45 protein-coding genes (2 of these 45 running past the window's edge) are annotated in these 57,671 nt (G+C 54.3%); 21 read left to right on the top strand and 24 right to left on the bottom strand.

Annotation, left to right across the window (positions count from 1 at the left end; genetic code table 11):
• The 3 genes from secD to KF784_06960 form a co-directional block, all read right to left on the bottom strand.
• Nucleotides 1–1,813, bottom strand: the 5' portion of a protein-coding gene (gene secD, locus KF784_06970) for a protein translocase subunit SecD (GenBank protein ID MBX3118791.1). The gene continues 698 nt to the left of window position 1, outside the view; the window shows 1,813 of its 2,511 coding nt (coding positions 1–1,813); it begins with the start codon at nt 1,811–1,813; its stop codon lies off the left edge, out of view.
• A gap of 221 nt (nt 1,814–2,034) precedes the next feature.
• The gene (locus tag KF784_06965) at nt 2,035–2,889 is read right to left on the bottom strand and encodes a hypothetical protein (protein ID MBX3118790.1); all 855 of its coding nucleotides are present in this window, start codon (nt 2,887–2,889) and stop codon (nt 2,035–2,037) included.
• A 4-nt stretch (nt 2,890–2,893) separates the two neighbouring features.
• Complete coding sequence (locus tag KF784_06960) at nt 2,894–3,877, bottom strand: sugar phosphate isomerase/epimerase (protein ID MBX3118789.1); 984 nt, start codon at nt 3,875–3,877, stop codon at nt 2,894–2,896.
• A gap of 134 nt (nt 3,878–4,011) precedes the next feature.
• Between KF784_06960 and KF784_06955 the strand changes: the two genes are divergently transcribed.
• Nucleotides 4,012–6,495 carry a DUF2339 domain-containing protein gene (locus KF784_06955; protein ID MBX3118788.1) on the top strand — a complete coding sequence of 828 codons (2,484 nt, stop codon included), beginning with the start codon at nt 4,012–4,014 and terminating at the stop codon, nt 6,493–6,495.
• Between the two features lies 1 nt (nt 6,496).
• On the opposite strand, the gene KF784_06950 is transcribed toward KF784_06955, so the two are convergent.
• Complete coding sequence (locus KF784_06950; GenBank protein MBX3118787.1) at nt 6,497–7,393, bottom strand: hypothetical protein; 897 nt, start codon at nt 7,391–7,393, stop codon at nt 6,497–6,499.
• Between the two features lie 283 nt (nt 7,394–7,676).
• On the opposite strand from KF784_06950, the gene KF784_06945 reads away from it, so the two are divergent.
• The 3 genes from KF784_06945 (at nt 7,677) to KF784_06935 (ending at nt 10,524) form a co-directional block, all read left to right on the top strand.
• Entirely contained in the window at nt 7,677–8,579 is a 903-nt protein-coding gene (locus KF784_06945; GenBank protein MBX3118786.1) for a hypothetical protein, read from the top strand.
• Nucleotides 8,576–9,274, top strand: a complete 699-nt coding sequence (locus KF784_06940) for a glycosyltransferase family 2 protein (GenBank protein ID MBX3118785.1) — start codon at nt 8,576–8,578, stop codon at nt 9,272–9,274. The genes KF784_06945 and KF784_06940 overlap by 4 nt, the downstream gene beginning before the upstream one ends.
• Nucleotides 9,275–9,483: 209 nt before the next feature.
• Nucleotides 9,484–10,524: a deoxyguanosinetriphosphate triphosphohydrolase gene (locus KF784_06935; protein MBX3118784.1), complete on the top strand. Its 1,041-nt coding sequence runs from the start codon at nt 9,484–9,486 to the stop codon at nt 10,522–10,524.
• 115 nt (nt 10,525–10,639) lie between these two features.
• On the opposite strand, the gene KF784_06930 is transcribed toward KF784_06935, so the two are convergent.
• The 9 genes from KF784_06930 to KF784_06890 form a co-directional block, all read right to left on the bottom strand.
• On the bottom strand, nt 10,640–11,359 hold the full coding sequence (locus KF784_06930; GenBank protein MBX3118783.1) for a PEP-CTERM sorting domain-containing protein: 720 nt from the start codon (nt 11,357–11,359) through the stop codon (nt 10,640–10,642).
• A 214-nt stretch (nt 11,360–11,573) separates the two neighbouring features.
• On the bottom strand, nt 11,574–12,296 hold the full coding sequence (locus KF784_06925; protein MBX3118782.1) for a PEP-CTERM sorting domain-containing protein: 723 nt from the start codon (nt 12,294–12,296) through the stop codon (nt 11,574–11,576).
• Nucleotides 12,297–12,747: 451 nt separating this feature from the next.
• Nucleotides 12,748–13,545: a phosphate ABC transporter ATP-binding protein gene (gene pstB / locus KF784_06920; protein ID MBX3118781.1), complete on the bottom strand. Its 798-nt coding sequence runs from the start codon at nt 13,543–13,545 to the stop codon at nt 12,748–12,750.
• The gene (gene pstA / locus KF784_06915; protein MBX3118780.1) at nt 13,527–14,441 is read right to left on the bottom strand and encodes a phosphate ABC transporter permease PstA; all 915 of its coding nucleotides are present in this window, start codon (nt 14,439–14,441) and stop codon (nt 13,527–13,529) included. The genes pstB and pstA overlap by 19 nt, the downstream gene beginning before the upstream one ends.
• Nucleotides 14,429–15,922 (bottom strand): phosphate ABC transporter permease subunit PstC, encoded by a 1,494-nt coding sequence (gene pstC / locus KF784_06910; protein MBX3118779.1) that lies wholly within the window; start codon nt 15,920–15,922, stop codon nt 14,429–14,431. The genes pstA and pstC overlap by 13 nt, the downstream gene beginning before the upstream one ends.
• Nucleotides 15,923–15,997: 75 nt before the next feature.
• Nucleotides 15,998–16,846: a PstS family phosphate ABC transporter substrate-binding protein gene (locus tag KF784_06905; protein ID MBX3118778.1), complete on the bottom strand. Its 849-nt coding sequence runs from the start codon at nt 16,844–16,846 to the stop codon at nt 15,998–16,000.
• 33 nt (nt 16,847–16,879) lie between these two features.
• On the bottom strand, nt 16,880–18,355 hold the full coding sequence (locus KF784_06900; GenBank protein ID MBX3118777.1) for a hypothetical protein: 1,476 nt from the start codon (nt 18,353–18,355) through the stop codon (nt 16,880–16,882).
• Between the two features lie 252 nt (nt 18,356–18,607).
• Nucleotides 18,608–18,955, bottom strand: a complete 348-nt coding sequence (locus KF784_06895) for a hypothetical protein (GenBank protein ID MBX3118776.1) — start codon at nt 18,953–18,955, stop codon at nt 18,608–18,610.
• Nucleotides 18,956–18,996: 41 nt separating this feature from the next.
• A complete protein-coding gene (locus tag KF784_06890; GenBank protein ID MBX3118775.1) occupies nt 18,997–20,148 on the bottom strand; it encodes a GNAT family N-acetyltransferase in 1,152 nt (383 codons plus the stop codon).
• A gap of 249 nt (nt 20,149–20,397) precedes the next feature.
• Here KF784_06890 and KF784_06885 point away from each other — a divergent pair, with 249 nt between their 5' ends.
• Together KF784_06885 and KF784_06880 are read left to right on the top strand one after the other, a co-directional pair.
• Entirely contained in the window at nt 20,398–22,467 is a 2,070-nt protein-coding gene (locus KF784_06885) for an elongation factor G (GenBank protein ID MBX3118774.1), read from the top strand.
• 179 nt (nt 22,468–22,646) lie between these two features.
• Entirely contained in the window at nt 22,647–23,801 is a 1,155-nt protein-coding gene (locus tag KF784_06880; GenBank protein MBX3118773.1) for a hypothetical protein, read from the top strand.
• Between the two features lie 3 nt (nt 23,802–23,804).
• Here the strand turns inward: KF784_06880 and KF784_06875 are convergent, their stop codons facing one another.
• Together KF784_06875 and KF784_06870 are read right to left on the bottom strand one after the other, a co-directional pair.
• Nucleotides 23,805–24,662 carry an HDOD domain-containing protein gene (locus tag KF784_06875; GenBank protein ID MBX3118772.1) on the bottom strand — a complete coding sequence of 286 codons (858 nt, stop codon included), beginning with the start codon at nt 24,660–24,662 and terminating at the stop codon, nt 23,805–23,807.
• Between the two features lie 258 nt (nt 24,663–24,920).
• Entirely contained in the window at nt 24,921–26,279 is a 1,359-nt protein-coding gene (locus KF784_06870) for a hypothetical protein (GenBank protein MBX3118771.1), read from the bottom strand.
• 189 nt (nt 26,280–26,468) lie between these two features.
• On the opposite strand from KF784_06870, the gene KF784_06865 reads away from it, so the two are divergent.
• Together KF784_06865 and KF784_06860 are read left to right on the top strand one after the other, a co-directional pair.
• A complete protein-coding gene (locus tag KF784_06865; protein ID MBX3118770.1) occupies nt 26,469–27,404 on the top strand; it encodes a J domain-containing protein in 936 nt (311 codons plus the stop codon).
• Entirely contained in the window at nt 27,401–27,805 is a 405-nt protein-coding gene (locus tag KF784_06860) for a helix-turn-helix transcriptional regulator (GenBank protein MBX3118769.1), read from the top strand. The genes KF784_06865 and KF784_06860 overlap by 4 nt, the downstream gene beginning before the upstream one ends.
• Here KF784_06860 and KF784_06855 read toward each other — a convergent pair.
• Nucleotides 27,802–29,085, bottom strand: a complete 1,284-nt coding sequence (locus KF784_06855; protein ID MBX3118768.1) for a DUF418 domain-containing protein — start codon at nt 29,083–29,085, stop codon at nt 27,802–27,804. The two genes, KF784_06860 and KF784_06855, sit on opposite strands and share 4 nt — an antisense overlap.
• A 100-nt stretch (nt 29,086–29,185) precedes the next feature.
• On the opposite strand from KF784_06855, the gene KF784_06850 reads away from it, so the two are divergent.
• Nucleotides 29,186–30,052: an alpha/beta hydrolase gene (locus KF784_06850; protein MBX3118767.1), complete on the top strand. Its 867-nt coding sequence runs from the start codon at nt 29,186–29,188 to the stop codon at nt 30,050–30,052.
• A gap of 37 nt (nt 30,053–30,089) precedes the next feature.
• Here KF784_06850 and KF784_06845 read toward each other — a convergent pair whose 3' ends face one another.
• From KF784_06845 to rpoB, 3 genes are all read right to left on the bottom strand, one after another.
• Entirely contained in the window at nt 30,090–32,585 is a 2,496-nt protein-coding gene (locus KF784_06845) for a hypothetical protein (GenBank protein MBX3118766.1), read from the bottom strand.
• Between the two features lie 142 nt (nt 32,586–32,727).
• Nucleotides 32,728–37,539: a DNA-directed RNA polymerase subunit beta' gene (gene rpoC, locus KF784_06840; GenBank protein MBX3118765.1), complete on the bottom strand. Its 4,812-nt coding sequence runs from the start codon at nt 37,537–37,539 to the stop codon at nt 32,728–32,730.
• A gap of 137 nt (nt 37,540–37,676) precedes the next feature.
• Nucleotides 37,677–41,696 (bottom strand): DNA-directed RNA polymerase subunit beta, encoded by a 4,020-nt coding sequence (gene rpoB / locus KF784_06835; protein ID MBX3118764.1) that lies wholly within the window; start codon nt 41,694–41,696, stop codon nt 37,677–37,679.
• A gap of 341 nt (nt 41,697–42,037) precedes the next feature.
• On the opposite strand from rpoB, the gene rpsB reads away from it, so the two are divergent.
• From rpsB to KF784_06820, 3 genes are all read left to right on the top strand, one after another.
• A complete protein-coding gene (rpsB, locus tag KF784_06830) occupies nt 42,038–42,874 on the top strand; it encodes a 30S ribosomal protein S2 (protein MBX3118763.1) in 837 nt (278 codons plus the stop codon).
• Between the two features lie 126 nt (nt 42,875–43,000).
• Nucleotides 43,001–43,843 carry a translation elongation factor Ts gene (gene tsf, locus KF784_06825; protein ID MBX3118762.1) on the top strand — a complete coding sequence of 281 codons (843 nt, stop codon included), beginning with the start codon at nt 43,001–43,003 and terminating at the stop codon, nt 43,841–43,843.
• A gap of 173 nt (nt 43,844–44,016) precedes the next feature.
• Nucleotides 44,017–44,475 (top strand): DUF4870 domain-containing protein, encoded by a 459-nt coding sequence (locus tag KF784_06820; GenBank protein MBX3118761.1) that lies wholly within the window; start codon nt 44,017–44,019, stop codon nt 44,473–44,475.
• A 1-nt stretch (nt 44,476) separates the two neighbouring features.
• Here KF784_06820 and KF784_06815 read toward each other — a convergent pair whose 3' ends face one another.
• Complete coding sequence (locus tag KF784_06815; GenBank protein MBX3118760.1) at nt 44,477–44,899, bottom strand: hypothetical protein; 423 nt, start codon at nt 44,897–44,899, stop codon at nt 44,477–44,479.
• 21 nt (nt 44,900–44,920) lie between these two features.
• Nucleotides 44,921–45,379, bottom strand: a complete 459-nt coding sequence (locus KF784_06810; GenBank protein ID MBX3118759.1) for a hypothetical protein — start codon at nt 45,377–45,379, stop codon at nt 44,921–44,923.
• A 210-nt stretch (nt 45,380–45,589) separates the two neighbouring features.
• Here KF784_06810 and pyrH point away from each other — a divergent pair, with 210 nt between their 5' ends.
• The 6 genes from pyrH (at nt 45,590) to KF784_06780 (ending at nt 51,706) form a co-directional block, all read left to right on the top strand.
• Nucleotides 45,590–46,312, top strand: a complete 723-nt coding sequence (gene pyrH / locus KF784_06805; GenBank protein ID MBX3118758.1) for a UMP kinase — start codon at nt 45,590–45,592, stop codon at nt 46,310–46,312.
• Nucleotides 46,313–46,873 carry a ribosome recycling factor gene (gene frr, locus KF784_06800; GenBank protein ID MBX3118757.1) on the top strand — a complete coding sequence of 187 codons (561 nt, stop codon included), beginning with the start codon at nt 46,313–46,315 and terminating at the stop codon, nt 46,871–46,873.
• A gap of 55 nt (nt 46,874–46,928) precedes the next feature.
• Entirely contained in the window at nt 46,929–47,333 is a 405-nt protein-coding gene (locus KF784_06795; GenBank protein MBX3118756.1) for a four helix bundle protein, read from the top strand.
• Between the two features lie 71 nt (nt 47,334–47,404).
• Nucleotides 47,405–48,100, top strand: a complete 696-nt coding sequence (gene uppS / locus KF784_06790) for a di-trans,poly-cis-decaprenylcistransferase (GenBank protein MBX3118755.1) — start codon at nt 47,405–47,407, stop codon at nt 48,098–48,100.
• Nucleotides 48,101–48,242: 142 nt separating this feature from the next.
• A complete protein-coding gene (locus tag KF784_06785; protein MBX3118754.1) occupies nt 48,243–49,427 on the top strand; it encodes a sigma-70 family RNA polymerase sigma factor in 1,185 nt (394 codons plus the stop codon).
• Nucleotides 49,424–51,706, top strand: coding sequence for an NACHT domain-containing protein (locus KF784_06780; protein MBX3118753.1), 2,283 nt, complete (start codon nt 49,424–49,426; stop codon nt 51,704–51,706). The genes KF784_06785 and KF784_06780 overlap by 4 nt, the downstream gene beginning before the upstream one ends.
• Before the next feature lie 169 nt (nt 51,707–51,875).
• On the opposite strand, the gene KF784_06775 is transcribed toward KF784_06780, so the two are convergent.
• From KF784_06775 to KF784_06765, 3 genes are all read right to left on the bottom strand, one after another.
• Nucleotides 51,876–52,364: a hypothetical protein gene (locus KF784_06775; protein ID MBX3118752.1), complete on the bottom strand. Its 489-nt coding sequence runs from the start codon at nt 52,362–52,364 to the stop codon at nt 51,876–51,878.
• 101 nt (nt 52,365–52,465) lie between these two features.
• Nucleotides 52,466–53,437: a glycine--tRNA ligase subunit alpha gene (locus tag KF784_06770; protein ID MBX3118751.1), complete on the bottom strand. Its 972-nt coding sequence runs from the start codon at nt 53,435–53,437 to the stop codon at nt 52,466–52,468.
• 129 nt (nt 53,438–53,566) lie between these two features.
• A complete protein-coding gene (locus KF784_06765; GenBank protein MBX3118750.1) occupies nt 53,567–54,931 on the bottom strand; it encodes a tryptophanase in 1,365 nt (454 codons plus the stop codon).
• A 121-nt stretch (nt 54,932–55,052) separates the two neighbouring features.
• Here KF784_06765 and leuD point away from each other — a divergent pair, with 121 nt between their 5' ends.
• From leuD to trpE, 3 genes are all read left to right on the top strand, one after another.
• On the top strand, nt 55,053–55,652 hold the full coding sequence (gene leuD, locus KF784_06760) for a 3-isopropylmalate dehydratase small subunit (GenBank protein ID MBX3118749.1): 600 nt from the start codon (nt 55,053–55,055) through the stop codon (nt 55,650–55,652).
• Nucleotides 55,653–55,667: 15 nt separating this feature from the next.
• Nucleotides 55,668–56,153, top strand: a complete 486-nt coding sequence (locus tag KF784_06755) for a DUF192 domain-containing protein (protein ID MBX3118748.1) — start codon at nt 55,668–55,670, stop codon at nt 56,151–56,153.
• Nucleotides 56,154–56,277: 124 nt separating this feature from the next.
• Nucleotides 56,278–57,671: the 5' portion of an anthranilate synthase component I gene (gene trpE / locus KF784_06750; protein ID MBX3118747.1), read on the top strand. 85 nt of this gene lie beyond the right edge of the window; only the first 1,394 of its 1,479 coding nucleotides appear in the window; its start codon is at nt 56,278–56,280; its stop codon lies beyond the right edge, outside the window.

Here is a 57,671-nt window from a genome sequence, read left to right as displayed (position 1 = left end):
CACCCAGAATGGCGCTTCGTTTCGTCTCTTCGGCAACGCTGGGGCCAACTTCGGTGAAGCTGGCGACATCGTCATTCTTAAAGCCTGCGATCTCAGTGACCTTGTCCCGCTTTTGTTGGGGGGTTTCAAGATCCTTCAACGGTCCAGAAACGGGCACGTTGAGGTACATGATGCGCGTCTCTTGCTTTGTGACCTCGTCGGTGTAGTACGCAAACTTGATGTTCCCGCCCTTTACACCTGCGTCATCAAGCCTCTTCGCAACATCTTCACTCTTGATGTCGGGGTAGTCGGTGAGCTTATAGCCACCCTCCAGACCGCCTGTAAACTCGACGTTCGGCTTGAGGCCGCCCATACCCATAAAGATGAGGCCGGGAATGATTGTCAGAACGGAGATTACGAAGAATAGATTCCGCTTTGAGATGATCGGCAGCGCTCGCTTGGAGGCGTCTCGCTCTAAACCTTCGCCGAACCACTGGCGATTCAAGCCATACCACTTCGGATTGGCGCCGAGGCCGGAACCGACAAGGAACTGTAGCAGGGAGCGCGTAATCACGACTGCGGTGAAGAGCGAAATGACGACACCAACGATCAACGTCGTTGCGAAGCCCTTGACCGGACCAGAGCCGAGCATGACAAGAACCAACGATGTGAGGATCGTACAGGCGTTTGAGTCGACAATGGCAGAGAGGGCGCGTTTAAAGCCGATGTCAATGGCGGATTGCAGCGTCCTGCCTTCTCGAAGCTCTTCTTTAACACGTTCGAAGACAAGGATGTTCGCGTCCACTGCCATACCAATCGACAGGATGAAACCGGCGATGGCTGCAAGCGAGAACGTTGCCGACATCAACTGCAGCGTCGTCATCGTAAAGAGGACATACAGCAGCAAGGCGACTAGAGCGACGATTCCAGGGAAAACATAGTAGACGACGACAAAGACAGCGATGATCGCGAAGGCGATAACACCGGCTTTCAAAATCTGATCGAGAGCGGCTTTACCGATGGTCGGGTCAACCTTCTCGCTACGGATCTCACTGAGATCGACGGGCAAAGAACCGGACTTGACCAAGTCGGTCAGCGTCCGAACGTATTCGGTGCTGAAGTCGCCAGTAATGATCGAGTTATCGCGTAGGATGGCTCCGCGCTGCAATGGGGCAATGCTCAGTACCTTTCCGTCAAGCACGATGGCGACGTTCTCTTCACGCTCGGTGAACCGGCGGCTCCATTGCTCCATCTTGCGGGAGCCTGCATCGGAGTACCGCATCAAAGGCACAAACTTATTGCCACCTTGTATCTCGGGTCTGGCATCGATAATATCTTCCCCGGAGACGATGGGATCTCCCCACCCCTTGATCATCTCGGTGTACTCGGGGTCGCCAGGCTTCAACTCTTTCTCGGGATTCGACCGCTTCGTGAAGGACACGTATGGAGCCCCTTTGTCGTCGTACCGACTTCCTTCGGTGTACGGTCGGCTCAACGCTTGACGCGTACTTACGTTCTTGGCGTGATACATCTCGATACGCGCGGTCGTGCTCATAACCGCACGTGCCATGTCGATATCGGTTAAACCAGGGAGTTCAACGATGAACTGATCGGTCCCTTTTGTCTGGATGTTCGGCTCAGCAACGCCTAGGCTGCCCGTCGAACGAGCGAATAGGATCTTAACGAGGTTCTCTCGTATCCTGCCAATCTCCGTCCTTTGCTCTTGCGTCAGCCTGCTGGTATCCATCTGGTACGTGAAGCGGACACCGCCACTCACGTCCAACCCATAACTCACTGGGCGGATGGTATGAAGCCACCAGGAAAGACCTGCCAAGGCTAGAACGATGATAAGGAATAAGTAGCTACGCGAACGCAAAAGGAATCTCCAGAGTCAAAGTGGTCTGACGGCGAATTATACCGGAAGGACAGGGTAGCAGCACTTTGGCATTAGGGCATTTCGGCTTAACTGCAGATAACCCAAGCCTGGCACACTGTGGCTACCTTTGCGCGATAGGCGTAAATCAACTGAGTGAATGACAATCCAACCGGGACGCGCTATTTGTCTGATGGCAGCATTCTCTCGACGCGAATCTCTTTGACGTGAGCGGTTAGCGCACTTGCACTGATGCGATCGGTAAGGCTCTTCACGCTTTCTGTCGTAAATTCGCCAGCCAGCATGGCATTGTCGCGTAGAATGGCGCCACGTTTGAGCGGTGCAAAGCTGATGACCGAATCGCCAATAATGAAGGCAACATTTTCCTCTCGATTTGAGTACCGTCGCGACCAGGCTTCTACCGCAGTCGATCCCGTTGCGTTGAATGTCACAAGAGGTATGTATTTGCCCTCGCCCATCAGTTCTGGTCTCGCGTAGAGGATCTCTGCTGACGACAGAATCAGATCCCAGCCTTCGATCATCTTTGCGTACTCAGCGTCACCCGGTGAAAGCTCTTTCTCCGGGTGTCGACGCTCTGTAAACGTGATGTAAGTTTCTGAACCCTTTGTGCCCGTTCCAGCCTGACTGTAGGTCCTGGAAGCGACCAGAGCGGTGGTTACATTTCGGGCGTGATAGATGCCGAACTTTTCATTCTTAAGGAACTCCTTTCGTGCGGCCGCGACGTCGAGATAGCCTGGCAACTCAACAACAACTTCGTGCGCGTTGCCGCCTACGACCGCGCCGCCCTCGGTGAGCGATTGAGCAACAATCTCAAGCTTACGCACCGTGTTATCTCGGATCTCGTTAGGTTTAAGAGTGCTGCCAACGGGCACTGTGGAAAAATCGTGGGCAAACACAAAGCGCAAACCATCCTTCTTCGCAGCTGTTGTGGGTGACCCTGGCCTTGAGACGCATCCCCCGACAAGGATGATCCCGAACATTGACACGAGAATCAATCGCCTGGGCAGATATCGCATCTCCTCACTCCTTAGCCCAAAACATCGGTCCCGCCGACTCCTGGATCACGGCTTGCTTCAAACACTCTACGGCCTTGCGCAGGCCCTCCATCGAACTCATCAGCCCGTCTTCGTGCTCAATGGAAAGCACATGATCGTAACCCACCATCCTCAGGTTAGAAACGAAGTCTTTCCACCAATCCACTCCATGCCCATAGCCGCAGCTTCGGAACACCCAGGATCGGTTCAAGATGTCGCCGTAGGACTTTGTATCGAGATTGCCATTGCGGCCTGAATTGTAAGGGTCGATTCGTGTGTCCTTAGCGTGGACGTGATAGAGAGCCCCCTCAGCGCCAAGCTCGCGGACGGCCGCGATGGGGTCGATCCCCTGCCACCACAAATGCGAAGGGTCGAAGTTCGCTCCGATGGCGTCGCCGTTCTTCCCGCAACCGTTGCGGAGTTTGAGCAGGGTGTCGTTACTGTAGACAACAAAGCCAGGATGCATCTCGATGCAGAACTTGACGTTGTGCTCTTTTAAGAACGCAGCCTGCTTCTTCCAATACGGCAGCACGCGCTTTGACCACTGCCAATCCAAGACCTCTCGAAACTCGTCTGGCCAGGCGCAGGTCACCCAATTAGGGTTCTTGGCGTTGGCGTGGTCGCCAGGGCAACCGCTAAAGCCGTTCACGCACTCGATTCCCATTTTGCTTGCGAGCTTGACGGCTTTGACAAAGACCTCGTGATGCTCGTCGGCGATCTTCTTGTTCGGGTGAAGTGGGTTTCCGTGGACGCTGATGGCGCTGATCATCAGGCCTCGCTTCTCCACTTCCTTGACGACCCGCTCGCGCTCGGCTTTGCTGTCGAGCATCTTGTCGACGTCGAGGTGGGCCGACCCTGGATAAGCCCCCGCTCCAAACTCCACCGCCTGAATCCCTTCAGCCTTCACGATGTCCAGCGTTTCCGTAAGCGATTTGTCTCCAAACAGTGCGGTAAAAATCCCGATCTTCATCTTTAATCCAATCCCTCTAAGGACCTAAGCTTACACGCAGATCGGGCCCTCTGAGTACCGATTGTTTGGTCCTTATCGAGAGAAATCTGGTGTGTGAAAACAACCCATGCGAAGATCAGATCGGAGCGAAACGCATGAACGACGATCTGAATCGCGACATCTTGAACCGCCTCACTCGACTGGAGGGCCGGGTCTCGGCATTGGAAGCGGGCTCAACACGGCAGCAAGCCGCCGCACCGGTCCAGGCCCCTCCACCGATGAGAGGGCAGTCTGCACCAACTCCCACTCCTCCTCCGATCATCCATCCGGTAGCGTGGGATACGGACTTGGCGACGCCAGCGCGTCCACCGATAGGCGCGATGACTGCTAAGCAACCGCAAAGGGCAGTTCAACAGTCGGCTACCACATCCGCCGAAGATGCCGAACTAGCTTTGGGCAGCAAGGTCCTTCCCTGGGCGGGCGCTGGGCTTGTTGTACTGGGCATCTCGTACTTGACGGGACTGGCGATTCAGCGCGGATTTTTCACGCCCGCCATGCAGTTCTGGGGCGCGATTCTGCTTTGTATTTCGTTCCTCGGCATTGGCTATTGGCGAGATCGCAAAGAGGAATCCATTGGTCAACTCCTGCTAGGGGTCGGCTCGGCGGGGATGTATCTGACGTTTGCAGGAGGACATCTCACTTTTGATCTCTATCCGGGTGAGTTGATGGTGGGGCTCTTTGTCCTGCACTCAGCTGCGAACCTTGTTTTTGGTTCTGTGCGTGGGTCCAAGGCCTTTGTTGTGATCGGCATGGTGGGTGGGTTGATCGCCAGCCTCACACCGCTGCTGAAATCTGGCATCGAAACGTTTGACGGGTGGCCCATGACGCTGGCGCTGCACGCGTCAGTCACGGCTGCGACATGTGGCATCTGCTTACGCAAGCGTTGGGACGACGTGCTTACTGGCTGTCTTTATGCCGCCATTCCACTCTTGATTCCCATCGCGCTGAACATCCCGACGGCGGGGCTTAATCAAGCCCTGATCTTTTCAGCCTATGGCCTCTCTGCTGCCGGACTCGGCAACTTTCGAGGGGCAAAGGCCATTTCTGTCGTGGGATTGCTCGCGATGACCTTCGCCACTGTGTGGCGCTCCTCACCGCCCCTCAATCCGAACTCTGAGATCTGGGCGAGCCTTGCTCTTCACGCCGTCGCGACCGCCACCACTATTGTCTTGTGTGTTTACAAGAAATGGGATGACGTTTTTGCGGGCATCGGCGCTGTGCTTGTGCTTGCGCTCCTTCCCCTTGTCTTGGATACACGGCTCGGAGTACACCAGGGAGCATTCGTTACCGCTGGGTACGGCGCAGCATTGCTCGGGATTGGCCTTTGGCGTAGTGTGACTTGGGTCAGCCTTGCCGGACTCGGTATGTGTCTGCTCTCGGTCGTCGTGCCGATGGGCAACGGCTTTGGGGACACGATGAATTGGCCGTTCGTGCTTGCGATGCATACTGGCGCGACAATTGTTGTCGTCACGATCACACTCTGGAAAAGGTGGTCGGAAGCGGCGATATGGATGGGGGTTGTGTTGGGGATTCTGCTTTTTCCCATCCTGATTGGATCAAGCTACGGACTGCTTGAGCGCGGAATGATCGCTCAGATTTATGCCCTTGCACTCAGTCTACCGTTTGCTTGGCGCCTCAACTTACAGAAGGACGAGGGTTATTCCGCGATCTACATGCTTCCGGCATGCTTGCTCGCTGGGTTTGGATTCTTAGTCTCCATTGGACTTCCTGGATCGGACCTGACCGGGCCCGTTAGACTGTCATTAAGATGGGAAGCAGGCGCGATGCTTTGGGTTTATTCGGCTGTGCTGGCAACAGGCACCCGACTCCTTGCCCACGCCGAATCTCGGCCTTGGCTGTACGGCTCTGCGGGCATATTGGCGCTTGCTGTCGCACCGTTGGCATGGCATGGCAGCCATCTGTTGGTGATCTACACAGGAATTGCGGCCGCACTGGCAGCGATCGCTTTGGTGCAGCGTTCACGCATCCTTGCAGCGCTGGCATGGGGAGAGTTGGGGCTGGCTGTCGGGGTGTACGTGACACGTCGTTTGGACATGATCAGTCGCCCGGACACTTCCGATGGGTTTATCTACAGTGAACAGATCCATCTTGTAAGCCTGATAGCGTTGACCGTTCTCGTCGCTTTTACTAGCGGACTGTTTGACCGTCGGCGCGCTGAGGGTAAACCGGACACTGCGAATTCGGATTTGCTGTCGGTTGTTGCATCGTGCATCGGATGGTTTCTTACCGGGAATCTTTCGCTGCTCGCGCTGCAATCGATACCGGAGAACGCTCGTTTGACGATCTCGTGGGCGGCGGTTGGACTGGTGCTGCTGCCGCTTGGGTTTATCGCCAATCGGCGGGCGGTACGGTTCGCCAGCTTTAGTCTGCTCGGCCTCACTCTGGCAAAGATCGTTTTGCTTGACCTTGCCAGCCTTGATTTGCCAATCCGAATTGTGATCTTGATCACTCTCGGTGTCGCGATCCTTGGGCTGAGCTATCTGTTCTACCTGCGCCCAAAGCATGAGGGCAGAACGGGTTCGGGCGGAAATGGGGTGACCCCAACCGTTATCACTTAAGTCAAAATGCGCTGTCGTCAATGACGATGCAAGAATTGCCGCCGACCCGTACTTCCGTGTTGGCGGCAGTCCACTGATTCCTCACCATCCCTGCCCCAAGGTAGCCAAAACGTGGGGACACGACACTAGAGGTGACCGTACCGATTTTCTCACCTTGGGGAGATTCGATCGTGACGCCTTCTTCGATCAGCCCTTCGCTAGTAAATCGCACCCACGTTTTGTTGGTGTGTCCTCGGCTATGCATTCGCATCAAGATCTCTTGGCCTGTGTAGCAGCCCTTGGTGTAGCTGATGTGTGAAGCTTCGTACCTTGCGCCCATTTCGGGAGGCAGGGTCTTCTCTGTCATGTCTTTCTCAAAACGAGGAAGACCGTCTTCAAGGCGAGCCATCTCAATCGCCTCGGGTCCGATCTCAAGCCCTGTTGGCACCCACTGCGATCCTGATGGGACCCAAACATTGCGGGGTCCGGCAGTCATGGTTACGATGGCTCCGGAGGGCAAGACTTCATGGGTGATCCCAAGAACGAATAAGTCAAACCCTGCCGACAAGTCCTTCCCTTCGACATCCTCCATGATGACCATTGTTTCGATTCGCTTCATGACCGCCGCCACACTGACACGATCCGTTTCGATCAGAATTCGATCCTTGTCTTCATAAAGCGTGACGTCGGCGAGAAGTTGGCCCGTGGGTGAACACATACAAGCTTGAAGCGGCGCATCTACGGCGAGCTTGCGAACGTCGCTTGTAACCTGACCTTGCAGCCAATCGTGGATGTCCTCCCCACGCAGCTCGACGAGGGCTTTGGACGTGTCGCGGTACCAGCCTTGGCCGGCGCGCAGGCTTTCGTAGTCCTTGGCGATTGCGGGCTCTAAGAGATGGAGATAGGGGAGGTTGGTCATATTCGCGTAATCCGTAATCCGTAATCGGCAATCGGCAATCAACAATCGGCAATCAGCGATCAGCGATCAGCGATCAGCGATCAGCAATCTGCAATCTGCAATCAGCGATCAGCGATCTGCAATCTGCAATCAGCGATCTGCAATCTGCAATCTGCAATCAAGGATATCCGTTCACTGATGACTGACATTTTCCCCCGATTCCCTACTACGCCGTGCGGACCGCGTTACAATTCACCATGCCCCAATGGCCCGGTGATTTTCATACAGTTTGTCGAGGTTGCCGATGATTCCTATCTTCGCGCTGGGGCTTGGGCTCCTGTTCGGGTTGGGGAATGCGGAGGTGAAGAGCTTTGAGCGCACAGCTGCACAAGACATTCTCTCCCGGCTGGGCGGACCCGATAAGAAGGTTTCGGTTCACACCGAGCTCAACGGCATCATCGGCGGGCCGATGGGGGATATCAAGCGGGCAACCATCACTGCATCCGACTTTACACTCGACTCCCTTCCCCTCTTCACCGAACCCGAACGCTCCCAAAAGGGTGTCCTTCGAGAGCTCAATCTGAAGCTAAACAACTTTAGTTTGGGTGGCTTGCGGATTGAGGAGCTTGAGGCCAAAATCCCTGACTGCCGCTACGACTACGCACTCGCCATCTCGAAACGCCAAATCCGCCTCAGCAAAAGCGGTGAGGGGGTTGGCGTGGTGCGCATCTTGGAAGAAGACCTTGAGGCGTTTATCCTCCACAAGTTCCGTGAAATCAAGCAGGTGAGCGTTCGGATCAGAGATGATTACGCCTTTGTGGAGGGTTTTGGCGAGTTTATCTTTATCAAGACCGGCTTTTTTGTGCTTGCCAAGATCACCTCACCTGACGGGAATCGGTTGATGCTCACCAACGCAAGAATTGTGTTTGACGACGGTCCCGCCAGCGAAGCAGCCAAGCAGGCTTTGCTGCACAGTCTAAACCCTGTGGTCGATTTGAACAAAGATTTGAACCTTTTCGGCGCAATAACGGTTGAGAAGATAAGTTTGGAACGTGGTGTGCTGGAAGCAAGCGGCAGGACAAGGATTCCGGCGAGGCCGGAGGATTCACTTTTGAATAGGTCTGATAAGACGAATATGTCCTATAAGACACACCCAAAGGGCATAGGACCGAGTCCGGTCATGCCGAGTATATTGGTAACTTCATGAGCGACGCCGAACAGCCCCTGGTCTCCATCCTCGTTCCCGCATTGAACGAGGAAGACACCATCGGCGATGTCATCGACCGGTTGCTCGCTCTTCCCATCTCTAAGCAGATCATCATAATCGACGACGGCAGCAACGACCGTACGCCGGAGATTCTGCGATCTTATGGCGACAAGATCACCGTGCTCACCAATCCTGCGCGGGGTGGCAAAGGCAACGCCATCCGCAAAGCGATTCCTCACGCATTGGGCAAGACCGTCATCATCCAAGACGCCGACCTCGAGTACTTCCCCGAGGAGATTCCCGACCTTATCCAGCCGATTCTCGACGGAAAGGCCGCGGTGGTTTACGGCAACCGCTTTGCCCACGGTATGCCCAGCGGGATGGCGCTGCCGAACAAGCTGGTGAACTGGATGCTTGCGTGGTCGGTCCGGCTTCTCTTTTGGCGAAATATCCACGATGAGGCAACCTGTTACAAGGCGTTTCGAACCGATCTCCTGACGAAAATGAACCTAACCTGTCAGCGGTTTGAGTTTTGCCCGGAGGTGACGGCGAAGTCGATCCGGTTGGGCGAGAGGATTCTGGAGATCCCTGTCCGGTATGAGCCCCGGTCGAAGGCAGCTGGGAAGAAGATTCGGTGGACGGATGCGCCGGAGGCGTTTTGGACGTTGCTGAAGCATCGGTTTTCGAGGTTTTAGTAGTCGCACAGGTAGCCCTCTGGTAGCTTAGTGGCTTTGAGGGTGAAGACACTCCACGCAAGACTCCGCAGCGAGCCGCAACGCGATAGTTTTTTGTCTCCACCCCCCGCCCCCTCCTCATCAAGCCTTCGGCGTTGACGAGGAGGGGAGTCCTGTGTGAGGAACTGACGGAGCAGTTCCCTCCCTTACTTCTCGTGCCACAATCATCCGTGTCTCACCGCGTTCGCGAATCCATCGAGCAAGACGAACTTATGCGCCTCTCGCCGTTCGCGGCGAAGGCCGCTGAAAGCCAGGGGCGACCTACTCTCGAAGACCCCGACCCCGTCCGCACATGCTTCCAGCGCGACCGTGACCGCATCCTCCACTCCAAGCCTTTTCGCCGACTCAAACACAAGACGCAGGTCTTTATTGAACCGATGGGCGACCACTTCCGAACGCGAATGACACATACGTTGGAGGTGGCCCAGATCGCTCGGACGATCGGGAGAGCTCTCAGGCTGAACGAGGACTTGATCGAGGCGATTGCACTGGGACACGACGTCGGGCATACACCGTTTGGGCATGCTGGTGAGAGCGCTCTTGATGAGGCCTTGCAAGGGCTTCATCAAAGCGGAGTAGCAGGGATGGAGGGGGCTCCAACCCAGTTTCGGCACTATGAGCAGTCGCTCAAGGTGGTGGACATTCTCACGCCACTGAACCTGACCCACGAGACGCGGGAGGGGATCGGCGGACACAGCAAAGGGCGCAAAGATTTGAGCGACTCTGATGGAGAATCGGTGAGCACCTTGGAGGCGGCCGTTGTGCGGATTAGCGACCGTATCGCCTACATGAACCACGACCTCGACGATGCCCTTCGCTCGCAGATTATCAAAGAGATACCTGCTGATTTTTTGGCTATTGGAGATTCGCACAGTAGGCGAATCGGCGCGATGGTGGAGGATGTGATCCTGAACAGTTTGGACCAGCCCGCGATTCGGCTCTCCCCACCGCTGATGTCCAAAATGAACACTCTCAAGGAGTGGTTATTTGAGTCGGTTTACCTGCAATATCCGGTTATCTTTCCGGACATTTATAAGGCGCAGAGCGTTGTGAAGGAGCTGTTCTTGCACTTCTGCGAGGCTGGGAATCTGCCAGAAGGGTTCGTTGGAGTGCAGGGAGCGGTCGATTATGTGGCAGGTATGACAGACCGCTTTGCGATGGATACTTTTGCCGAGCTGCGGCTTCCGAGCGGGTTTAGGGTGAGTCGGTAAGGGCGCGAGTTAAGGGCTGAGAGGGTTTCACCCCGCCCACTTTTTGTCACGTTCAAAGGTTCCTCCCCGCAAGGGGAGGAACTCTGCACATCATTTGCCGCTTTGGGCGCTAAGTTTACGCCTTCTTTCTCCGACGCAGAAGCGCCAGCGCACCGACACCAAGAACCGCTAGGGTAGCCGGCTCGGGCACGGCAGTCGCCCGAATCTGGATCGCAAAGTTGCCGTTTGTCCAGCCGTCAAAATTTGTGAACTCAAGGTTATCGAGCACATCGTCGGGGATGAAGTCGATGTACATTCCGTTGCTCCAGAAGCTGTCAACAACCGACGATCCAATGTCCGCGTAGCCGCTTGAGAGGGTTCCTGGTCCCGTGCTACTCCAGCGGACTTCGAACCCGTATCCCGTTGTCGGATTTGTGGGCTCCTCATTGAGGTCGATCGATAGCCCGTTGACCGTATAGGAAAAACCGCTTCCTGCCCCAGAGGCATTGAATGTCCCTGGCAGGTCGGTATGCGCAGAACCCGCTAACTCGCCAAAGGCCGGTTCGAAGGTGACGGCGAATAGGTCGACGAAGTTGTAGAAATTGATGTCCACCATCATATTCGAGTACAAACCGGCGTCGGACGCAAATGCAGTGGCTGTGTATCCGGTGATGCGCCAATGTTGTCCTGGGCCGAGCTGAGGAGGGGCGAAGTTGTCACCACTCAGGCGGTTGCCCGGACCGGTGTAAATACCAAATCCTGGGGCAGCGGTGACGGTGTCATATATGGTCACGGCCTGGGCAGCGGCGCCAGTCATAAGAATTGAAACGACGAACAGTGTTTTGTGATTTCGCATGATCTTTTCCTCCAAGACGCTTGGATGATTAGATCATAAGTCGAATCTGGATTGATAAGCCTCACACTTGTCAAACCTGTTAAAATTGCTGGCTGAGGCTCTGATCGAAGTACAGATTGAGATTAGCATTGCAATCAAAGACCTGACCGCCAAAAAAACGGCCCGTGACGATGAAGTCACGAACCGTTTCTTTTAGAGGATTTGATCGTACCTACTAAGCCTTCTTTCGTCGGCGAAGAAGAGCGAGAGCGCCGATGCCGAGGACAGCCATCGATGCGGGCTCGGGAACTGCTTCAAGTCTCCATCCAAGAGCACGGTTTGCGCCGTTGAAGGTGATCGGTCCCATCGTTCCGGCGGGGTTGTTTGAAAGGAAGTCACCCGGAGCGTTGCTGAAGAACACGTTATCCTGTGTCGTTCCGACGCTCGGTGGGTTACCAAACAATCCTTGCCCCATATTGTCGAGCTGAGCCTGTGTTGCACCAGTTGTGCCGGCATTGTTGTCCAAAGCCAAACCTGCCCACAGTTCATTGTTTGCAGGAATCACGAGGCCAGCGCCGAGTGTTCCTGTTACTGTCGTAACTCCAGGGCCAAAGGTGAGCGGGTTGAAGCTAAAACCGACCAACAGAGTGCCTGGGCCACCACCGGCACCATTCGTCTGATGGAAACGAACGCGCATTCGCGCAGAAACCGACACAGCGTTGAAGTTCGCAACGCTAAACTGGATTCGGTTCACAGGTTTGTTAGCAAACGAAGGATTGACGATTAGCTTCTGTGAGAAGAATCTCGTGATCGTGTTCGCGCCAATCACTCCCGATGAACCCTGAGCAATGCCACCACCTACGAAGTTCGCCGTAACATTGTCAAAGCAGATTGTTGCTTGGCTTGCCGCCCCAACAGCAAAGACACCCAGCGTTAAAATAAATTTAGTTCGATTCATATATGCTCCTTCACTAGAGAGAAAGGTCAAGAGCATCATAGATTGTGATTAGTACCACTGCAAGCGGTTTTACAATCAAACTGTTATATTTGCTGGGTTTCTTGACGAAATTCAAGTGCATTTACTGGGGACTTTGGCATAAAACCCGGAATCAGACCTATACATTTTGGTCCATTTTGAACCTAAGTTTGGATTATTCGTTGGTGTAGAGGACAATCCCACAGCAAAAGGAGTGCAAGTGCAAAATCGACCGCAAAACAAGGGGACTAATTTATTACCTTATATTCCAAATCGTGTATTTCATTTTAAGATAACTCGTGAAGCTTGGTCGTGGCCACTGAGCCGAAATTGCACTTTTCAATAATTTCTACAATAACACTTCATATGTACAAATCCATGAATGATGTGCTTTCTGAGACTATCGATCCCGCATCAAAAGTCCTCTACTCACCTACCCAAATCTGCCGCTTACGTAATCTTGCGTCTCTTTTTGGCTCGGTGCGTGAAAGAGGCTTTTGCTTGATCCATGTTCGACGACCTCGCCGAACATGAAAAAGGCGGCATAGTCGCCGATCCGCTCGGCTTGCTGAAGGTTGTGCGTCACAACAACAACCGTGTGCTCCTCTTTTAGCTTTAAGATAAGCTCCTCAATCTTAGCCGTGCTCATGGGGTCGAGCGCCGAGCAAGGCTCGTCCATCAAGATGATTTCTGGTCGGACAGCAAGCATGCGGGCAATGCACACGCGCTGCTGCTGCCCTCCAGATAGGGACAGCCCTGACTTCTTCTTGTAATCATCTTTGACCTCATCCCACAAAGCCGCCTCAACCAAGGCTGACTCCACAACTTCGTCAAGCTGCTTCCCTTTCACGCCGTAGTGCATTCGTGGTCCAAGAGCAACGTTCTCGAAGATTGTCATGGGGAATGGGTTTGGCTTCTGGAAAACCATCCCGACGTTTCGGCGCAGGGCGAGGAGGTCAACTCTCTTTGCATAAGGATTTTCACCCTCAATCTCAATGCTTCCCTTAAAGGAGAAGCCGGAGATACGATCGTTCATTCGGTTTAGAGTTCTCAGAAAAGTGCTTTTGCCACAGCCGCTCGGACCGATGAGGCTTGTGACGCGCTTGCGATGGACATCCATCGTGACGTCTTTAAGCGCCTGCTTCTGACCGTAGAACACTTCGACCCCGCGGGTTCGAATGGCGACGTCTTCCGATGTATTCTTGTGGCCGTTCAGCCTTGCAGTTTCCATCGCATCCTTGACCTTAGAATTATCGCGCCCAGGTTGATGACCAACACGAGCATCATTAAAGTGAGACAGGTACCCCATATGGTTTTCTCCGGAATGACTCCACCCTGCCGGTAGCCTTCCGCCAAGTGATACGGTAGGTTTGCGACGGGTTGGAAGAGCGTGTCTTTGCTGAATCCAAGTTGTGCGGTCGAATAGTAAATGCCCGCAGTAAACAATATTGGCGGTGCTTCGCCAGCGGCTCGACCGGTCATCAACACCATGCCAGAGAGGATTCCCGGCATGGCGTTGGGCAGGACAACCTTTCGGATTGTCTGCCAGCGAGTGAGGCCGAGCGCTAAAGATGCCTCAATGAGAGAGTCGGGCACGTTCTTGATCGCATTCTCGGTGGTGAGAACGATGACCGGGAGCGCAAAGAACGCGAGTGTCAGCCAACCAGAAAGCAAGCTGATCTTGAAGTCAAACAAAAGGACAAAAACTGCAAGGCCAAAGAGACCGTAGATGATCGACGGGGTCGCCGCCAAGCTGCTGACGCAAGCATTGAAGAATGCGGCAACCCTGCACCTGCCCACGTACTCGGCAAGAAAAATCCCGCCAAAGATGCCAAGAGGAAGGACGAGGAGCAATGTCCCTCCCATCAGGAGCAAGGAGCCTCGAACCATTGGCCCGATTCCACCGGCGGTCATTCCATCAACAGGCGGGCTGGTTAAGAACTGCCAGCTCATCGCGGGCGCTCCTTTGAACAGGATCGTCATAATCAGACCTAAGATCAAAAGCGCCGTGGCAACACCAACGATGGATAGAGCGCTCGTATAGAGTCGGCTCTTCCTCATGCGGGCTGCATCGCGCAAAGCCAGCAACTCGCGCGAAGGGATGTAGGCAAAGCTTAGTGTCGCCATGATTGCTTCCTCCCGTATCGGAATCCCATCAGATTGATGGCGAGCGTCAGGACGAACAGAGTAAGGCCGAGAAGGAAAAGGTGCCCGTAGTGTGGCCCTTCAAAGGTGACGTTCCCCATTTCAATGCCGATCGTGTCGGGGATACCGCGAGTTGGCTGCATCAGATTGCCAACGGCCTCTTTTGGACTGCCAAAACCAGGCATTCTCGGCGTTCCACCGCTTAGAATCCAAACGATCATCGTCTCGCCTACTGCTCTGGCAAAGCCTAAGAGAACCGCCGACACAATCCCCGACCTCGCAGCAGGCACGATCACCCGTTTGAGCTTTTCACGGTATGTCAATCCTAGAGCCTCGGCCCCTTCTCGGAGGCCGTTGGGCACGATTCGGAGCGCATCCTCAGCAATCGTCATGATGGTTGGGATGAGCAAGACCGCCATGATAATTGCGGTCGGCAGAACAGCGCGGCTCGACTCCAATCCAAGTGCTGGCGCAACATACTTTTGAAGGGCAGGAGCCACCAGCATCAGTCCGAAATATCCAAGCACGACCGTCGGGATACTGGCGAGCATTTCAATAACCGGCTTAAGCCATTCGCGCAGCCTGGACGGGGCGAGTTCGCTTACGTATATCGCAGCAGCGATCGAAATAGGAGTCGCAAGCAGCAAAGCGAGCAACGTAATCGTCAGAGTTCCCACAAGCAAAGGAACGAACCCATATCGAGGGTGTGCGAGTGTCGGCCCCCAGTCTGCTCGGAAGAAGTTTACGAGCGTTGCAACAATGCCGCCTGCTTGCGGCTTGGCAGTGACTGAAAAGACATATCCATCAAGCCGGGCGTCATCGGACTCTGCGATATAGGTTGGGATTTCGATGCGACCTCTCGGCTGCTTCTTGAGATCTATATGAACAGGAGGAGCCTCTGCGCCTTGCGGACCTTTGACAAGTTGAAGACTAAGTGCATGAGGTGTGAGGGAGGGATCACATCCCTCGTCGGGCTCCCAAGCCAAGACCATCTTCGACTCCTTGTACTCGGGTGTCGCGAAGCCAAACAGTAAGAACTTTTGAGCTTGGCTTGCTTTGAGCGGGGCGCGCCAATCGTCGCGATAGAGCTCCTCACGGGAAATTTGAGACAGATCGCCGGTCAATGCCGTGCCGCTGCCAAACATGCTCATGCCCGAAAGCTGCTCGAGAGTTGGCATCGTGATGGATTCTTCTTTCTCGTCCAAGCCCTCTGCGCCTTCAATGTGAGCCGTGATGACGCTGGCATTCGGGTCCATCGCGATATCTTTCTCATATTCGCCAACGGTCGGCTGAAGCGCGAAGCGAAATCCGAACGTGTACTTCCGGTCGAAAGCGTACTTTGATTCGTGGACAAGGTAGTAACTTAGCGCGGCGATGACCACAAGGAGAATGCCACCCGAGGCGTAGACGAGGCCCTCAAGGACCTTTTCTCCCCAGTTCGATCTTCTTTTAAGTCTTCGCATTTCTATAACAAAGAGAAGCGGACTTGCCCCGACTCACAATGAAGTGGTCGGGGCATAGGATTCACGGGCTGGCTCTTATTTCAGGCTGTAATAGCCAACCTCTTCACAGAGAGCCTGACCCTTGGCCGATAGCGCAAAGTCGATGAACTTCTTGACATCGCCGGTCGGTTTGCCGTTTGTGTAGTAGTAGAGATAGCGCCAGATGGGATACTTCTTGGAGCGGACGTTCTCCTCGGTTGGCATGTAGGCAGTGTCTCCTTTCTTTGCTGCCACCGGAATGATTCGCAAGTCCTTTTTGCCCTTAAAATAGGCAACACCGCCATAGGCGATGCCTCCGGCATTGCGCGCAACCTCTCTCACCTCTTCTGAAGTGGAGGGCATGAATCGAACGCTCTTGCCCCAGTTCTGATTCCTCAGAACGTTTTGCTGGAAGAATCCGTATGTGCCCGAGTTCGAGTCACGGCTGAAGACCATGATCAGCTGATTCGGTCCGCCCAGCTCCTTCCAGTTTGTGATTTGTCCAACGTAGATCCGTCGAAGATCATCCATTGTCACGGACTCAATCTTGTTGTCTGCGTTGACGCAGATAGCAAGGCCATCGAGGGCAACGGGAATCTCGTTGGAGATTGAGCCGCGACCCCGCGCTTTATCGACCTCGCTTTTCTTGATCTGCCTCGACGAAGCGCAGATGTCGGTTGTGCCGTTGATAAAGGCGTTGATTCCGATGGAGGAACCTCCTCCACTCACGGCAACGCTCCCACCGCCGGCTTTGGCATACTCCTCGGCCCATCGCTGATTCAAGATCAACAGTGTGTCCGAACCGCGAATAGATATCTGCTTTTGTCCAGCGATGGCAAGCGAGCCACCTCCAACGATAGATGCGATGAGGACAGCAGAAGTGATTTTGATGCTGTTGAATTTCATAAGGTTTCTCTCTCCTTCGTTGCTTGTGCGGAACTAGAACCGGAACTGCAACCGGAACGTGAGGATGTGATAGCGTTGCTGTGCCATCGCCGGGCTACCGACTGCCAGCCGCGTCGCATCTTCGATGACCTCGTAGGCCGCCATGAAACGCGCTGTCGGGTTTAGATAGTGAAGCCACGACACGCCATAGCCCTTGACCACGTTGCCACCTGTATCGAGATTCGGATCGAACTGCTCGTAACGGAAGTTGATCTGGTTCCGATAATTGACGTTGTAGCCGAGCTGGAGCTGGTAGCCGCTCATCTCCGTTCGCGTTCGAGGGGACGAGGGTGTTCCGGTGACGGGGACACGATCTTTACCCATCATCAACTCGCCTCGGATGAAGAGATTCGGGTTAAAAAGCCCCACATAGGTGCCGTCGAGATAGATGAACTCGCGATCCAGCCTTGGGTGAGTCACAGCAGACATGCCTGTGCCCGTGACAAACTTGGGCCTCTCGCCTCGGAACATCGTGATTCCGACGTCGTGATGTGTGCCGTAGTGGCGAAGTCCTGCCGTGACGCCAAGTCGGTTCTCTGGCCCCGGAGCGAGAGAGGACTGCTCGGGGTCTGTAAATGAAAGGGCATCCCAAACACCGGCGTGGACATACGAGTTGTTCGTCAGGCCGTACTTAAAGTTCACGCCTCGTCCTCGCTCGCCATTGAACATTCTTTGGTTGTAGAGGGCTCTCTCAGGGAACTCTCTTTCGCTTGAAGACCTCTCAAGCTCGTAACCGAGAGGAAGCGCCTGCTGACCTGCCGTCACCTGAATGCCAACCTTGTCGAGCGACGGCTCAATGTCGTAGATCAGGAACGCGTCTTTGAGCTGTGCTGTCGTGTTGGTTGTTCCAGTAGCAACGTCAAAGCTGTATTTGAGCGATGTCTTCGAATCGATCGTCTGGGTGATTCCAATGCGCACACGTCGCATGGAGAAGGCATCGGTTGCTCCGCCGCGCTGGTTGGTGTCGCGATATTGAGTCTGAATGTAGCTGCCCCACTTCGTGCGCTTCAGATCGTTAATATCGTTCGTCATGATCGGGAGAGCTTCGTTCTGCCCCTCGATCCAGCCTTTGATCGACTCGACGTCTTCGCTGAGTTTTTGAAGCAGCTCTGTGATCTGAGCCATCTCGTTGACGAGTTTTTTCATCGCCTCAAGCGCGTCTTGACTGGTGGTCAAGTTGCCGCCACTTGCAATGGCTCCGATGCTCTTCGTGACTTCGCTTGCGCGATCCTTAAGCTCTTGAATCTTTGCCGTCTTTTCTTGAAGCTGCTTCGCTACTTCCTTCTTCTTATCGAGTGCAGCCGGCTTCCCCTGTTCCGGCTGGCCGATGTAGATAATCGGTTTGCTTTCTGTCGCTTGATCTTCTTTCGTATCCGGAATTGTTGCGGGGCCCGCTTGTGAGACTGCCGCCACCGGAAGGATGATCATCGACGCTGCAATCAGTTCTTTCCATGATTTTTTGAATTGCATTGACTTAGAATCCCCCACCCATTTTTGGGCACGGGTAGATTCTGTTGAGTCATTATTAAGGCAAGGTAAAGAAGGGACCGCAAGCCCGAAAAACCCTTAACTCTATTTAGGAATTGTTAAGACGTAGGTACGGAGAGTAGCCCACTTCTTAACAATTGAGCAATTTTGCTTAGTAAGGTTAAGAGGATCAGCGATCAGCGATCAGCGATCAGCGATCAGCGATCAGAAATCTGAGATCGGCTCTCTCAGCGATTACTGACCATCGTCTTTTGGCATCTGATCCAGGCTCGTTCCGCCAGCGCCAACTCTCTTTGCCTGGTCCTTCGCTGCCGACCCGACGCTGCCTGCTCCCGACCCTGCCACGCTATCCGTACCGGCAACCGGAGTCATTCCGCCAGCGGCTGGAGAACTCATAGGCGATATTCCACCAGAGCTCTGGGAACCTTGTGCAGACTGCTGCCCACTCGCCGAGGCGCCTGCGGCGGCTTGAGTGGTCGTCGATCCCTTGGACGACGTTGGATCGGCGGCGTCTCCTTTATTGCAGCCTCCGATAAACGCGGCAGCCACGACTGCAAACAAACTTAAGGTCAGTTTCTTCATACGACAAGTCCTTGCTTCCTTCTTTAACGACGCTGAATCGGTTAGAAAAAGTCGGAACAGTGAACAGACGCGGGTGGAAAAAGCCAGGCCGCTCGCTGGTAAGCGTCCTCAGAATCAACATGGATTGCGCCGCACCGTGCCAAAGATTCAAAGTTGGGGTCACCCAAGAAGGCCTGCGTCAGATGCCCGATCGTCGCCTTAATCTCACCGTTTGAAACACGTGTTACTTCGGCGTGCTCGGGACCGGCAACCACGCTCCAACACCCATTGTTCTCACTAATGTCCGCGTCTTCGATCTCCAAAGTGAGGCGAGTAGGCGAATCGCATCGCAGTCTTTCGAGGGCTGACCGCAGGTTGATGATTCGATACATCGCTGGACGCTCAATCTCGATCTTTACCGTCTGGTCCATCGAGCGAGAGAAGTACGGACTCGGCCAAGGCTCGCACCAGGAAACCTCGGACTTGTTGATCCCGAGCGAGGCGATCATGCTTTGGCATGCTTCGTAGCCCTCCCCGGTAGACCATGCGATCTCGTAGATGCTCATAGGCACCCAGAAGCTCATGTCCAGGCGGACGGCGACATACCCTTGGATGGGCTCTCCGTAAGCGTAGATGTGGAACGGCTTATCGCCTCCCATTTGACGCCACCAGTTCCTGTCGCTCCGAATGTTCTGCCCGTTGTAAGCCCGCGCAAAGGCTTCGTAGCAAGGCTTGATCGACTCGAAGTCGCCCATTTTGATGAGCCGCATCGGACGGTCGCTTCTCGGCTTTGGCAACAGCCCAAACGGGCACGTAATCTTGACCCGGCTCCCACAAAGCTCGTACCCTGCCTTCCGATAAAACGGCGGACGATACGCATAGAGCGCGGCAATCTCAAACTCCTCATTGTAATACTGGCGCAGCACACCCTTCATGAAGGCCGTGCCAACGCCCATGCCTCGATGCTCTGGGAGCACGCCAACGGCCGCCACCCCCGCGCAGGGGAGAGTCTCGCCAAACCAGGTGCATTCCATCGAACGGGCAACACATGCCGCGGCAACTTCGCCGTTCACGAGCGCAACGCTGGCGGACAAATCGTCCTCCACTAGATTGTCCGTATTCGGTACGGACTCACCGTCCCGATAGACAATCGACCGAACGTGGTTAAACCCTCCTCTAAACTCCTCTCGAAACGGCAGAACTTCAAGCGACATATTGATGTGAAGAGTACCTGGGGGCTAATTTGAGGATTTTGGATTTTGGATTTCTGATTGCAGACTGTTGACAGCTGAATTCTGATTCGTGATCTCCGATCTCCCAGTTCATATCTCCCGGCTGCAATCCAAAATCCAAAATCGTTGTATTCTGTGTAAACCGATTTTTCATGAATTCGCCGATAAAGCAGGGCATCAGCGCCCGGACGTCGAATCAAGAATCAACCCTATTCCAAAGGAGGTACATAGGTGAAAACTTACACACCTGACAAGATCAGAAACGTTGCCATTGTAGGCCACGGAGGCGCGGGAAAAACGATGCTCGTCGAGCATATCCTGTACACCTCCGGAGCCGTCGAACGCGTCGGAACTGTCGAAGCCGGAACAACACAGAGCGACTTCGACCCGCTGGAAATCCGTAGAAAAATCAGCGTCAGCGCATCGGTCATGCCGCTTGAATGGCACGGACACAAAATCAACCTCATCGATGTGCCGGGTTACCCAGACTTTATCGGCGACCTGCATTGTATCGCTCGTGTCGTCGAGTCCATGATCATCGTCTGCGAAGCGAAGGCCGACTTGGACGTTGGATTTGATCTTGCCTGGGAAGTCGCTGAGGAGCATGGCCTCGCGAAGTGCATTTTTGTAAACAAGCTTGAGCGCGACAATGCCGACTTTGTCGGCCTCATGAACACGCTTCGTGCCCGATACGGACGCAAGGTCGTTCAGGTTCAGTTGCCCATCGGACACCAGGCCGCATTCAGTGGCATCCTCGACCTTCTCAATATGAAGGTCTACAAAGGGAAAGACCGTGGCGAAGAGATGGAAGAGATTCCTTCGGGCCACAAAGAGGATGCCGAACTCCTCCACGAGCAGCTCGTTGATGCAGCGGCAGAGGGTGACGATGAACTGGCGATGAAGTACCTCGAAGGCGAAGCCCTAACTCCCGAAGAGGTGGAGCACGGTTTGCTGATGGGCGTCGAAAACGGACGCGTCGTCCCGATTTTGATGGGGTCTGCCCACAGCGGTATCGGTGTTGCCACTCTGCTGGACAGGATCGTGGGCGAATTGCCCTCGCCGGTGGATATGCCGCTGAAGATCGGAGAGCAATCTTACGCCTCCGATCCGGCTGGTCCCCTCGCAGGATTTGTGTTTAAGTCAACAGCCGACCCTTACGTTGGAAAAATCAACTATGTGCGGGTTTTCAGTGGCACCCTCAAAGCTGATGACCACGTGCTGAACATCAACCGTGAGCGCGACGAGCGTCTGCACAACCTCTATTACCCCCACGGCAAAGGGCAAGAGGCGGCACAAACCGTTCCGGCAGGCGACATTTGCGCGATTGCCAAGCTTCAGGACACGCACACGGGCGACACACTGACCACCGTCAAAAGCAAGATCATGTGCGACCCGATTAACTTCCCCGAGCCGATCTATAGGGTGGCTATACGTCCGGCAACCAAATCCGACGAGGACAAAATGGGGCCCGCGCTAGAAAAGCTGCTTGAAGAGGATCCGACGCTCAAGTACATCCGTGAAGGAACGCTGCATCAAGAGATCCTCGCGGGGATGGGCGACATCCATCTCGACACGGCTATCGAAAAACTGAAGTCGCGGTTTGGCGTGACCGTTAGCATTGAGGAAGCCAAGGTGCCGTACAAAGAGACTGTTCGCTCCACAGCCAAGGCTCAAGGCCGCCACAAAAGACAGACCGGAGGCAAAGGCCAGTTCGGGGACTGTTGGCTTGAGCTGACCCCACTTGGGCGTGGTGAGGGCTTTGTCTTTGAGAACAAAGTCGTTGGAGGCTCTATCCCCAAGAACTTCATCCCTGCGATTGAAAAGGGCATTCGCGAAACGATGGAGAAAGGGTTCGTCGCCGGATATGAAGTTGTCGACGTGAAGGCCACCGTTTACGATGGCAGCTATCACGACGTTGACTCCAGCGAAATGGCGTTCAAGATTGCCGGATCGCTGGCGTTTCACGCCGCTGCCGATAAGGCAACTCCGACGATTCTTGAACCGATCATGAACCTTGAGGTTGACGTGCCTGACGACTGTGTTGGCGACGTTGTCGGGGACCTCAATACTCGCCGAGGGCGTATGCAGGGCATGGACCAGATAGCGCCCGGCAAGACGCGTGTGCTTGCCCAAGTTCCTATGGCGACGATGATGCGCTATGCGCTTGACCTTCGATCCATTACGAAGGGTCGGGGCAGGTTCAAGCAGACTCCTTCGCACTACGACGATCTGCCGCACAACGAGCAGCAAGCGCTGGTGCAGGAGTATCAGAAGAACAGAGCCGCCGAGTCGGAGCATTAATCGGGAAGTAAGGGTTGTAAGAGGTAAGGATTGTAAAGCTGACGTCACATTGGAAACTTCGTGAATGGCGTTGCAGTCCTTCCCTTACAATCTTTACATTCACCACACAAGCTGCAAATCAGATTCGCGTTTGCGCTAGACCGGAACTCCCGGCCTCCAAAATCTTGTAGGCTAAAGCAATGCGAGGACTTTTCTCGATGGGCATGCTCGCCGCCCTTGCCGTGATTCCTTTTATTGGGTCGGCATTCGTATCGGCTGACAAGACATCGCCCGTTCAGGTTGAATATGCGGCGGCGCCGAAGTCGCTGGGCGATCCAATCCCCGGCCTAACGACAGAGGAAGAGGACCTTGCCATCCGCGGATTGTATCTGTTCCGGTGGGATTTGTGGCGCAACGACGCTTCTGCCAAGGGCTTTAACGGACGCAACTGCGTAACCTGCCACATCGAACCGTACTACGGCGGGGGCAGCAGAAAGATTGATGATGCTGTCGCATTCAAGCAGAGCGAAACAGATCCGACGGGCTGGGAATTGGTGCACAAATTTGTACGCAGTTCAAGCGGCAGATTTGAAAGAACTCCACCACCAGAGGACGCCGAGCTAAGGCGAGCGCCAATGCTCTTTGGCGGTGGCCTGCTCGAAACGGTGACTTCTCAAACGCTTACGGCTATGGCGGACCCCGAAGATAAGAACGGCGATGGCATCTCCGGTCGAGTCCACGCTATCGGTACCGATATTGGACGATTTGGCTGGAAGTCTTCGGCAGCTAACCTCGATACTTTTGTGGTTACAGCCTTCAAGAACGAGATCGGAATGGTTGTTCAACCCTTCAATCAGCGCGACTTTACCGGCTTGGGATCAGGGCAGATTAAGGCCGTTGTGCATTATCTGCGAACTCTCGGACCGCCACCAAGACCACAGTTAGACGCTGAATCTGAAAAAGGCAAGAAGCTATTCTCCCAGATTGGTTGCGATAGCTGCCACAAGCCTGAGCTTAGGACCGGGACGTCACCGATAAAAGCGATCAGCCAGAAGACGATCCAGGTTTATTCCGACCTACTGCTTCACGATGTCGTCACAAAGATCAAGGCGAGCCAAAAGCAAAGCCCGGAGCTGCACGTTGTACCGAAACAGATCGGCGTTGGTGAATACCGAACTCCTCCTCTGTGGGGACTTGGACTTTGGGAAGGGCCGTTTTGGCATGACGGCAGCGCAGCCACCATTGAGCAGGCGATCAGTTTCCATCAGGGCGAAGCCACAGAGAGTCGGAAGAGATATGAACAGTTATCAAAACCCGATCAAGATCGCTTGATAGGATTTCTTAAGAAGCTGTAGGGGTTATGCCGCGCGAATCTGGAAGACGTCCTGAGCGCGCTCAATCTCTTGGATCATCACGTTCTTGATGACTTCAAGCTGGCCTTCGGGCAGACCCAAAAGCTCAAGCGCCGTCTCGTCGTACCTGGCCTCAAGCTTCGGCATGTTGTTCGCGAATCCGCATTGATGCGCCATGGTGTTCGCGATGGAGACGATGGCTGTCGTTTCCTTATACTGGGGGTCATCGCCAACGCTGTGGTGATAATGAATGGCGTGTGACATCACGGGGGGCAGAGACCATTTTTCGGCGAGCAGTCCGCCAACTTGGGCGTGGTCAAAGCCAAACATAAAGTTCTCGACCTCATGGATGGGCATCAGGTCGGTGTGGCTGTTCTTGATCGCAGAATCGAACTCGGCTGGGCTGAAACGCTCAAGAACGAGCATTCCCACGTCGTGCAGGATTCCCGCGCTATAAAGCTCTTCGGCCTTGGAAGGATTCTTGATCTTGGCGAGAATGCGGGAGCCGGTCGCAACGGCGAGGCTGTGTCTCCAGAATTCGAGCTTACAGAAATTCTGGGAGCTAGCTCGGGAGGAGATAAGCTGTTGGTAGGCCACGGCAGTGACGAGCGAGCGAATCGTGCTCAAGCCGAGAACACTGATGGCGCGTCCGATCGAAGACACATGGCTGAAGCCGTAGTAAGGCGAGTTTGCAACGCGAAGGATTTTTGCCGTGATTCCAGCGTCGCGCTCAATGATCGCTTCCATCGCTTTTGGCGATGAGTTGGGGTCATCTGCCAGCTTGATAACCGAACTGACAACCTGAGGCAAAACCGGAAGGTTTTCGCTACGGGAAACTTTAATGGCCAAGCTTTGGAGATCCACGAATCTTATTGTCGGCACGTTAGCTTGCCGGACTTAACTTGTCGCCCACAAATTATTAGGAATTTAGGCAAATACTGCAGGAACCGCTCTGACAATAATCTTGGTGTATAGCGCCACAACGACACTTCGGGATGATCTCCCCAGCTTATTCGGAAGAGATAAGCTGATAACGCTCCTCATCTTTGCGAGCGAATCTTTTCCAACAGAACGGCTCCTCTATGTCCAGTCTAATGCAAAAGGGCGGTTTGGATTCAAGCTCTAACTCCCTTCGGGTGCAAAGGTGCCAACCTCAACAAACTCGGGCTTGGCCTCTTCGGTCGCCTTCGCAGAAGCGACCTTTGATTGAGAACGGTGGTAATCATCGACACGTGAGACGATGTACTCCACGATGGCATCCTGACATGGCTCCCACCCAAGCAAGCGGCTATGCCGGATCGGTGTGTCGTTGTTTGGGGAGAATCCCGTGTAGATCGGGACGTTTGAAAAGGTTTTCTCAACACTAACTGTCCGCTTCATGAGGACACTGAACGGGATTCCAAGTCCAAGTTGCGACTGCGCCAAGAACGCGACAAAAAAGCGGAATATTCCAAGGACAGTCAGGGCAGCCACACCCATTCCCAAGAGAATCAAGGCCGCGCTTCCTATTCCATCCTCTCTGATTGTCGTTGCCTCATCTCTCAGTACGATGGCAGACACACAGGCAACAACTGGAACGACGAGAGCCATTTTCCGCCAAGTTTTGAGCTTGGCCTTTGGGCGAATCATACTGGCGAGCCAGATTGACAGCCAGTGAACCACCCCTATGCAGAAGACGAGACCGATAACCCATGACACATGTAGCCACGATTCGGCTGCCTGATTCAACCTCGCCAACTGATCGATACTCTTGGCTCTGTCCATCTCGCTAATGATGTACATAAAGAGCGTCACCGGGATACCGATCCAAAGCAGCCCGTAAATAGAGCCCGCCCAAGACAAGAACTTTAAGGCTTGTGCCCATAAAGCTGTGTAAAGGCCTGCTTCATCAAACGCCGAGCTGGCTAAGAACAAACGCTTCCGGTCTATCTTTATGAAGTCGAAGTCGGCTTCATGGCGTTTGAGATCGAACAAACAATAGACGGGCACCGCCACGGATAGGAGACCGCCGATAATGCCAGACAGCAGAACGTTATCGAGAAAGACCCAAGAGATTCCAAACAGGAGGAGACCCGTTATGAGAAATGTCGTGAAGGAGATCAACTTCGAAAACCAATCCGACTCAGGTACAGCAGTCACAATGAAGGGGGTGGACAACGACACGATTCCGTTTACTGGCTCGCCTGTGCCTCTTTCTTTCTCTGCAATCAGGCTCACGGTCGTACCGTGGCTGTGGGTGACTAAGAAGACAGCGTCGTACTTGTCCTTAACACTCGCGAGGTAATCGTTCAGCTCTCTTGCGCCCGCTTTCCGGCGGCCGTGAGTATTGTTGAACGCGGGCAAGATCTTCTTTGGCCACTTAAAATCTTGATGAGTGACGTTGTGATCTTTTAGGGAGCTAATGATTTTCGCATCCAGCTCTTCTGTATTTAGATCTTGAGCAAATGTACCGTGGACATACAAGACAAGAATGTTAGACATATAGCCCCCAACCGCTACTCTTACAACAAAGATTAGCACCATAAACTATCAAATTCAACGACAATTTTTTGCTTGTCTGTGTGGCAACTCCAGCGCGAACGCGGGCCAATGAAGACAATCGTCCCATCCTGAAACCTTTGTTTGCACTTGAGCGTTGTATACTCATGTCGTTGAACACAAGGGACTAACATGGCAAAGGATTACTACGATATCCTTGGGGTCGGACGCAAGGCCGACGAGAAAGAGATCAAGACCGCCTATCGGGGCTTGGCACGCAAGTACCATCCCGACGTCAACCCGAATGACAAGTCTGCTGAGGCCAAGTTTAAGGAGATCAGCGAGGCCTACGAAGTCTTGAGCGACCCTGAGAAACGCAAGATGTACGACCAGTTCGGCGCGAACTGGGAGAACGCGAGGAATTTTCAGGGGGGCTTTCCAAACACAGGCGAAGCCGACTTTCACTTTAGCGGTCAAGGCGGTGACTTCGGCACGATCTTCGAGCAGTTCTTCTCGGGTTTTGGTGGAGGACGAGGCACGAAGATCAATATCGAAGACCTTCAGACCGCGCAGCCACGAGACGTTGAAAAGGTAGTTGAGATCACCCTTGAAGAGATCGACAAAGGCACAAAGCGGGTTCTGACCTACCAAACTGCCGACTCGGTACAGACTCGTGACGGCGCGATCAGCACGATCCCCAGCAACAAGAAAGTCGAAGTCAGTATCCCTGCCGGTATCACCGAAGGGAAAAAGCTGCGCGTTCCTGGCAAGGGCGCTGCTGGGATTCGCGGACGAGCGGGAGACCTCTATGTCACGATCAAGTGGGCGCACCATCCCACCTTCAAACCGATGGGGGAGCATCTTGAAGTTGAGATTCCCGTCTCCTTCACAACCGCCGCTCTTGGCGGTGAGGTGAAGGTGCCAACCTTGCGGTCTACGCTGTCGATGAAGATCCCGGCGGGGGCGCAGTCGGGGCAGACATTCAGGCTCGCCAACCAGGGCATCTCGCGAATGGGTAGCGCCAGGAGCGACCTTCTGGTGAGGATCAAGATCACCGTACCAAAGAGCCTCACCGAAGAGCAGAAGAAGTTGCTCAAACAGTTTCAGAATACGGAGGCTAAATCATGAGACAGGAAAACCAGCCGGTCTATATGATCGGGGTTGCCGCCCAGCTTTGCGGCGTTCACCCACAGACTCTGCGTCAATACGAACGCCTTGGCTTGGTAATACCGAGCCGCGTTGGCGCGAAGAACCGGCTGTACAGCGAACTCGACATCAACCGTGTCCGGCAAATTCAGCGACTTACCCAACAGATGGGTGTGAACCTTGCCGGGGTCGAAGTTATCCTACGGCTTCTCGACGACATGGACATCATGCGAGCAGATTTTGAAATGCAGTTTAGGGAGTATGTGGGCGAAGCTGAACGCCGAATCCAAGACCTGCTAAGCGATTCAAACATGCCGATTCGCAAAGGCGACTCTCTGTTGCCCGTTCCGAACTTCACCGTCCCCAAACGCCCTGACGTTTAGGCAGGATTTTCCGCCTTCCGAATGGGCATGCGGCGGCCTTCGGTGAGACATCGCCATATCCACTCCATTGGGCCGATGCGGAAAAAGCGCAAGTAGATCGCCGAGAACGCGATGTTCACAACCCACACAGCAAGAACCACGCTAAGCATGCCGACGCTATCAAGTTTGCCAAACAAGCCAAACCCCCACGAATAGAAAAGGGTTGTACAAATCAAGGACTGCAAGAGATAGTTGGTCAACGCAAGCCGTCCAACGTTGCCAATGAGCTTTTGTATCGGCGCAAGGAACTTCGTTCGCGACCAGGCCACAACCACGCTCAAATATCCCACGGCTAACAGCGGGCCGGTTAAGAACTCAGGAAACATTAAGAGCGTCCTTGTGTCTTTAAGGTTCCAACCTATCCAGACCAACATGCTTAGAGGCAGGCCCAGACCGAGGCCAAAGCCTGCCATTTTCTTCAGCGTTGCACCGTTTTGTTCGGGTTCGCTGAACAGCCCCTGCTTAGAGAGCTCGAAACCAATCAAGAACAAGAGGGTAAGAACCGGAGCGAGAATAATGATCTGAGCAAGGGAGTAGGAGTAGACGATCCCGCGAAATTCCAATTGATCGAGATAGGAACCAAGGGTAAAGATTTTGGCTTCATCCCCAGCAAAGAGGGCGCCGGATTCTTTGCTCATGAGCACGTTCATCAACGCTGTCATGGCAACGATAAACAGACCGGCAAGCACACTCAAACCCGCCGAAACCCATATCGCAATCTGCCTCGCCCGGTCAGAAATCGCGGCGAGCAAACACACTCCAAAGGAGATGCCAGCATAAGCGGCAAGGATATCACCGTACCAAATGAGGTAGCCGTGGACGAGCCCAATCAGCAGCAGATAGAGCGTTCTCTTTAGATATCCGCCGGGCCAGTTGCCCTCGATCTTGCTCCGCTTTGCATACTGCATATAAAGCCCAGCGCCAAAGAGGATAGCCAGCATTGCGCGGAATTTTCCGTTGACAAAGGCGAGGCTTAGCATCTCAAACAATCTGTCGATTCCGACAGTTGGCTCAGGAGCGCTGGCCGTCATCTCGGTCATGGCGGCTGTGGCAAAAGCCCCGATGTTTGCGAGGAGAATCCCCAAGATGGCTACCCCACGGGCAAGGTCGAGCGAGGCGAATCTTTCGCGCACCGCTGGCTCTATCGGCGTGTCTTTGGGCAAAAGCGGCTCTGTTGGAGCTTCGTTGCCATAATCAAAAACAACCGGAGGACGCAGTTCTGGAGTTTGCATAATGCCCACGCACTGATGAATCTTTAAGGCAATCTACCAAAAACCGACTCGTTCGTCCAAGCGAAAGCGTTAATATGGTGAAAGAACCCCTTTCTTTAGGAGCCCTTTTATGCTAACAGCCATTCTTTTGCTTGCCATGGCTCGGCCTGGCGTCGAGAACGACATCGTCTATACCCGTGCCGGTGGCGAACAGGTCAAGATGGACATTTACTCGCCCGCTGGCGCAACGGCAAGCAGCAAGCTGCCCGCTGTTGTGGTCATCCATGGTGGAGCTTGGATATCCGGCAAGCGCGAGGATATGACGGTGATGGCGAAGAACCTCGCCGACAACGGCTTTGTTGCCGCAAACATCAGCTACCGTCTCGCACCCAAGCACAAATATCCCGCGATGCTGGACGACGTTCAGACCGCCGTACGATTTTTGCGAGAGAACGCTACAAAGTACGGTATCGATCCGAAGCGGATCGGTGCGGCCGGAGCCAGCGCGGGGGGACATCTATCCCTTCTTCTCGGTTCGATGGACACTCGCGACCCCAAGCCAGCCGAATACCCCAACCAGTCCAGCCGAGTTCAGGTCGTTTGGAACCTGTTCGGACCGGTGGATATGACGCTTCCCTTCCCTCAGAACGTTGACGTGGTCTTCCAGATGGTTCTCGGAAAGAAGAGAGAAGATGCGTCAAAAGAGCTGAAAGAGGCGAGCCCCCTCACCTATATCAACAAAAATACCTGCCCCGTTTTCACCATCCAAGGCCTGGCCGATCCGCTCGTGAATCCGCAGCATGCTCGTGTACTGGACGAAGCGCTTAAAAAGGCCGGAGTCGAACACAAGACTGTCTTTATTGAGGGCATGGGCCATGAATTCAGGATTGAAAAACCTGAAGTGATGAGTGCGGCTACCGACGCGATAGAGTTCTTGAAGAAGAACTTGGGGCTCAAAACCAAGCCAGCGGCAAGAGGCGGCAAGCAGGCTGCTTAGGCTGCTTATAACCACCGATTCATTAACGAGCCTGTTTTCACACAGGCTCGTTCAAACATTGCTCATAGACCGTGGCCGCCCAAAAGAGCAGGACCGTTTCATCTTTGTATACGTCGTTGTGTGAACCTTGAGGAAGGGCAGGCCCGGCAAAAACAAGACGGCTGCCGTCGATATTGAGCACTTTCTTACCCTTTGGGTCCCGCCCTATACGTCGGATACGGTCGGCAAAGTTGGGGGATTCGATCAACGATGCTGATGGGAGGGGCTCACCTATTAGAGGCGCCGGATGAGGATCACCAAGCCACAACCCAACATAGCCTGCTGACTTCCGGCCTAGATTCGCCAGCGGGTACCAGAAGCTATTCGCCACGTCGTAGCGGCTATAGATACTTGCCACACAGCCCTTGACGGTGTCGAGCAATACATTCTCCTTTTCGTACCATGTGCTCATAAAGGCGCCATTGATAGTGCACACCGTCTGCAGCTTCAACATTCTTTCTTTGGGGGTGGACTCTGGCGTCTCTTCGTTCTCCTCGGTATCGATCGGAGATTCAACTAAATCCTTGTCATTCGCGATCCACCGCGCCGCATTGGCAACAACGAGTCCGCCGTGAGAGTGGGCCAAGAGGTGAATCCTTGCCCCAGCAAGGTTGTTCGCTCTCTTGTTCTCCTTAGAGTCTCGCTGTTCTTCGTCGACAATGCCCTTCAAAAATCGAAAGACGTACTCACCCGTCACCGTAGCCTTCCTGCTCATCCGCCAAAAGGCGAATTGATTCTCGATGGCGACCCAAAGGGGACGTACCCGTTCGTCGCTTTTCATCATCTTTGCAACGACGATTGCCGGAAATCGGGCAAAGCCTAGAAGGATCTTTCGAGGGGTCTGTACGCCGAATCTCCAACGGCTGCGGAAACCTTGGCGATAAACGCTTGGCGCCTCTCCCGCCTTGCCAATACGCTCTTGGAACTGGACACGAGAGAAGATGAGAGTGAAGATTGACAGGGCTGAAGCTCCGGCCCAGAGCGACCACGCCGCTATGTTGTCGGATGGTAACCCAAGATTGAAATATACGAGGCCGCCCGAAATAGCGATCATTGCCAGCAGCGCGGGCATCGTCGCAAAGAAGGGGGTTACGAGACAGTAGAGCAGGATCGGGATGGCGTGAACAGTCTGCAACAGAAGATAAATGAGCGTTCCGACAGCTTTTAGTCCACCCTTCCGTCGCGCTTTGCGCCACCGCGGGTCGAGGCTTTCTTGTGCATCTTCCTCGCCTTGCATATACTCTCGATCTCTCGAAGTGAGGAAGATAACCCCAAATATCAGCCACAAAATAGCCGTCCAAACTCCAATCCAGAAGGCTGCCTGACTGAGGGTCGTCCAAGAAAGAGATTGTGGGAAGACCTCCTTGACGACTCGAGTGGCAAGGTTCATCACCCCTTCTTTCAAGGCTTTCGACTGGGTAATGAAGCCGATAACCGTGGCTAAGCCTGCACCGGCAATAACCACATTGATAATCATCATCAGCCACTTTGTGACGGAGACAAAGCGTGAAGCATCGTCATCTTGCTCGGTTGTTGCCTTTTGATTGTCCGATTCGTGATAGCAGGTCCACGCAATCGTCAGGACCTCCTCTTGCGTGACGTTCGCTGGACGTCCCGGGCCTGCATCGTAATCGCTCGGTCGGTATTTGTTCAGCATCGCACCAAGGTCGTAAGCGTCGCTGCCGAGGCGGGGCGCAAACGGATCAACCTCCGGGGCGCTGAGCTTTGAGAAGAGATCGAATAGATCTTCAAAATCGCTCTTCATCTCGGCTCGTATCTTCGGGCTGATGGGTGCTATCGGCTCAAGTCTCTCTTCGACAAGCCGCATAAACGAACCCTTTTCTTTTCTGCCTGAGTAATCCACCCAGTCGTCTTCGCCAGTATCGGAGTGATAGTGAACAGCAAGGAAAAGCGGGTTGTAGCCATCCGGTACGTGCTTTAACCGACCTCGGGCAAACAGTTCCGAGAACCTGCTCAGAATCCGGTCGTATGCGGATAGGGCGCTGTAGAAGTTTCGATGCCAGCCGTGGCTGAAAATATAGACATCCGTGATCGGGCTAGTCTTGTTACGGACCACTTCGCTGACATTTTTGCGCGCTTGCCCGAACGACTCTAGTCCGTTCGGCGGTTGCTTTTTGCGCCGTCGAAGAAAGAGTTTGACTGGGCTAGAGGATTCCGGCAAAGGTCGAAGTTTCGTCTCGTCTTTGGGGTCGACGTAGGCTCCCGATACCAAGTCATCCGTGATTGGGATGAGGCAGTACGGGCGGGAGAACCGTGCATCGACGATCTTCCACGCGGGCGCCTCCACAACTGGAGCGGATTCAGTGACGTTGATCGAAGAGAAATCGACGTCCGCGTCTGACTCCACAAGCTCGGTCTTTGACACGACCGACTTGAAAATCGACTCAGAAACAGCTTGAGCCTCTACCGCCTCTTCAGCAGGTTTGCTCAACTGCTCGTAAGGCCCAATCACAAAAAGCTTGTCGTTCGACATACCATCCTCGCCAGCCCACTTAACTATAGATCAATAACGGGTGCTTGCACTCCAATCTATCAAGTTGAACGCCGAGAGTAAAGCGGTAGACAGCAAAAAGCCGCCAGACAAAATGTCTGGCGGCTATGAATGTTTGAGGAGCTTAGACTGTTTTGTCTTCTGGCTCGCCGCTGTCTCCCTCACCGTCGCCGCCACCGCCGCCTTTGCCGATCAATTCGTCAAAGCCGATGTTGCTGGTAAGGTCGATCTCGCCCAAGTTGAACTCTTCCGCCTCTGCCATTTCGGCAAGTGACGTGAATGCCAACGGCAGGTCATTCATCGTGCCCATTCCCTCTTCCGCCTCAACGAGAGCGGTGAGCGACTGCTGTGCCCAGCTCGGGCCACGCTGAACGTCGATGCTGACGTTTCGGTACTGCTCGACACCCGTACCTGCTGGGATAAGGCGTCCAATAATGACGTTCTCCTTGAGGCCGATAAGGTGATCCTTCTTTCCACGAACGGCTGCATCGGTGAGGACGCGGGTCGTCTTTTGGAACGAGGCTGCCGAGAGGAACGAATCCGTCGCGAGCGATGCTTCGGTGATTCCAAGGAGAATCCAGTTTGCGCTGGCTTCCTTAGGATCCCGCTCGACCTTTTCGCCAGTGATCGGGTCGGCATACTTGATCTTTGTGCCAGCCTGGATCAGCTTGCGAACGCGCTCGTTTTCACGAGCAAACGCGAATCGGTCGATGATCTGCCCAGGAAGGAAGGGCGTGTCGCCGGGTTCCTTGATCTGACGCTTTCTCAGCATCTGCCGAATAATCACTTCAACGTGCTTGTCGTTAATGTCAACACCCTGGGCTTTATAGACGCTCTGCAGGTTTTCGACAAAGTAGTCGTAAACCGCATTCGCGCCGGCAAGCTCAAGAACCTCGTGCGGGTCGCGCGGGCCTTCGGTCAGTGGGTCGCCCTTGATGACCTTTGTGTTTACCTTCACGGGAAGGTTTCCAAAAGGCGGCACCAAGATCGGGTAGAAGACCTTTACGCTTTCGATGTCGTACTTTCGCAGCGACGTCAGCGTTGCTGTTGTCAGCTTTTGTCCGATCAAGCGATCCAATCCGGCGTCGTGCTCGGGGTCGGACTGCCACGGCTGCTCGTCGGCAACATAGGCATCCTTGATCGGGCTGGTCAGCGGGACAGTTGCCTCGATGATGACCCAACGGCCAAAGTTCGTCTGCTTGACCTCAAGCACCGTACCCGTGACCGGGCAGATGATGGCTTTACCACGCGGCTGGCGTCGAGCCTCGAAGATCTCTTCGACGCGGACGATACCGCTGGATTCACCCGTCCAAGCATAGAAGAACGTCTTTCTTGACCGCTCCCAAAGCTTCTTCGACTCGGCGTCGGCCTTATCAAGCAGTTTTTGGGCAGCCTTGGTCTGACGCTCCGTCTTCTTCTTTGCGGTCTTTGCGTCTTCGGCCTGAATGGTAAGCGTCTCCTTCTGGAAGAGCGCCTTCACCGCGGCTTCCTGCGATTCAAGCAGCTTCGTCTCATCGAGAGACTTGCTTTCGGTTTCGCGGGCCGCTTCAAGGTCCTGCATAAACTGACGGATGAACTTACCGGTCTTATACTGGTTCGTACGTGCAATCGTCGCCGAACCGGCAACACCACCGGTGTGGAACGTACGCATCGTAAGCTGCGTTCCAGGCTCACCAATCGACTGCGCAGCGATGATTCCAACTGCGACACCGTTCTCAACGAGCTTGTTCGACGAAAGGTCGATACCGTAGCACTTGGAACAGATACCCTGCACCATTTCGCAAGTGAGCGCGCTTCTTAGCAGCACACAAAGCTGGCTGTGCTCGTTGACTTCGAAGCCACACGTCGTATACCGATCTTCGACTTTCTGTCTGTCGGCATCGTTATCGCAAGCCTCAAACTCGTTGTGATAAGCGTTCTCAATCTTTGTAATGTGCTTCGATTGTTCGCGGTGAATGACTTCATTCGCTTCGACCACGACCTCGCTTGTTTCTGGGTCGACGATGGTCGCGATCGATACGCGCCCGAAACATCGGTCGCCGATCGGCTCGATCGTCTCTCCCTCTTCCACAATCCGGTGAACGTAGATACCTTCCGTCGTTCCGCAGTCATCCGCCCGGATGATAACATCCTGGGAGACGTCAACCAGACGACGAGTCAAGTAACCGGCGTCCGCAGTTCGCAGAGCGGTGTCGGCAAGACCCTTACGGGCACCGTGCGTCGTGACGAAGTATTCCATCATCGTCAGACCCTTGTGGAAGGAGCTTCTGACGGGAAGTTCATAGATAACCTCGTTGAACTGGTTGAACATGAGGCCGCGCATTCCAGCAAGCTGCGAAAGCTGCTTAACCGAACCGCGAGCGCCGGAGACCGTGATGATCGACAGCGGGTTCATCTGCAACATGCCGCCGACGATAGCCTTACCAATCTTGTCGTAGGTGTCCGTCCAGAGTCGGATCAGATTCTGCTGCATCTCGTTAAACGCGAGCATGCCACGTCGATACTGGGCGAGGGTCTTATCCGACTGCTCGTCCGCACCAGCGAGAATGCTGTCGCGCTCTTCGGGCGGGTCCATGTCGGTGATCGCCACCGACAGGCCGTACCGAGTAGCCCATCTAAAGCCGAGGTCCTTAAGATCGTCAAGCAGCTTAATGGTTGAGCCAACGCCTGTTCGAGCGTGCGTCCCAAGAATCAGCTCTGAGATCGCCTTCTTCGTCAGCGCGATCTGCAGGTGCTCATCGCTAAAGCGAAGCGGATACGGAAGGATCTGCTGCAGAACGATGCGGCCCGGGGTCGTCGTCGCCACAAGAGTTTCAAACTCTTGGTCGAGCGGCTTCAACTCCTTGGTCTCTTCCTCTGTCTCCTCGTTTGTGATCGTCTCGTAGAGATACTCAACACCGGTGTCGGGATCGCGATAGTCGATCTCGTCGTCAGGACGGAAGATCGGTCTCACGATGCGGACCTTGATGGTTGAGTTGATCTGGAGCGGCTCACCGATAGGCGATTCCAGATTAAAGAGAACTTCGTCTGGACTTCCGAAGATGTGCGGGGCCGGGTTCTTTTCCGGATTCTCCGCATGCTTGCGCTCCATCTCCTCCATGCGCATTCTCGATTCGTCGTTCGAGAACGTGAGCGCATAAGCGCCAAGAACGATGTCCTGAATCGGCGACATGATCGGGCGACCGTCTGCCGGGGAGAACAGGTTCTGGCTTGAGAGCATCAGAACGCGTGCTTCGGCCTGCGCCTGCATCGAAAGCGGGACGTGAACCGCCATCTGGTCGCCGTCGAAGTCCGCGTTATAGGCGTGACAAACGAGCGGGTGGACCTGGATGGCCTTACCATCGACAAGGATCGGCTCGAAGGCTTGAATACCGAGTCGGTGCAGCGTAGGCGCGCGGTTCAGAAGAACCGGATGCTCCTTGATGACCTCTTCCAAGCCGTCCCAAACCGCCGGATGCATTCGATCGATCATGCGCTTCGCGGTCTTGATGTTCTGCGTGATCTTTTTCTCGACCAACGACTTCATCACGAAGGGCTTAAAGAGCTCAAGAGCCATCTCCTTGGGAAGACCGCACTGGTGCAGCTTCAGGTGGGGACCGACGACGATAACCGAACGGCCGGAATAGTCCACACGCTTACCGAGAAGGTTCTTTCGGAAGCGTCCTTCCTTACCCTTCAGCATGTCGCTCAGCGACTTCAAGGCACGTCCATTGGAGCCCACGACCGGGCGGCTTCGCCGTCCGTTGTCGATAAGGGCGTCCACCGCTTCTTGCAGCAACCGCTTTTCGTGATTGATGATCGACTCTGGAGCGTGAATCTCCATGATCTTCTTCAATCGGTTGTTGCGGTTGATGATGCGGCGATAAAGATCGTTCAGGTCGGAGGTCGCAAACCGTCCACCATCGAGCTGGACCATCGGGCGAAGCTCCGGCGAGATGACGGGAACGACTTCCTGGATCATCCATTCCGGGCGGCTCTTCGACTGAACCAACGCCTCGACGATCTCAAGTCGCTTGATGGCTCGAGCACGACGGGTCGAGGTCGTCATGACGATCTCCTGGCGAAGCTCACGGCTCATGCGCTCAAGATCGACGCGGCCCAGAAGCTCCTTCATGGCGTCGGCGCCGATGTTTGCGCGAACGAGCGAGCGCAGGTCGGTGTTCAGGCGGAAGCCGACGGCGTCCAGCATCTTGGTGATGGCGCGCCACTTGTCCTCGTCAATGAGCTGGTTCTTTTCCAGCTTGCCGAGGATTTCGACGGCGAGATCGAGGTCCTTCAGGCGGTCGTCCGCGTCGCGATATTCGGCTTTGATGCGATCGTTGATCGCCTTGGCGCGCTCGCGGGCCGACGACTCGTCGTACTCGTCGCTGTTTCCGTCGAGCTCTTCGGCGAACCGCTGGAAGCTGTCCTCTTCGAGCTCCTTCATCTGCTGCATGATCGTGGCTTTCTCAAGCTCGACGGCAGCGCGGATATCGGGGAGCTTCTCGGCGATCTGCTCAGACTCGATATCGATGATGATAAAGCTGGCGAAATAGATGACCTTCTCAAGCAGCCTGGGCGAGATGTCCAGGATCAGCGCGAGCGGCGAAGGAACGCCCTTGAGGTACCAGATGTGGCAAACCGGGGCGGCGAGCTCGATGATGCCCATGCGCTCGCGGCGCACCTTGCTGCGGGTAACTTCGACGCCGCAGCGCTCGCAGATGATTCCCGCGTACTTGATCTTCTTATAGCGTCCACAGGCGCATTCCCAGTCCTTCGTCGGTCCAAAAATCTTCTCGCAGAAGAGTCCGTCACGCTCAGGCTTGAACGTGCGGTAGTTGATGGTTTCCGGCTTCTTGACCTCGTGGTATTGCCCGTGTCGGAAAGCCCAAGACCGAACATCGGCGGGGCTTGCGATTCCAATACGGATTTTATCGAATTGACTGACGTCTGCCATATTTTCGTGTAATGTCCTTGCCCGCGTCCGGGCAATCTGTCTTCAAAGCAATCAGCTATCAGCTATCAGCAATCTACTTGCGGAGATCGGAAATCTGATATCAGGTCTGATTTCAGATTTCCGATGTCCGATTTCTCTTAATTAAAGAACCCAACGCTCCGAGCGAGGCGCATATCATCGCCTCCCGTCAGCTCATCAAGTTCGCGGAGCGGAAGCTCCTTGTTGTTGGCGTCTTCTACGCTGACCTTCAAACCAAGCGACCGCAACTCGTTCACAAGAATCTTGAACGACTCGGGAATGCCCGGCTCGGCGATCGGCTCGCCCTTAACAATGCTCTCATAAGCCTTCACGCGGCCCATCACGTCGTCAGACTTGATGGTGAGAAGCTCCTGCAAGGTGTAAGCGGCGCCGTAGGCTTCGAGCGCCCAGACTTCCATTTCTCCGAAGCGCTGTCCGCCGAACTGCGCCTTACCACCAAGCGGCTGCTGGGTGACGAGTGAGTACGGTCCAATGCTTCGGGCGTGGATCTTTTCGTCTGCAAGGTGCTCAAGCTTGAGCATGTAGATGAGGCCAACGGTGATCGGGTTCGGCACTTCGTTTCCGGTCATGCCGTCTCGCACCCACGACTTCATCGTATGCGGCTCGATACCGGCACGTTTGAAGGCGCTGTTCTCAATCTTCTCCAGAATCTCCTTATAAAGACCAGCCGGAGCCTTGAAGGCAGGGCCCATCTTTTCCGGCTCTTCTTCCGGTTCCCACTCGTCGATGTCGATCGGGTTGATCATCTCGCCTGTGTTCTTGACTGGAGGAGCAGCGACGAGTCTTGAGACTTTCTCCAGGTGCCATTCGTCGAGTGTGCGAAGCTTCGCATCAATCTTCTCGAACATGACTTCGATGGAATCGTCCTTCTCGAATGAAACGCCCAGTTGGAGTTCGCGATTGATATAAGTATCGAGAACGGTATGGCGCATCATATTCGCCATTCGCTCGACCTCAGTGATCACTTCGTGCTCGGTCGCACCCTCAAAGCCAGGGCATCGGTAACGCACGCCCATATGCCGTCCGGCATATCCAAGGTGCGTCTCAAGAATTTGGCCGATGTTCATACGGCTTGGAACACCAAGCGGGTTCAGGATGATGTCGACCGGAGTACCGTCCGCAAGGAACGGCATATCTTCGGCGGGGACCACACGTGAGATAACGCCCTTGTTACCGTGGCGGCCTGCCATCTTGTCACCGACCATCAGCTTTCGCTTTTGGGCGATATAGACCTGAACGGTCATATTTGTACCGGCGGGGAGTTCGTCCCCAGGAATCTGAATGAGCGGCTCGTCCGTTCGGTCGCAGACCAAACGCTCGCGTTTCTTCGATTCCTTATAAATGTAGTTGATCGACGGCGAAAGGTACTTGTAGCGGCTGAAGACCTTCACGTCCACGATTGTTCCCTTCTCACCGTGCGGCAAGCGCAGGGAAACGTCGCGGGTTTCTTCGGCCTTCTTACCAAAGATCGCGATGATCAACCGCTCTTCAGCGGTCATCTCGACCTGGCCCTTCGGAGCAACCTTTCCAACGAGAATGTCTTCTGGTCGAACTTCGGCACCGACTCGGATGATCCCGTTTTCGTCAAGATCCTTCAGCGCGTCTTCACCGACATTGGGAATGTCGCGCGTGATCTCTTCCGGTCCGAGCTTGGTGTCTACGGCTTCGCTTTCGTGGCGCTCGATGTGGATCGACGTATAAACATCGTCCTTCACCATGCGCTCGCTGATGATGATGGCGTCCTCGTAGTTGTAACCGTTCCATGGCATAAACGCGACGACCACGTTCTTACCAAGCGCGAGGTCGCCTTGGTCTACACAAGGACCGTCGGCGAGCGGATCGCCCGCAAGAATGCGCTGTCCCAGATCAACGATCGGCATCTGAGTAATGCAGGTCGATTTGTTCGACTGCATCATGTGAACGAGCGGATAGCGATCCAATTCACCGTCGTTTCGGCGAACCTGAATCTCAAGGCTCGTCACAACCTCGACAACGCCCGGATTTCGTGCGATAACGGCCGCACCGGAGTCGACGGCGGCAACGCGCTCGTATCCGGTGTGGACCACGGGCCGGTCGGACCGCAAACACGGAACCGCCTGTCGTTGCATGTTCGCACCCATAAGAGCACGGTTTGCGTCGTCGTTTTCAAGGAACGGGATCAACGCGGTGGCAACAGAGACGATCTGAACGGGGGAAACGTCAACGAGCTGGACGCGCTCCTTAGTGACGATCGGATAGCTTGCACCACCCAACTCGCCGCCCGCGCAGCGGACCTGCAGTCGGTCATCCGTCAGATATCCGTTTTCATCGGTCAGGATGTCAGCGGGAGCAACAAGCATTCCCTGCTCTTCCTGAGCGGTGTAGTAAACGATCTCTTCGGTGACCTGCGAGTCGCGAACGACTCGATACGGCGTCATGATAAAGCCAAACTCGTCAACGCGAGCATGCGTCGTGAGCTGGCTGATGAGGCCGATGTTCGGACCTTCTGGTGTCTCAATCGGGCAGATGCGTCCGTAGTGAGAACGGTGGACGTCGCGAACTTCCAGCTTGGCGCTGGTTCGTTGCAGACCGCCCGGTCCGAGGCTTGATAGACGTCGCTTGTTCGTCAGCTCGCTCAACGGGTTCGTTTGATCCATGAACGTGCTGAGCTGGTTGCTGCTGAAGAAGCTCTTGATGCTCGCACTGACCGGCTTGACCGAAAGGATAATTCCTGGAAGGAGGTTCTCCTGGTCGGTCGAGGTCATTCGCTCACGAGCGACCTTCTCCATTCGCACAAAGCCAAGGCGGAGCTGGCTCTGCAAGAGCTCACCGATGCTTCGCACACGCTTGTTCTTCAAGTCGTCAATGTCGTCTCGCTCAGCTTCACGACGAACATAAATCTCCATCCGTTGAAGGATGCCGATCAAGTCCTCTGCCGTCAGGTTGCGAACGTTGAGGGGGATCTCAAATCCGAGCTTCTGGTTAAGGAAGCGGCGGCCGACCTTTCCGAGGTCGTATCGCTTGACATCGAAGAACAGGCCGTAAATTAGCTGACGGGCAGCCTCTTCGTTGGCAGCCTCACCCGGACGAAGTCTCTTGTAGATATCGAGAATCGCTTCGCGCCAGGTTGATGTCGGGTCCTGTTCAAGAGTAGATTCAACTACTTCGGGCAGTTGAATGACCTTGATTGACTTCAGCTCCAACGACTCAATCATGCGTGCCGTTTCCGGCTCGATGCGCTGCAAGCGCTTGATGATCGGCTTGCCGCTGGCATCGTTAACGTCCTCCATCGGACGGCTTCCCGTAAGGTCTTCGTGAGTCGGGTTTTCAAGCGTAACGATGTTGCCAAAGACGAAGATAAGGTCTTCGTTTGTTGAAACTGGGGTGTCAACGACGACCTTCTTGGTCAGCCATTCTTCACCGAGCTTCTCAACGATTTCCGGTGTGAGCAGCACACCCTCTTCGACCAGCACTTCTCCCGTTTCGGGGTCGGCGATGGGTTCGGCAACCTTGCGGAACAGGGCGTTCTGCAACGGCAATCCGAGCTTGCTGCGACCTTTTTCGAAAGCGCCGAGCGCCTTGATAAGCTGCGTCAGGGGGAGCTTCTTCGTTTGGCTGATCTGCGTTCGCACAACGTTGTGCGCATCGCATTCGATTTCGAGCCACGGACCCTCATTGGGGATCACGCGGGCAGAGATAATGACCGACATCGAACTGTCGACACTTTCTTCGAAATACAAGCCGGGCGAACGTGAAAGCTGAGACACAATGACGCGCTCGCGGCCGTTGATAATAAACGTGCCGCGATCTGTCATCAAGGGCAGATCGCCGAGATAGACTTCCGACTCGATAACGTCTCTATCCCGTCCACCAAAGCGAACGGTCGCTTTAATCGGCGCTTCGAACGTCATGTCTCGATCGCGGCATTCGTTGATCGAGTATTTCGGTTCTCCGAGCTGAAAATTAACGAGTTCTATATAATTGGTTTGGGTAAAGTCCCAAATCGGTGAGAACGTTTGGAAGAGTTCGGGCAGTCCCTCTTCAATGAACCATTTATAACTGTTTAATTGTAATTCGATAAGATTGGGCGCCTCCAAGAATCGTTCGATCCTTTTAGAGGTGGGCTGAATAATCCGCATCGAGGCCTCCGGGCGTAGTGAGCGAACGTTCAGGGTACCCTGCTTGGAACAAACGCTGTCAATATTTGGTTGGCCCTAGGTCTAATTTCGTCTACTTTTTTCGGGCGCGCGTGAACTCCTTTCTCCTCTCGTCTTAGCTCAATCTTCTGTCAGTTTGACGACCTACTCATAGGCGCGGGCCAGGGACTCTAGACAGATTCCGTTTCCCTTTGTCCCCGCTCAGGTAGAATTTCGCTTCCAATTCACACGAGTAGGGTTGCGCGTGCAGGTCGCCCGGGAAACCGGCGCATAACGCGCAAAAGCCAAACCCGCTCGGAGGACAAACCTGGAGGTAATAAAATATGGCTCAGCTCAGTATGAAAGAGCTGCTGGAATCGGGTGTTCACTTCGGCCACCAAACCCGCCGATGGAACCCGAAGATGAAGCGATACATCTACGGCGCTCGCAATGGTATCTACATTATCGATCTTCACCAGACGATCAAGCTCTTTGAAGATGCGCTTGAGTACGTGAAGAACATCGTCACCGAAGGCGGCACCGTGCTGTTTGTCGGAACGAAGAAGCAGGCCCAATCCGCCGTCAAAGAAGCGGCTCAGCGCAGCGGACAGTTCTACGTCGCCGAGCGCTGGATGGGCGGAATGCTCACCAATTGGAAGACCATTCAAGGCAGAATCAACCGCCTGAAAGAGCTCGACCGAATGGAAGCCGACGGCTACTTTGAGCGACTCCCGAAGAAGGAGATGCTCAAGAGAACCGCAGAGCGAGACGCCCTCGGTCTCTACTTCGACGGCATCCGCAACCTCAATGCAATGCCTTCGGTCATGATCGTGATCGACCTGAATAAGGAGATCATTGCGGTCAAGGAAGCCAAGAAGCTTGGGATTCCGATCGTTGCGATCGTCGATACGAACTGTAACCCCGACCTCGCCGATGTGGTCATCCCTGGCAACGACGACGCGATACGCGCGATCCGTCTCGTCACGGGCAAGATGGCAGAGGCGATCCTTGAGGCACGTCCGATTAGCGAAGAGCTGACCGGCGACGCTCCTGAAGGCGCAGAGGGCGAGAAGCCTGAAGGCGATGAAGCAGTTGCGTCTGAAAATGGCGAAGACCGACCGATCGAGTTTGGTGCCGTCGAGCAAGAGCTCTTGCGAGCGTTTGGCGCGGACGAAGACTAAACCGCCCACCGTTTCAACCGCCTCCAGACGCACCGTCTGGAGGCCCTTAACCCAACGTTGACCTGGCCTCGGTATGCATGCGCACGAAGGCCAGAAGAGGACGATTTCAAAGGAGACTACAAAGACATGGCAGTTTCAGCAGCAGATGTGAAGCGCCTCCGCGAAGATACGGACGCGCCCATGATGGAGTGTAAAGCCGCTCTGGATGAAGCAGGCGGCGATTACGAGAAGGCAAAAGCGATCTTGCGTGAAAAGGGTAAGGCTGCAGCAGCAAAGCGCGCAGACCGCTCAACCGCAGCAGGCGTCGTAGCCATCGCGATGGCCCACGACCACAAGTCGTTGGGTGCAGTCGTGCTGGAGTCGGAAACCGACTTCGTTGCCCGTAACGAGGACTTCATCGCAATCGCTCAGGAGCTAGCAGAGATCTTCTTGCACAACGATCCAGGTTCGGATGCGCTTGCCATCAAGCATGGCGAGAAGAGCGTCGGCGAGATTGTTGAAGGCGCAGTAGCAACCATCCGAGAGAACATCAAGCTTTCAAAGGCCCTTCACATGAAGACCGATGGACAGTTTGTGTCTTACGTTCACCACGACAGAACCAAGGGCTCCGTCATCGAGTTCAGCGGAAATGAAGCAGGCCGACAGGCAGCTCGCGACGTCGCGATCCAGGTCGTTGCCTTCCCGCCGGATGTTGTGAGCAAGGATCAGCTTGACCAGGCTAAGATCGATGCCGAGATTGCGGTGGAAACACAGCGCGCGGTAAACGAAGGAAAGCCGGAGAACATCGCCAAGAACATTGCCCAAGGCCGCGTGAACAAGGAGTTCATCAAGCGCGCCGTTCTGTTGGAGCAGGAGTTCTATAAGGACCCGAGCAAGTCGGTTAGCGCTTTCCTGGCTGAAGAGTCGAAGGGTGCAGCCGCTCCGATTGAGCTTAAGGCCTTTGTTTACCTCCGCGTCGGCGGTGAGTAACTTTTGGGAGTGCGCGAATTTATTCGCGCTTTCTCTGACCCTTCAGAGAATGCAAACACCCTCTGCCAAAATAAGGCGGAGGGTGTTTGCATTTTGGACCCACGCACCGGCCTTTCGTTCTCATTCTGGATTAGGCCGCATGAAACCCTATACTAAGGTGCGCGTAACCGTAAATGGAGAAAGATATGGAGTCCACCAACGACCGCTCCGACAGAACATTCGCGACCTTGGCTCATGCCTCAGGCATCTTCTTCCCTTTCATGGGGCCTATTGTCGTTCTCGTTCTAAAGGGTAAGTCCCGCTTTGTCAAAAGCCACGCGCTTCACGCGCTTATAGGAACGCTCTTGCTGGACGCCTTCCTCATCCTCTTAGGAATCATCTCCCTCACCTACTCCATCATCAGCCTGTACCGGCATTATCAGGAGAATTGGGAGAACTTTAACATCTGGCATGTGATCATCCGGTCGGCAGTGACGTGGATTATCATCGGACTGATCGGAATCTGCAACACCATTTTGAACTTGGTGCAAGCTATAAGGGCGTGGAACGGAAAGCCCGCTGGTGGTGGTCTAACCGGCAGAATCGTGCGAAAGTTTATGGGGAAGAAGCCAGAGTTAGAGGCGACGGCCTAATCTAAGGGGTTTTGGAACCGGTCCAATTCCCGTTTAATCCCGTCGTGCCGAACCAAGTTCCACTACAGCCGCTGCTGTCGCAAGAACCATCTAAGAGGTAAGTCACTTCGGCTTCTGGGCTTGGTGGAGTTGCCGTCCAAGTTGCATCGCCGACCTCGTTCACACTTCCAGACATCTGCTTCGTCTGTCCATCGGTAAGCGTTCCCGAGACCTGGCCCTGCGCATTCACCGTCACCGAGAAGAGCGCCGCTGAGTCCCCGGAAAGCGAGCCTTCGTACTGTCCAGCGTAGGGGTTGGCGAGAAAACCGGGTCCGCTACCGGTTTGTCCAGCACACCCGATCACCCCAACAGCAACGCAGATACCGACTAAAACGGCAGCTGCTGCAAACCTCTGGGCTGTGCTTCTGGCGTGAAAAACACTCATGCTCTGCATTATTATAAGTCGCTATCGCCGTGAGTCGCCTTCTATCTGTTCCTTCATCTGAGCGTCGAACTCACCTTTTATGATTCTTGAGGCAAGAGCATTTGCATTTTGTTTATCGTTCAGAAGGCATCCGGTGAAATAGGGCACGGTTCCCTTAAACATGGGTTCAAGCTTATCTTTGATGGGGACTGCTTTCGGATTCACCAACCGAGTGCCCAGTAGACCGTACAACCGTGTTGCCATGTTCTTATCCTTCATGAGTTCAAGCAGAGCGACTTTGGCAGCAGGGTCTTTGATCAACGTACGCAGAGCAAGCTCACCGTCTGAGATGCGATTGGCGAATCCAACTCCGCCAACAGCAAAGCTATCGACCTTCTTTAAGGTCGCCAATGCAGACTTGCTCTCCTTTGAAAGCTGACCCTGGACAGCAAGGGCCGCGCAAGCCACTGCGACAAATACAAGAACGAAAAGGCTTCTCATGAAAAGACTCTCATTCTTGGGACGGATGGGCTCGAACAGAGATACACGCGAGTAGGCAATGATGCGGCTGTCAAACTGCTGTCCTTGTCCAGAAAACCGGCTCGAATTCGTCAGTCGTTGCGGTCAGACACAGCGCCGACAAGGTAAAGTTGTTTTCGGCCTGAACCCACCACTCAGGCCGATTTTTTCGTGAGGATAACTTTGCCAGACATGGAACGCAAACCGCTCAGAAGAGTGCTCATCAAACTTTCCGGCGAAGCCCTCGCTGGCAAGAACGGCTTCGGCCTCGACCCGGAAATACTCGAATACATCGGCGCGGAGGTCGCCAGCGTACACGCGCTGGGTGTCCAGATCGCGCTGGTTGTTGGGGGTGGAAACTACGTCCGTGGCGAAGCCTTTAGTGGTGCGAATGCAATTGACCGCACTGTTGGCGATCAGATGGGAATGCTCGCGACGATCATGAACGCGCTGGCGATGCAGGCCGCCATCGAGAAGGCCGGGGTTCCCACCCGCGTTCAGAGCGCGATCACCATTACCGCCGTCGCTGAGCCGTTTATCCGTCGTCGTGCGATCCGCCACCTTGAAAAGGGTCGGATCGTTGTTTTTGGCGCGGGTACGGGCAATCCTTACTTCACAACTGACACCGCTGCCGTTTTGCGAGCCCTTGAGATTGATGCTCACGCCCTGATCAAGGCGACAAAGGTCGATGGCATCTACGACAAAGACCCGAACAAGCACACTGATGCCGTCAAGTATGAGACAGTCACCTATGAAACGGCGATTACTAAGAAGCTTGCCGTCATGGATCAGACCGCTTTTACGATGTGCCGTGAACACCAACTGCCGGTCATCGTGTTAGACTTTAATCAGCCAGGAACCATGGTGCGCGCGGTATCAGGAGAGGCCGTTGGCACACTCGTTGGAGGAGAATAAATGACCCCACAAGAGATCTTGCAGGACGCTGATAAACGTATGTCGCACGCTGTTGAAGTGATGCTTCACGACTTTTCGACTATTCGCACTGGACGCGCTAACCCCGCTGTATTAGAGCGTGTGCATGTGGACTATTACGGCACCGATACACCGGTCAACCAGGTCGCCAACGTGAGCATCCCCGAGCCTCGTCAGCTCATGATCACGCCCTACGACAAGAACATGATCGGCACGATCGAAAAGGCGATTATGAAGAGCGACCTCGGCATCACGCCCATGAACGACGGGCAGAACATTCGGCTTGTCTTTCCCCAGATGACCGAAGACCGCCGCAAAGACCTCGTGAAGCAGGTGAACGCCCGGGCTGAACAAGCTTGCGTGGCTATTCGCAACGTTCGGCGAGATGCGAACGAGCACTTAAAGGCCGCCGAAAAGCGAAAAGAGATGAGCGAGGACGACCTGAAAGGCCACGAGACGACCATCCAGAAATACACCGACAAGCACATCGCCGACGTTCACGAGCATCAGAAGAAGAAAGACGCTGAATTGATGGAGGTTTGAGGGGAGGGCGCAGGGCGTCAGGCGTTCGGCGTGAGGGATAAGGAGTCAGAGCCGATTGAGTCAATACCAACCCATCGAGGATCTTGAGGTCTTTAAGGTTTTTGAAACAGTAGCGAGTTGGGCTTGGAATGAAGTTTCCAACTGGGGTCCTTTCTCCCAGGGCACTGTCGGGACGCAGCTTGTGAGAGCGATCGACAGTGTGGGTGCGAACCTTGCTGAGGGCGACGGACGATTTGGCGAAGCTGATGCCGTCAAGTTCTTTATCTATGCGCGGGGCTCGGCCCGTGAGGCAAGGCTGTGGATTACTCGCGCTCAGGAACGAGGCCTGCTCACAAGTGACGCTCAGGTTCATATTGAGGCAATAGATATAGGTTTGAAACTTCTAAGCGGCCTCATTAAGTTTCGAAGGCAATCGTATGGCAACAGAGTTAGAGAGGAGGTTCGAGACTACGGAGCCTAACGCCTAACGCCTAACGCCTAACGTCCAACGCCCAACGCCCAACGCCCAGCACCCAACGCCTAACACCCACCATGCCCCCCCTCCCCACCCACATCGCCATTATCATGGACGGCAACGGCCGTTGGGCGCGGTCGCGCGGGATTGGGCGTCTACTGGGGCACCGTGAGGGCTACGCCACGCTCAAGAACGTTGTCAACGCCTGCGGCGAGATCGGCATTCCCTACCTCACCGTCTACGCCTTCTCCGCAGAGAACTGGCGGCGCCCGGAAGATGAGGTCAAGGGCCTTATGCAGCTCATTGAGCGGGCAATGCTGGAGCAGATCGACAACCTAAGAAAGAACAACGTGCAGGTGCGCATTATCGGACGGATGGACGAGCTGCGCGACTCACTGCGCCGAGCGCTCCAGAAGGGGATCGATGAGACAAAGCACTGTACAGGCTTGGTCTTTACCCTTGCGATCAACTACGGCGGTCGGGCCGAGATCGTGGATGCCATTCAAGACTTGATCAAAGAAGGCACACCTCCCGACGAGATCACCGAGGAGTTGATCTCCAGCCGCATGTACGACCCATCTGTTCCCGAACCCGACCTCATGATCCGCACAGCCGGAGAGATGCGCTGGAGCAATTTCCTCATCTGGCAAGCCGCCTACTGCGAACTTTACGTCACCGAGTGTTCCTGGCCCGAATTCGACAAAAAACAACTTGTGAAGGCCATAGAAAGTTATCAGAATCGAACTCGGAAATTTGGCGCTGTTGTGGAATGAGACCGAATGCGCATAGGGTATGACTTCATGTCACCCTCTCAGCGCTCATATTTGTGTTTGTCGTATGCAGTTAGTTTGAAATTATTCGGTAAAGTACGTAGTTAATGTCACTGAAACCCATATAATCAACGGGGACGGTCTCATGGGGATAGACTTCTGGGCGGCATATGATCTGGCCTTTCAACGCTATTGCTGGGCTTCAAGTGGCGATGATTCTTATGATCGACTGGAAGAGTACATTTTTCATCATCTCAACTCCCTCGCTCGCCAATCGCTAATTGATACAAACGATTCGTTGGATATTGCCTCACAGTCCATACTAAAACTTAGGGCGGCGTACTCTAATTGCGATCCAAAAGCGAAGTTCTGCGACGAAAGGGGTGAAGTCGTCTTTGCCAAATGGGTTGCAACTGTAAACACAACTTTTCGCCGCATTCTGATCGATGATGCCAAAGGAAAAGTACGAGAACCTGCAGAAGACATAAACTGGGAGCGAATTCCAGATAAAGACCTGAATCCAGAAGAGAAGATAGCGCTGGATAATGCTGAGCAAATCAAGCAGATTCGCACATGTGCGGATCGTCTCTGGCTTGGCTCGCAGCGCAGACATCATAACGAACGGCTCCGCTTTCTCCAGCTTATCATCAGTGATGGCTTATCACCGGCTGAAGCTTCCGAGTTTGTTCACAGCTTGTCGCAAGTCACAGATAAAGACCGAAACACTACGATAGCGACCTGGATAAGTGATCAAGTTTGCTTAAACTACGCATTCTATTCTTATCTGCATCTTGATTCATTTCAATTAATATCTATCTTACTGGATTATCCTATCTTTACTCCTTCAGATATTTCTCATCTCAGGATCGCCTGTCAAAATAACAATCTATCTGAGAGTATGAATGAAGATTGGACATGGACAGATGTTTCCGTAATACTTATGCATTACTATAGTCAAAAAAGAGACTTGTTCATCACTAGCCATCTTTGCGGAAATTGTAGCATTGACCAAATACACCAGATAATTGATAGATGTGTAACGCGTTATCCGTTTATTCGTATGATGGAAAGCTTGGGGGAACGGATAGAAGCATGCAACTGCCCATCGGACAGTCTGAAGGATCCGTCCCTCTGGAAGCGTTTGGCGTTTGAGTATTACCATGTTGATGGGTTAGAATTCAAAGAGGTCTGCCTCCGCCTCATCAAGCCCTCCGAGGTCTGTGGAATCAGGCTTACCGAGGCGATGCTGCATGGTTGGCTCTTCGGTGGGCGCTTGCTCAAGCAGCTCATCAAGTTTATGGAAAAGCACGACGGAGGTCCAAGGCCATGAGACATAAAAACGGCTCACGTGCGGACCAGATCCGTTCGGCGTTGTCAGAATCCGAATCGCGACGACATCAGCGGCTGGATTTTCCCATTCGCCCCAATAACGAACTCCTCGTTCGTTACATTTTGAAGCGCCTCGATACCCGGACTGAGCAGGAACTTGAAGTTATCCTCACCCAAGATCAGGGGTCTCGTCAACGACTGATAGAAGCTTGGCGGACCATTCGGTCTTTAGCTACGAATCCTCAAGACTATGCGCCAGAAAGCAAATTGACAAGGAGTTTAGCAGCGCATTGGCGCAAGTGGAGCGGGCCTTACGTGTTGCCGAGGTGGGAAAGCCCTTTCGTGGGACGCACCGCTGAGATAGAGCAACTATTGCAGCTTCTAAGCCAAGCAGACAAGAGAGTTGTTACCATCGCCGGGCCTGGCGGGATGGGTAAGACCAGGCTCGCATGTGAAATTGCCATGCAAGTGGCTGAACGCTTTCGCGATGGTGTCCTCTTTGTAGAGTGTGGAACGTTGTCAAGGGTGGATGAGGTGGTTTCTGCAATCGCATCTAGCCTTGGGGCGGAGGCAGACTCAAGCTCAACCGTTTTGCAGGAGTTGCTTGCCGAAGTTCGGACCCTGATCGTTCTCGACAGTTGCGAACGCATCGTCGGGGTGGGACGAATAATCGAGGAGCTGGCACCGAATTGCCAACACACACGATGGCTGATCACAAGCCACAAGCCTCTTAATGTCGCGATGGAGACTGTAATAGAAGTCAAACCCGGTCAGAACCAACTCGACGACTGCGTTAAGATGCTTCAAGAGAAACTGTCCAGGCTTGTAGGTGAGTTGCAGCACACGCCAGAGCTTATAGCAACATTGACGACCATGTGCAAACGCCTGCATGGAGTACCACTTTTTGTGGCATTGGCCGTGGGCTCATTGCAGCCCAGCCAAAGCGCAGCCAGCAGCCTTAAATCCCTTGACTTGCTCACAAACTTACCGCCTGAAGCGGCATCACTCGAATCCGAGGAAAGCCCAGTTCTCTTCCTTATTCGAAACGAGGAGCGTCACCTTCTCACTCAGTTGTTGGCCTTTTCGGGTTGGTTTACTTTGGAGGAGGCAGCGTATGTCGTGGAAAAGCGCCCCGAAGATGCCCTGGCAATTCTTACTGACCTAGCCAGAAGGGAGCGTCTCGATGCTAGCTTCGATGGCGTTCACTACCGCTTTAAGATTCCAGATCCGATTGTGGATGGCATGTCGCGGTCCGTTTTATCCGCCACTGCGCAAAATCTTATCAGCAAAGCGAGAGAACGTCATGCGGAGCTTTTTCTACGCTCAAGCGAGCATATTGGACAACTCTTCGACAGCGGAGAGTGGGCGAGCGCTTCCTCATTGTTGCAAAGGCAGCGCACCAACCTTCGCGCTGCGACAATGTATCTGTCCATCGAAGGAAAACATCATGAGATTGCCACCCTCTCCAGAGCGCTTTCGCTAGCTTATTTTGAGTCTGGATACTTAACTGATTTTGAAATCCTTGGCAATGCTGCTCGTATCGCCGCGCTCGCAACTGACGACAAGGCGCTGCATGCCTCGTTGCTGGGCCTGGAAGGGGCGCTGGCAGCGCGAAAGTCAGACAATGAGCTTGCACGCAGCTTATGGAAACAACGACTAGACATCTGCAAGCAGCTTGGCGACATTGCCAAGAGTGCGGATGCTCTCATTGACCTTGCATGGGACGCCTACGAGAACTTTGGGATTACGCCTGCCCTTGCTTATCTCGAAGAAGCGGAGAGCCTGGTTGAGGAAGCAAATCTTCTAGAGCTAGCGGCTACCATCTGCGTCATTCGAGCCCGTATGTTTATTGATGCTGGGGACATTGAAAGCGGGCTGAAATGGGTAGGAAAAACAAATAACCTCATCGAACGCTGTCAAAATCAAGGACCGCTTCTCTTCGTCTATCAAAATCTGGTTCGAGCGTACCAGCGACTTGAGATGCCTGACAAGCTTGTCGACACCTTGCAAATGTTGCTCGGACACGCCGTAAGCGGAGATCGTGCCGTACATATAGGCTGGGCATGCCAGGAGTTCGCCCAAGTCTTTGAAAAAGAGGGAGATTTACACCGAGCAGCAAAGTATCTTGTGGCGGCGGAAAATGTGTACCGCGAGTATCGAACGCGTCATCTTCACAAAGCAAAATTGGCGATAGAGCAGTTTCTTAGTAGACACGGTGATACATTCCAGGACGTAGTTGATCAATTCAAATCTATGCCCTGGAATGACCTGATTGCTTAATACAATGGCACGAGAAAACATCATTGGTCCGACTGTGACTAATTCAAGCTGATGTAGATGCATCCCGTGCCTGAGTGAGTGCCGTGTAAGAGATCACGTAGAACCCACTTGAAATCCTAAACGATTTCAGCGACAGACAACTAACAAATTCAAGACGATTCTTTGACCATCACAACCACAAGTCTTTGGAGCCTGCGACGTCGGCGCCAAGCTTGTCGATGTTGCGACGAAGAACAGCGGCATCAACATTCCGGTTATCGATAGCGATAGCCACCATGAGGGCGTCCTTAGCGGTCACATAAAACTGGCAGGGTTGAATCTTAAAATTCTGTTTCAGAATCGGCAGAGCCTTCGCTGTAAAGGCAGCATCCTTAGGCTGATCGCCAAGGTACACCGTAAGCCAAACATAGTTCTTGCTTCCACTGATTTCAGCAGCAATGGGGATATCCAGATCATCACGGGTAATGGTGAACTCGTACTTCTCTTTTCCAACTTCGGTATTGAGATCCTTGACCGTGTATCCAAGACCGGTAATGAGTGTCTTCAATTGTTTCGCATCGACACGGGCGGACTCTTGCGCCTGAGCGCCAACCGTCGATGGGAGCAGCGCCACAGCGAACAGACCAACAAGCGACAATAAGGCAAGCAAAGCTTTCATAGATTCGTTTCTCCTGTCGGGAGTTGAGACGATTATAGAGGAAAACGGCTTCAGGGGGTCCTAAATCTTTCGTTAGGAATGCCTTTTCAGTTCCGATAGGATTACTTTTTCACAGGCTCTTTGAACTGTTCGACGTACTTCAGGCAGCACGCTCGCACGCGAGCGCGAATTCGGTTGATATAGGCCGCGCGCTCGGTCACCGAGATCACGCCCCGCGCATCCAGCAGGTTGAACGTGTGCGAACACTTCAGCGCCAGATCCAGCGCCGGATAGACCAAGGCCATCGCTCCGGTCGTCTTAAAGCCGTCCTCGGGAAGCGTGTCGAACGGATGCGAGACGCCGTCCGGCTTCACCGAAGTCATGATCCCCTGCTCGTCGTCCCAATACACAGCAGACTCGATTACTCGTTTCGACTCCGCCTCCAGCATATCGAACATCTTGAACAGCATGTCCGTATCTGCCAGCTCGAAGTTGTAAACGTTGTTCTGCATTTCAAGCTGCCAGTCGGTCTGTTTGTAGGTCAGCTTGTCGTTCCACATAAGGTCTTCCCAGAACGAGTTCTGCTTGTTCAGCATGAGGCAGAGCCGCTCGGGACCGTACGTGATCTCAGCGCACACCGGGTCGCATTCGATGCCGCCCATCTGCTGGAAGAACGTGAACTGAGTGATCTCCGCCCCATCCATCCAGACCTCCCAGCCAACGCCCGCTGCACCTGCGGCCTGCGACTCCCAGTCGTCTTCCACAAGCCGCACATCGTGCTTGCTGGTGTCAAAGCCCAGCGCGTCCAATGAGCCCATATAGAGATCGACAATGTTGTCGGGGCTCGGCTTCATCACCACCTGATACTGGTAGTAGCGTTGGCTCCGTTGGGGGTTGCGCGTGTAGCGACCGTCAGCCGGTCTGCGCGAAGGCTGCACATAGGCGACGTTCCAAGCCTCTGGACCGAGACAGCGCAGGGTGGTCGCCGGATGCATGGTCCCCGCGCCGACTTCGACATCGTAAGGCTGCAGGATCGCACAGCCCTGCTTGGACCAGTAGTCATTGAGCCTGAAAATGAGGTCTTGGAAGGTCATGGAAGGATTGAGGATACCGGAGGGGATCGTGGATTGGAGATCGATGATTGTAGATTGAGGACTGCAGGGCCTGATTTAGAGCTCGTTTTACGCTTCACGGTTTGACTTCAAACCGCAGCGGTGCCCTCCTTACACGGGTGCCATTTCGCAGGTAAAGTGGCGCAAAAACGGTGGTTGTTTGGTGATTTTCAACCCCGTTACCGACTCCCGATTGTCATACATCTCCTCAATCACTTCGCAAACGTAGTTCACATGGGCTTGTGTATAGACTCTTCTGGGCAGAGCAAGTCTGACGAGTTCGCGGTCGGTTGGGTGTTCGACACCGTCTACGTTTCGCCCGAACATCACTGAGCCTATCTCTACACCTCGAATGCCCCCCCTCAAGTAAAGCTCGCACACGAACGCCTGGGCCGGGAATTGCGACGCAGGAATGTGTGGATAGAACTCCCTCGCGTTGATGTAAACGGCATGGCCTCCTGGGGGCTGCACGATCTTTACGCCCTTCGAAGTAATACGTTCGGCTAAGTAACGAACCGTTGCAGTTCGATACTCCAGATATTTCTCGTCGAGCGTCTCCTCCAACCCAACGGCAAGCGCCTCAAGGTCACGCCCAGCAAGGCCGCCATAGGTTGGGAAGCCCTCGGTGAGTATGACAAGGTTCCGAGCCTGCTCCGCCATCGAATCGTCATTCATCGCGAGAAACCCACCGATGTTTCCAAAGCCGTCTTTTTTGAGGCTCATTGTCGCGCCATCGGCGTACGAGAACATCTCCTTGACGATCTCCTTCGGCGTTTTATCGGCATATCCGGGTTCACGCAGCTTGATAAACCATGCGTTCTCGGCGAATCGGCAAGAGTCGATGAAGAACGGGATGCCGTGCTCTCTCAGAATCCCCGAAATCTCTTTGATGTTGGCCATGGAGACTGGCTGCCCGCCACCGGTGTTGTTGGTGACGGTGATCATCCCGATGGGAATCTGCTCGCGGTGTTTGGTGATCAGCGCCTTTAACTTTTCCGGATCCAAATTCCCCTTAAACGGATGCATCGAGTCTGGGTCTTTGCCCTCGTCGATTACAAGGTCGACCGCCTCCGCGCCGGTGTACTCGACATTTGCCCGAGTTGTGTCGAAGTGGTTGTTGTTGGGGATGATCTGCCCCTTTCCACCCACAATCGTCATCAAGATTTTCTCGGCTGCGCGGCCCTGGTGGACTGGGATCACATGCTCAAGTCCCCAAAGTTCGCGCACTTTGGCCTCAAACTTCCGAAAACTTCGCGACCCAGCATAGCTCTCATCCCCGACCATCACTGCTGCCCACTGGGCTGCTGACATCGCGCTGGTGCCGGAGTCGGTAAGGAGGTCGATAATGACGTCTTCGGCGTCGATGACGAAGACATTCCACTTGGCCTGTTTGAGGATTTCCAGCCGCTGCTCAGCGGTGGTGAACTGGATGGGTTCGACCGCTTTGATGCGAAACGGTTCGATGATTTCACGCATGAGATATTGTGGCAGGGAGCGTCGGCAAGTTGTCTTCAAGTGGTCGGCATGTTGTCTGTAGGTTGCGTCCGGCCAATTGCCGACCACCTGAGAACATCCCAACCCGTGCCAAAATAGACCCGTGCAACCCTTCACCACACACACGGGCAGGATCGCCGTCTACAACGCGGACAATGTCGATACGGACCGGATTATCCCCGCGCGGTTTTTGAGCATGGTCACACGGTCGGGCTATGGGGAGCTCCTCTTCAAGGATGTTCGAGGACCCGACTTCCCCTTGGACCAGGATTCAGCAAAAGGGGCTACGGTGTTGGTGGCAGGCACGAACTTCGGCTGTGGAAGCTCACGAGAACACGCCGTTTGGGCGATCCAGCAGGCCGGATTTGTCGCCGTGATCGCAAAGAAAACGGAAGCCACCCCGGGGTACAGCGATATTTTTCGCCAGAACGCCGCGAACTGCGGCATGCTTCTCATTGAGTTAGAAGAAGGTCCCCACAGCAAGATTGCTTCGGCAGGAAACGGGGCCGAAGTCGGCATCGATCTGCCCAACCAAGCTGTCAGTTTCCAAGGTGAGACATTCAGGTTCGAAATCAAGGAAAGCTCGAAAGAGGCCCTGGTCAATGGATGGGACTTGATCGGGACAACTCTCGCACTTACGGACAAGATCGACGCTTACGAAAGCGGAAGCACCGCATTCGTGCCGCCAGTCGTGCGTCATTAACAAGAGAGGATTTCAATGAGAAGGAGAATATTCAGCTCTATTGCCGTTATCGTGCTCGTTTCGCTGGCGCTTGCACAAAAGACACAGGACAACCCAAACCGACTGAACCAGCTTCACGAACTGACAGTTGCTGAACTCAAAATCGGCAAGAAGCCCCTGAAGGCGTGGGTGATGGACAACAACTCCAAACGCCAAGAAGGGATGATGTTCTTGACTGAAAAGGAGACTCCACTTGATAAAGGGATGATCTTTGTCTTCAAAGATTCCGCGCCGAGGAGTTTTTGGAACCACAACGTTCCGATTGATTTGGACATCGCCTATATCGACGCGAACGGCAAAGTGATTCGAGTCACGATTCTCAAAAAGCAGGACCCGGCAAGCGTTCCCAGCAATGGCGACGCCAAGTACGTTCTCGAAATGCGCAAAGGCGGATTCAAACCGTTCGAGATCAAGGTCGGGACCAAGATTGAGGGGCTGACGAAACTCAAAGCGATTGAGTAGCCGGTGGAAGCCATTGGGATCGCACTGTTCAAGTCCGCGAATATAGCGATCACTAAACTTATTTCAAAACTCAGTCCATTACCAGGCCTGCCACAATGGTTGCGTGGGTCATAATTCTCTCTCCATGCAGGTTCCAAGCAAGGAAGAGTTTCTCAAACAAACAGGCGGTTCCCGTCCGATGCCTGTTTACCGCGACCTCCTTGCCGATATGGAAACGCCTCTGAGCGTTTATTGGAAGCTCGCCAACGAAGACACCTATAGCTTCCTCTTGGAGAGCGTGACAGGGGGCGAGCAGCTTGCCCGCTATTCGATCCTTGGCACTCGACCGAAAAGCGTCATCCGAACGAAAGGGCAAGACGTTGTCGAGATCGGAAAGCGTGGCCCGGTGCGCTCCAAGCTAGCGGAAGGGCAAGACCCTCTTGACGTTCTCAGAGATCGCCTAAATCATACGCACCCCATTGAAGTGCCCGGGATGCCCAAGTTTGTCTCTGGTGCGGTTGGGATGCTCGGCTACGATATCGTTCGTTTCTTTGAAAGCCTTCCCGATGACAATCTTGACGATCTGAACGTTGACGACATGGCGATGATGTTGGTGGATTCGGTCGTTGTCTTCGACCACGCCAAAAACCTGATCCGAATCATCGTGATGGCAGAAGGCACGCCGGATAGCTACGAATCGGCATGTGCCGAAATCGAGCGAATTCTCTCTAGGCTTCGGCGACCCTTGCCTGACCTCCCCAATGCCAAAGCTACCCACGGAGAGATGGTCAGCAACCGAACGAAGGAAGACTTCGAGGCTTCGGTACAGAAGGCGATTGACTACATCGGCGCTGGTGACGGCATCCAGTTTGTTCTCTCGCAACGGCTGCAAACCCCCAACACCAGCCATCCTCTCACCGTCTACCGCGCTCTCCGTTCGCTCAACCCGTCGCCCTATATGTTCCTGCTTCGGTTTGGTGATTACGACATCGTTGGAGCCTCTCCCGAACTTTTGGTCAGCTTGCAGGACGGCGAAGCCAGGGTTCGCCCAATTGCCGGAACGAGATGGCGAGGGGCAACGCCCGAAGAGGATGATGCGCTCGCTGCAGAACTTCTCGCCGACGAAAAGGAGCGAGCAGAGCACGTCATGCTGGTAGACCTTGGGCGGAATGATCTTGGGCGGGTTTCGAAGTACGGCACTGTCGTCGTTCGGGAGATGATGATCGTGGAACGCTACAGCCACGTTATGCACATCGTGAGCGACGTTGTAGGACAACTCGATGACGACAAGGACGCCTTCGACTTGCTAAGGGCGAGCTTCCCAGCGGGGACCGTCAGCGGAGCGCCGAAAGTCCGTGCAATGCAGATTATCGACGAGCTTGAGCCCACGCGGCGAGGATGTTATGCCGGGGCTGTGGGGTACGTGAGCGCATACGGCGACCTCGACATGGCGATCACGATCCGAACCATCCTGCTCAAGGGTGGACAAGCCTATGTTCAGGCAGGAGCCGGGATCGTCTTTGACTCGGTGCCTTCCCG

This window comes from Fimbriimonadaceae bacterium (assembly GCA_019638775.1).
Lineage (GTDB): Bacteria > Armatimonadota > Fimbriimonadia > Fimbriimonadales > Fimbriimonadaceae > JAHBTD01.
Note: the sequence above shows the minus strand (reverse complement) of the source record. Positions and strands in the feature narration are given on the sequence as shown.

Coding starts and splice junctions, on each gene's coding strand:
- KF784_06965 (MBX3118790.1), bottom strand. CDS start 2,889: ATGCGATATCTGCCCAGGCGATTGATTCTCGTGTCAATGTTCGGGATC.
- KF784_06960 (MBX3118789.1), bottom strand. CDS start 3,877: ATGAAGATCGGGATTTTTACCGCACTGTTTGGAGACAAATCGCTTACG.
- KF784_06955 (MBX3118788.1), top strand. CDS start 4,012: ATGAACGACGATCTGAATCGCGACATCTTGAACCGCCTCACTCGACTG.
- KF784_06950 (MBX3118787.1), bottom strand. CDS start 7,393: ATGACCAACCTCCCCTATCTCCATCTCTTAGAGCCCGCAATCGCCAAG.
- KF784_06945 (MBX3118786.1), top strand. CDS start 7,677: ATGATTCCTATCTTCGCGCTGGGGCTTGGGCTCCTGTTCGGGTTGGGG.
- KF784_06940 (MBX3118785.1), top strand. CDS start 8,576: ATGAGCGACGCCGAACAGCCCCTGGTCTCCATCCTCGTTCCCGCATTG.
- KF784_06930 (MBX3118783.1), bottom strand. CDS start 11,359: ATGCGAAATCACAAAACACTGTTCGTCGTTTCAATTCTTATGACTGGC.
- KF784_06925 (MBX3118782.1), bottom strand. CDS start 12,296: ATGAATCGAACTAAATTTATTTTAACGCTGGGTGTCTTTGCTGTTGGG.
- pstB (MBX3118781.1), bottom strand. CDS start 13,545: ATGGAAACTGCAAGGCTGAACGGCCACAAGAATACATCGGAAGACGTC.
- pstA (MBX3118780.1), bottom strand. CDS start 14,441: ATGGCGACACTAAGCTTTGCCTACATCCCTTCGCGCGAGTTGCTGGCT.
- pstC (MBX3118779.1), bottom strand. CDS start 15,922: ATGCGAAGACTTAAAAGAAGATCGAACTGGGGAGAAAAGGTCCTTGAG.
- KF784_06905 (MBX3118778.1), bottom strand. CDS start 16,846: ATGAAATTCAACAGCATCAAAATCACTTCTGCTGTCCTCATCGCATCT.
- KF784_06900 (MBX3118777.1), bottom strand. CDS start 18,355: ATGCAATTCAAAAAATCATGGAAAGAACTGATTGCAGCGTCGATGATC.
- KF784_06895 (MBX3118776.1), bottom strand. CDS start 18,955: ATGAAGAAACTGACCTTAAGTTTGTTTGCAGTCGTGGCTGCCGCGTTT.
- KF784_06890 (MBX3118775.1), bottom strand. CDS start 20,148: ATGTCGCTTGAAGTTCTGCCGTTTCGAGAGGAGTTTAGAGGAGGGTTT.
- KF784_06880 (MBX3118773.1), top strand. CDS start 22,647: ATGCGAGGACTTTTCTCGATGGGCATGCTCGCCGCCCTTGCCGTGATT.
- KF784_06870 (MBX3118771.1), bottom strand. CDS start 26,279: ATGTCTAACATTCTTGTCTTGTATGTCCACGGTACATTTGCTCAAGAT.
- KF784_06865 (MBX3118770.1), top strand. CDS start 26,469: ATGGCAAAGGATTACTACGATATCCTTGGGGTCGGACGCAAGGCCGAC.
- KF784_06860 (MBX3118769.1), top strand. CDS start 27,401: ATGAGACAGGAAAACCAGCCGGTCTATATGATCGGGGTTGCCGCCCAG.
- KF784_06850 (MBX3118767.1), top strand. CDS start 29,186: ATGCTAACAGCCATTCTTTTGCTTGCCATGGCTCGGCCTGGCGTCGAG.
- KF784_06845 (MBX3118766.1), bottom strand. CDS start 32,585: ATGTCGAACGACAAGCTTTTTGTGATTGGGCCTTACGAGCAGTTGAGC.
- rpoC (MBX3118765.1), bottom strand. CDS start 37,539: ATGGCAGACGTCAGTCAATTCGATAAAATCCGTATTGGAATCGCAAGC.
- rpoB (MBX3118764.1), bottom strand. CDS start 41,696: ATGCGGATTATTCAGCCCACCTCTAAAAGGATCGAACGATTCTTGGAG.
- rpsB (MBX3118763.1), top strand. CDS start 42,038: ATGGCTCAGCTCAGTATGAAAGAGCTGCTGGAATCGGGTGTTCACTTC.
- tsf (MBX3118762.1), top strand. CDS start 43,001: ATGGCAGTTTCAGCAGCAGATGTGAAGCGCCTCCGCGAAGATACGGAC.
- KF784_06820 (MBX3118761.1), top strand. CDS start 44,017: ATGGAGAAAGATATGGAGTCCACCAACGACCGCTCCGACAGAACATTC.
- KF784_06815 (MBX3118760.1), bottom strand. CDS start 44,899: ATGAGTGTTTTTCACGCCAGAAGCACAGCCCAGAGGTTTGCAGCAGCT.
- KF784_06810 (MBX3118759.1), bottom strand. CDS start 45,379: ATGAGAAGCCTTTTCGTTCTTGTATTTGTCGCAGTGGCTTGCGCGGCC.
- pyrH (MBX3118758.1), top strand. CDS start 45,590: ATGGAACGCAAACCGCTCAGAAGAGTGCTCATCAAACTTTCCGGCGAA.
- frr (MBX3118757.1), top strand. CDS start 46,313: ATGACCCCACAAGAGATCTTGCAGGACGCTGATAAACGTATGTCGCAC.
- uppS (MBX3118755.1), top strand. CDS start 47,405: ATGCCCCCCCTCCCCACCCACATCGCCATTATCATGGACGGCAACGGC.
- KF784_06785 (MBX3118754.1), top strand. CDS start 48,243: ATGGGGATAGACTTCTGGGCGGCATATGATCTGGCCTTTCAACGCTAT.
- KF784_06780 (MBX3118753.1), top strand. CDS start 49,424: ATGAGACATAAAAACGGCTCACGTGCGGACCAGATCCGTTCGGCGTTG.
- KF784_06775 (MBX3118752.1), bottom strand. CDS start 52,364: ATGAAAGCTTTGCTTGCCTTATTGTCGCTTGTTGGTCTGTTCGCTGTG.
- KF784_06770 (MBX3118751.1), bottom strand. CDS start 53,437: ATGACCTTCCAAGACCTCATTTTCAGGCTCAATGACTACTGGTCCAAG.
- KF784_06765 (MBX3118750.1), bottom strand. CDS start 54,931: ATGCGTGAAATCATCGAACCGTTTCGCATCAAAGCGGTCGAACCCATC.
- KF784_06755 (MBX3118748.1), top strand. CDS start 55,668: ATGAGAAGGAGAATATTCAGCTCTATTGCCGTTATCGTGCTCGTTTCG.